General features: G+C 54.4%; 43 protein-coding genes (2 of these 43 cut by a window edge). 13 read left to right on the forward strand and 30 right to left on the reverse strand.

The features are described from left to right. The 3 genes from AACY98_RS14650 to putP all read left to right on the forward strand — a co-directional run. Positions 1-413, forward strand: partial view of a nucleotidyltransferase family protein gene (locus tag AACY98_RS14650; protein WP_126980555.1) — the 3' portion only. It extends 16 nt beyond the left edge of the window; only the last 413 of its 429 coding nucleotides appear in the window; the start codon falls outside the window, past its left edge; the stop codon is at positions 411-413. Between the two features lie 163 nt (positions 414-576). Next, complete coding sequence (locus AACY98_RS14655; RefSeq protein WP_339806212.1) at positions 577-1,944, forward strand: DUF6138 family protein; 1,368 nt, start codon at positions 577-579, stop codon at positions 1,942-1,944. 663 nt (positions 1,945-2,607) lie between these two features. Then, on the forward strand, positions 2,608-4,140 hold the full coding sequence (gene putP / locus AACY98_RS14660; RefSeq protein WP_339806214.1) for a sodium/proline symporter PutP: 1,533 nt from the start codon (positions 2,608-2,610) through the stop codon (positions 4,138-4,140). Between the two features lie 131 nt (positions 4,141-4,271). Here the strand turns inward: putP and AACY98_RS14665 are convergent, their stop codons facing one another. The 14 genes from AACY98_RS14665 to allE form a co-directional block, all read right to left on the reverse strand. Then, entirely contained in the window at positions 4,272-4,814 is a 543-nt protein-coding gene (locus tag AACY98_RS14665) for a GNAT family N-acetyltransferase (RefSeq protein WP_339806216.1), read from the reverse strand. Between the two features lie 123 nt (positions 4,815-4,937). Beyond that, positions 4,938-5,438, reverse strand: coding sequence for a DUF4149 domain-containing protein (locus AACY98_RS14670; protein ID WP_339806218.1), 501 nt, complete (start codon positions 5,436-5,438; stop codon positions 4,938-4,940). Then, positions 5,435-5,911, reverse strand: coding sequence for a transcription elongation factor GreA (gene greA / locus AACY98_RS14675; protein WP_126980560.1), 477 nt, complete (start codon positions 5,909-5,911; stop codon positions 5,435-5,437). The genes AACY98_RS14670 and greA overlap by 4 nt, the downstream gene beginning before the upstream one ends. 170 nt (positions 5,912-6,081) lie before the next feature. Beyond that, entirely contained in the window at positions 6,082-6,552 is a 471-nt protein-coding gene (locus tag AACY98_RS14680; RefSeq protein WP_339806221.1) for a hypothetical protein, read from the reverse strand. A gap of 265 nt (positions 6,553-6,817) precedes the next feature. Beyond that, the gene (locus AACY98_RS14685; RefSeq protein ID WP_339806223.1) at positions 6,818-8,740 is read right to left on the reverse strand and encodes an acyltransferase family protein; all 1,923 of its coding nucleotides are present in this window, start codon (positions 8,738-8,740) and stop codon (positions 6,818-6,820) included. A 141-nt stretch (positions 8,741-8,881) separates the two neighbouring features. Next, entirely contained in the window at positions 8,882-12,151 is a 3,270-nt protein-coding gene (carB, locus tag AACY98_RS14690) for a carbamoyl-phosphate synthase large subunit (RefSeq protein ID WP_339806225.1), read from the reverse strand. A 198-nt stretch (positions 12,152-12,349) separates the two neighbouring features. Further along, positions 12,350-13,510, reverse strand: a complete 1,161-nt coding sequence (carA, locus tag AACY98_RS14695) for a glutamine-hydrolyzing carbamoyl-phosphate synthase small subunit (RefSeq protein WP_423817584.1) — start codon at positions 13,508-13,510, stop codon at positions 12,350-12,352. 357 nt (positions 13,511-13,867) lie between these two features. Further along, positions 13,868-15,331, reverse strand: a complete 1,464-nt coding sequence (locus AACY98_RS14700; RefSeq protein ID WP_339806228.1) for an NCS1 family nucleobase:cation symporter-1 — start codon at positions 15,329-15,331, stop codon at positions 13,868-13,870. 125 nt (positions 15,332-15,456) lie between these two features. Then, the gene (locus AACY98_RS14705) at positions 15,457-16,491 is read right to left on the reverse strand and encodes an AraC family transcriptional regulator (RefSeq protein ID WP_126980566.1); all 1,035 of its coding nucleotides are present in this window, start codon (positions 16,489-16,491) and stop codon (positions 15,457-15,459) included. Positions 16,492-17,135: 644 nt separating this feature from the next. Beyond that, on the reverse strand, positions 17,136-18,068 hold the full coding sequence (arcC, locus tag AACY98_RS14710) for a carbamate kinase (protein ID WP_126980567.1): 933 nt from the start codon (positions 18,066-18,068) through the stop codon (positions 17,136-17,138). A gap of 141 nt (positions 18,069-18,209) precedes the next feature. Further along, positions 18,210-19,571: an allantoinase AllB gene (gene allB, locus AACY98_RS14715; RefSeq protein WP_339806232.1), complete on the reverse strand. Its 1,362-nt coding sequence runs from the start codon at positions 19,569-19,571 to the stop codon at positions 18,210-18,212. 72 nt (positions 19,572-19,643) lie between these two features. Next, entirely contained in the window at positions 19,644-21,077 is a 1,434-nt protein-coding gene (locus tag AACY98_RS14720; protein WP_126980569.1) for a YfcC family protein, read from the reverse strand. 91 nt (positions 21,078-21,168) lie between these two features. Continuing rightward, the gene (locus tag AACY98_RS14725) at positions 21,169-22,197 is read right to left on the reverse strand and encodes an aspartate/ornithine carbamoyltransferase family protein (RefSeq protein WP_126980570.1); all 1,029 of its coding nucleotides are present in this window, start codon (positions 22,195-22,197) and stop codon (positions 21,169-21,171) included. A 64-nt stretch (positions 22,198-22,261) separates the two neighbouring features. Further along, entirely contained in the window at positions 22,262-23,038 is a 777-nt protein-coding gene (gene allE / locus AACY98_RS14730; protein ID WP_126980571.1) for a (S)-ureidoglycine aminohydrolase, read from the reverse strand. Between the two features lie 1,346 nt (positions 23,039-24,384). Between allE and AACY98_RS14735 the strand changes: the two genes are divergently transcribed. From AACY98_RS14735 to AACY98_RS14765, 7 genes are all read left to right on the forward strand, one after another. Beyond that, positions 24,385-30,549, forward strand: a complete 6,165-nt coding sequence (locus AACY98_RS14735) for an MG2 domain-containing protein (RefSeq protein WP_339806237.1) — start codon at positions 24,385-24,387, stop codon at positions 30,547-30,549. Between the two features lie 115 nt (positions 30,550-30,664). Then, positions 30,665-31,459 carry a transglycosylase domain-containing protein gene (locus tag AACY98_RS14740; RefSeq protein WP_339806239.1) on the forward strand — a complete coding sequence of 265 codons (795 nt, stop codon included), beginning with the start codon at positions 30,665-30,667 and terminating at the stop codon, positions 31,457-31,459. Positions 31,460-31,535: 76 nt separating this feature from the next. Then, a complete protein-coding gene (locus tag AACY98_RS14745) occupies positions 31,536-32,354 on the forward strand; it encodes a transglycosylase domain-containing protein (RefSeq protein WP_339806241.1) in 819 nt (272 codons plus the stop codon). Continuing rightward, on the forward strand, positions 32,351-34,744 hold the full coding sequence (gene pbpC / locus AACY98_RS14750; protein WP_339806243.1) for a penicillin-binding protein 1C: 2,394 nt from the start codon (positions 32,351-32,353) through the stop codon (positions 34,742-34,744). Before AACY98_RS14745 ends, pbpC begins: the two co-directional genes overlap by 4 nt. A 605-nt stretch (positions 34,745-35,349) precedes the next feature. Beyond that, on the forward strand, positions 35,350-35,703 hold the full coding sequence (locus AACY98_RS14755) for a hypothetical protein (RefSeq protein WP_126980576.1): 354 nt from the start codon (positions 35,350-35,352) through the stop codon (positions 35,701-35,703). A 105-nt stretch (positions 35,704-35,808) separates the two neighbouring features. Next, on the forward strand, positions 35,809-36,132 hold the full coding sequence (locus AACY98_RS14760) for a hypothetical protein (protein WP_126980577.1): 324 nt from the start codon (positions 35,809-35,811) through the stop codon (positions 36,130-36,132). A gap of 92 nt (positions 36,133-36,224) precedes the next feature. After that, a complete protein-coding gene (locus tag AACY98_RS14765; RefSeq protein ID WP_339806245.1) occupies positions 36,225-36,548 on the forward strand; it encodes a hypothetical protein in 324 nt (107 codons plus the stop codon). A gap of 82 nt (positions 36,549-36,630) precedes the next feature. On the opposite strand, the gene nrdG is transcribed toward AACY98_RS14765, so the two are convergent. The 3 genes from nrdG to AACY98_RS14780 form a co-directional block, all read right to left on the reverse strand. Next, complete coding sequence (gene nrdG, locus AACY98_RS14770) at positions 36,631-37,290, reverse strand: anaerobic ribonucleoside-triphosphate reductase-activating protein (RefSeq protein WP_339806248.1); 660 nt, start codon at positions 37,288-37,290, stop codon at positions 36,631-36,633. A 65-nt stretch (positions 37,291-37,355) separates the two neighbouring features. Continuing rightward, entirely contained in the window at positions 37,356-39,608 is a 2,253-nt protein-coding gene (gene nrdD / locus AACY98_RS14775; RefSeq protein WP_204250894.1) for an anaerobic ribonucleoside-triphosphate reductase, read from the reverse strand. Between the two features lie 336 nt (positions 39,609-39,944). Next, a complete protein-coding gene (locus AACY98_RS14780) occupies positions 39,945-40,892 on the reverse strand; it encodes a DMT family transporter (protein WP_339806250.1) in 948 nt (315 codons plus the stop codon). Between the two features lie 152 nt (positions 40,893-41,044). Between AACY98_RS14780 and AACY98_RS14785 the strand changes: the two genes are divergently transcribed. Then, positions 41,045-41,827 carry an AraC family transcriptional regulator gene (locus tag AACY98_RS14785; RefSeq protein ID WP_339806252.1) on the forward strand — a complete coding sequence of 261 codons (783 nt, stop codon included), beginning with the start codon at positions 41,045-41,047 and terminating at the stop codon, positions 41,825-41,827. A gap of 53 nt (positions 41,828-41,880) precedes the next feature. Here the strand turns inward: AACY98_RS14785 and AACY98_RS14790 are convergent, their stop codons facing one another. The 7 genes from AACY98_RS14790 to AACY98_RS14820 all read right to left on the reverse strand — a co-directional run bounded on the left by AACY98_RS14790 (position 41,881) and on the right by AACY98_RS14820 (position 50,353). Beyond that, a complete protein-coding gene (locus AACY98_RS14790) occupies positions 41,881-43,467 on the reverse strand; it encodes a tripartite tricarboxylate transporter permease (RefSeq protein WP_339806255.1) in 1,587 nt (528 codons plus the stop codon). A gap of 19 nt (positions 43,468-43,486) precedes the next feature. Further along, on the reverse strand, positions 43,487-43,981 hold the full coding sequence (locus AACY98_RS14795) for a tripartite tricarboxylate transporter TctB family protein (protein ID WP_126980583.1): 495 nt from the start codon (positions 43,979-43,981) through the stop codon (positions 43,487-43,489). 217 nt (positions 43,982-44,198) lie between these two features. Continuing rightward, a complete protein-coding gene (locus AACY98_RS14800; protein ID WP_339806258.1) occupies positions 44,199-45,185 on the reverse strand; it encodes a tripartite tricarboxylate transporter substrate binding protein BugE in 987 nt (328 codons plus the stop codon). A gap of 226 nt (positions 45,186-45,411) precedes the next feature. Beyond that, positions 45,412-46,890, reverse strand: a complete 1,479-nt coding sequence (locus AACY98_RS14805; RefSeq protein ID WP_339806260.1) for a hypothetical protein — start codon at positions 46,888-46,890, stop codon at positions 45,412-45,414. A gap of 394 nt (positions 46,891-47,284) precedes the next feature. Next, positions 47,285-48,847 carry an alkyl hydroperoxide reductase subunit F gene (ahpF, locus tag AACY98_RS14810; protein WP_126980586.1) on the reverse strand — a complete coding sequence of 521 codons (1,563 nt, stop codon included), beginning with the start codon at positions 48,845-48,847 and terminating at the stop codon, positions 47,285-47,287. Between the two features lie 102 nt (positions 48,848-48,949). After that, positions 48,950-49,513 carry an alkyl hydroperoxide reductase subunit C gene (gene ahpC / locus AACY98_RS14815; protein ID WP_126980622.1) on the reverse strand — a complete coding sequence of 188 codons (564 nt, stop codon included), beginning with the start codon at positions 49,511-49,513 and terminating at the stop codon, positions 48,950-48,952. A gap of 306 nt (positions 49,514-49,819) precedes the next feature. Then, on the reverse strand, positions 49,820-50,353 hold the full coding sequence (locus AACY98_RS14820) for a hypothetical protein (RefSeq protein WP_126980587.1): 534 nt from the start codon (positions 50,351-50,353) through the stop codon (positions 49,820-49,822). A 216-nt stretch (positions 50,354-50,569) separates the two neighbouring features. Here AACY98_RS14820 and AACY98_RS14825 point away from each other — a divergent pair, with 216 nt between their 5' ends. After that, on the forward strand, positions 50,570-51,541 hold the full coding sequence (locus AACY98_RS14825) for a DMT family transporter (protein WP_339806265.1): 972 nt from the start codon (positions 50,570-50,572) through the stop codon (positions 51,539-51,541). 49 nt (positions 51,542-51,590) lie between these two features. On the opposite strand, the gene AACY98_RS14830 is transcribed toward AACY98_RS14825, so the two are convergent. From AACY98_RS14830 to recG, 6 genes are all read right to left on the reverse strand, one after another. Next, positions 51,591-52,148 (reverse strand): putative hemolysin, encoded by a 558-nt coding sequence (locus AACY98_RS14830; protein ID WP_339806266.1) that lies wholly within the window; start codon positions 52,146-52,148, stop codon positions 51,591-51,593. Positions 52,149-52,168: 20 nt separating this feature from the next. Next, a complete protein-coding gene (locus AACY98_RS14835; protein ID WP_339806268.1) occupies positions 52,169-53,155 on the reverse strand; it encodes a LysR substrate-binding domain-containing protein in 987 nt (328 codons plus the stop codon). Positions 53,156-53,179: 24 nt separating this feature from the next. Continuing rightward, positions 53,180-53,590, reverse strand: a complete 411-nt coding sequence (locus AACY98_RS14840; protein WP_339806270.1) for a hypothetical protein — start codon at positions 53,588-53,590, stop codon at positions 53,180-53,182. A 102-nt stretch (positions 53,591-53,692) separates the two neighbouring features. Further along, positions 53,693-54,157 (reverse strand): hypothetical protein, encoded by a 465-nt coding sequence (locus AACY98_RS14845; RefSeq protein ID WP_339806273.1) that lies wholly within the window; start codon positions 54,155-54,157, stop codon positions 53,693-53,695. 63 nt (positions 54,158-54,220) lie between these two features. After that, on the reverse strand, positions 54,221-54,658 hold the full coding sequence (locus AACY98_RS14850) for a hypothetical protein (RefSeq protein ID WP_339806275.1): 438 nt from the start codon (positions 54,656-54,658) through the stop codon (positions 54,221-54,223). 19 nt (positions 54,659-54,677) lie between these two features. Next, the gene (gene recG, locus AACY98_RS14855; RefSeq protein ID WP_339806277.1) at positions 54,678-56,900 is read right to left on the reverse strand and encodes an ATP-dependent DNA helicase RecG; all 2,223 of its coding nucleotides are present in this window, start codon (positions 56,898-56,900) and stop codon (positions 54,678-54,680) included. A 116-nt stretch (positions 56,901-57,016) separates the two neighbouring features. On the opposite strand from recG, the gene queA reads away from it, so the two are divergent. Beyond that, positions 57,017-57,671 carry the 5' portion of a tRNA preQ1(34) S-adenosylmethionine ribosyltransferase-isomerase QueA gene (gene queA / locus AACY98_RS14860; RefSeq protein WP_339806279.1) on the forward strand. It continues 428 nt past the right edge of the window, so the window shows 655 of its 1,083 coding nt (coding positions 1-655); the start codon lies at positions 57,017-57,019; its stop codon lies off the right edge, out of view.

Genomic DNA, 57,671 nt, shown 5'->3' on the forward strand with positions numbered 1-57,671 from the left:
CTGCACACGGCACCACAGAAGACAACATTGAAATTCAAAAACTGTTTCATGCCCTGAAAGTCGACCCGCTGGCTTGGGCCAAATGGTATATGGAAGAGGCCAACAAGCGTCGCCGTCCCTCGGAAATACTGGCTCAGCACCGCCAGGAAGCTATTCATATCATTGAAGAGCACAAAGGCCTGAACCCGCGCGTATTCGGCTCTGTGGCACGGGGAGATGACACCATCAACAGCGACATCAATATCATGATTGATGCGCAGGAATGCTCCATGGTCGACCTGGGACGCATGCGCACCGACTTGCAAAAGCTGCTGGGTGTACCTGTCAGCCTGATCCCGTCGGATTTCATGTTCCCGCAGATTGAGCAGGCCACCACCGTACAGACCATCCCGCTGGACAAATTCCCCAAGTAAATCAGCCCTGCTTTTCACTGATGCCGAAACAGTGTGTCTGTTTCGGCATTTTCATTTGCAATAAGCCTCTTTGACACAGTATGCCCTGCGCCACCAGATCATACGGACATAATTCACAGACATGTTATGCTTGCCACAGCGCTAACCGAAGAGCATGATTGATATGAGCAACAAACTGATCCGTGAAGTCAAAGGAAATGAGCTTTTGATTGACGCGCTGGCACAAGCAATCATGTCTGGCCAGCCATTCCAGCAAACCAAAGATTCTCCTTATGCTTTTATACTGGCTAACGGCGTAGAATGCCTGGGGCTCCATGTGCTTCAATATGTTTTAGAACAAAAACCTTTTGACCTGCAGAAATGCACCGCATTTTGTGACCTATTCAGAAAACACACCCATGAGAGCTTATATACGCTGAGTAGTGCATTTTCAAAATGGACAAACCAGCATGTGGTACAGCCCTATTTTGACTGCCAGAGCAACGGCTGGAGAAAAACTTACACCCTCAAGCCGGAAGCTAAAACATCGGTAGATCCAAGCGTTTTGCACTTTCTTTGTTACATGGCTATTCACTATTTGAAATATGGCGCCAGTTTTGAAAGCATTACCGCTGAATGCTATTTCGACTATGTTTGCCAGCTTGGGGGTACGGCGTTGGTCGAACAGCTCAAACAAAATGGCTCGGGTACGCTGCCGCAACAGTTAACCCGATATCACGACGACGACATCGACTGTACCGCCAACGACGTGACAGCATGTATCAGCATTCAGTTACACCACGATACACAGCAGGCTTACCGAAAAGCGCTGCAGTTCATCATTCCCCTGTTCAAAGAAACCGATTTTCCGCACAGCTACTACATTCAATTCAACAGTCCGAATATCTCTTATCTGCCAATAGAAGACCTGCCGCAGACCGGTGCCCACGCCTTGTTTGCCGGTGCAGTGCAGTATCCTGATTTGCATCCGCTGATCGCTGAATATGCGAACACCGTCATGCGCATATGGCATTGGTATACCGACCTGGAAGAACAGGGGGCCAGCGCGATGCCATCCACCTTTGCCGTTTTTGCACTTGGGCTGGCTGGCAGGCAATACTTCCCTCTTGTCAGCCGCTACATGCAAACCTGTGATGAAGAGCACCAAACAGTTCAGCCGCCATTCACCACGACCTTCGTTGGGCAATACGGCATAGACGCGCAAAGCCTTGCCGTATTCGTTGACTGCATTTTGTCTATAGAAGAACATCCGCCTGTTGAAGGCGTTGCCCAACTGCTAGCGAATACCACCTGCTTACAGTATCTGCTGAAAATTAAAAACGATTTCTCAGACCGCCTTCGCTACAAAGATCTGGACGAAAACACACGCCATGATGCCGACGAATTGAACAGTCTGCAAAACATTCTATGGGAACAAATCTGTTACGCCATTTGGGGCTTACCCAAAACATGGCCGGATATCATTGAACAGGCTCCGCCACAGCTCCGGCCACTGTACCAGCAGATTTTAACCACCGCAGATGACGAATAAACCACAGAAAATCCGGCGGCATGTCCTTGTACCATCTGCCCTTGCCTGATGCACGCAGCAGGCTTATCCATGGCCGGTTAACCCCGCTTGCCAAAAGATACAACCCCAAACCAATATCCCAGGACTACAAGGGCAGATTGCTTGCAAGCCAAAAAGCATCACTTAAAATATAAGGGTAAACCCTTTATTTTCTCTGGTGCCATCCTGCTTCTGGCTGCACTGCCTGGTTCGCATTTGGAAAACACAGCCAAGCATATTCTAAAAAGCAACCACAAAGGTTTACCCACAGCGTGTTAAAAAGTTCTGTTTTCTATCAACTTACAACATATCGCGTAAACCCTAATTGACGAAAAATCCGTTTTTTAAATTCGCAGAGGTTTTACCTCGCTCTGCGAATTGTTCTTACCTCTTTTCCAGAGTCCGTCCTAGGATATAGGTTTTCAGTCAACGCAGATTCAGACAGAATACGTTCATCTTGGCTGTCAATGGCCTGTGGACACTGTTTCCCCGGTACATCTCAGCACAGAAAAGACCCCTTGCACCTTCACCAACCCGTCAGGCCTGCCCTGCGGATGGCTATTTAGAATGTTGTGCCATTGTGCTGACCATCTGCCAATGGCATTCAAGGTGCCGTTGGCGTAAGTTATTTAAAAAGGATCTGTTATGGATGTAGGTACTCCCCTCATCATTACCTTTGTGCTTTATATCGCACTGATGATTCTGATCGGACTCATCGCATACCGTTCCACCAACAACCTGTCAGACTATATTCTGGGTGGCCGTAAATTAGGTGGCCTGGTAACCGGTTTATCGGCTGGCGCTTCCGACATGAGCGGCTGGCTGCTCATGGGGCTGCCTGGTGCGGTATTTGTATCCGGTATTGCCGAAAGCTGGATTGCCATCGGCCTGATACTGGGTGCATGGTGCAACTGGCTGTTTGTTGCCGGGCGCTTGCGTGTGCATACCGAGTACAACGATAATGCACTGACGCTGCCGGACTACTTCACCAGCCGTTTTGAAGATCGCTCACGCATTCTGCGCATCATTTCGGCGCTGGTCATTCTGATCTTCTTTACCGTTTACTGTGCTTCCGGTGTTGTCGCCGGGGCCAAACTGTTCAACTCCACCTTCAACATTGATTACTCCACCGCACTGTGGGTTGGCGCTGCAGCCACCATTTTCTATGTGTTCATTGGCGGCTTTCTGGCTGTCAGCTGGACCGATACGGTGCAGGCCACACTGATGATTTTTGCGCTGCTGATCACACCGGTCATGGTGATACTGGCCATTGGTGATTTCTCAGGCACCATCGAAACCATCAAACAGATTGATCCGGACAATATCAACATGTTCAAAGGCATATTTGATAACGGCTTCATTCCGGGCATGGTGATCTTCCTTTCGCTCGTCGGCTGGGGCCTGGGTTACGTCGGGCAACCGCATATTCTGGTGCGTTTCATGGCGGCCAAATCAGTCAAAACCATGAAAAGCGCCCGCCGCATCGGCATGACCTGGATGATCCTGTGCCTGGCCGGCGCGGTAGCTGTCGGGTTCTTCGGCATTGGTTACTTTGCCCAGCATCCGGAACTGGCCGGCCCGGTTACCAACACGGTGGCAGGTGACAACAAGCATGAAGCCATCTTTTTGGAACTGGTCAAACTGCTGTTCAACCCATGGGTTGGCGGTGTGGTGCTCTCCGGCGTGCTGGCTGCGGTCATGAGCACCTTGAGCTGCCAGTTGCTGGTATGCTCCAGCGCGCTGACAGAAGACCTCTATAAAGGCTTTGTGCGTCCCAATGCCAGCCAGAAAGAACTGGTCTGGTTTGGCCGTGCCATGGTGCTGGTCATTGCGCTGGTGGCCATCGCCATTGCCTACAACCCGCAAAGCAAAGTGCTGGGGCTGGTTTCCAATGCATGGGCCGGGTTTGGCGCATCATTCGGCCCGGTCATTGTGCTTTCGCTGGTATGGAAACGCATTACCCGCAACGGCGCACTAGCCGGAATGCTGGTCGGCGCACTGACCGTGATCGTCTGGATTGCCAATGACAAATTCGGCACCGGGCTGTACGAAATCATTCCCGGCTTCCTGTTCAGCTGCATTGCCATTGTGGTGGTCAGCCTGATGGGTAAAGAACCTTCCGCATCCATCCAGAAACGCTTTGAAGAAGCAGACCGGCAATACAAGCTGGAAAAATAAATACCAGTAAATAACATTTACTGCGCTTTACCATCTTTTCTAAAGCTTTAAAGCCCTGGCAGCAACAGTTGCCGGGGCTTTTCACATGCCAAGCTACACCTTGCTTCAAACAGCCGGTGCATTCAGCTTTATCAATGCAACCGCATCCACTCTTCGCGCGTGATTTCCCAGACCTGGGTTGGCAATACTCCCGACACATAACGCTTGTCTGTCATGCCGATCTGGCGCATGCCGCTGTGCTCGGAAATTTTCACAGAAGCCACATTATCAATGGCCTTGTACACACGCAGACGCGGCTTTTGCAGCACGTCAAACCAAAATGCTGTCACACAGGCACAGGCTTGTGTCGCCAGCCCCTGGCGCTGCCATGGTGGTGCAATCCAGAAGCCCCGGTTCTCATCCTCTCTGTCATGCAGACTGATCACGCCGATCAAATCGGCCGGCTGCCGTTTGTGCCGGATAGACCAGTACCAGCCATGTCCGGCCGCCACATCCGGCTGCACAACGTCACAGATAAACCTCTGCGCACCATCTGCCGGATAAGGCCATGGCACCACATCGGACAAAAACCGCACAATGCCCCACTGTGGAAACAATGCCTGCACCGCCGGCGCATCTTCGGGCACAAGTGGATATAACCATAACTGCGGCGTTTCAAGTATGGGAACAGGCATACCGAAATAATCCTTTTGTGAATGTCGTAAAGCCAACTGCAAAACAGGTATATACACAGATGCAGTAAATACAAAAAAAGAGCCGTCAGGCCCTTTTGCTCTCACAGCCACAACGCGGCGGACTCAGTCCTGCGCCTCGTCTTCTTCAGGCTCCGGCTTGATCGCTGACTCTATGCCCTGCGGCTTTTGCACCGGCTTATACAAACTCCAGTTCAGCGCCAGCACACATGCAATCTCCAGCATGTAAATCGTCGTTGAAATACCGTGTAACGCACCAAAAGACAAAGCACCAGGCCCCACATCGCGCGCATGCACCACCATCGGAAACACCACAAACTGCCCGACAATCGCCAGCGCCAGCGCCGCCAGCACCCACAGCATGGGCGCATTGGGCGTATTGAAACCGGCGCGTTTATTGACCCGCCGCACCAGCAGCAAAATAATGGCGCCCAGCGCCAGGCTGATATAGGCTGTGATGGCAAATGTATCACCGGCAATGGTGCCGGCAAACTTGCGCTGATCAGGCAGCATTCTGAAAATAACCGGCGCGCTCACATAACCCACGCCGATCATGACACCGGCCCACAATCCGGCCAGTGTCGCAGCCAGGTGCTGCAATCTCATTTGTAGAACACTTCCAGAATTTCAAAGCTGCGCAGGCCGCCCGGTGCCTGATATTCAGCCACATCACCGGCCTCTTTGGTAATCAGCGCGCGCGCAATCGGTGAGCCGACCGAAACCCGGCCTTCTTTAATATCGGCTTCATCTTCACCGACAATCTGGTACGTCACATTCTTGCCAGAGTCCTGGTCTTCCAGCACCACAGTGGCACCAAACACCACCCGACCATCTGCCTGCAAGGCCGATGGATCAATCACCTGCGCCTGTGCCAGCTTGGACTCAATCTCGGCAATACGGCCTTCGATAAAACCCTGCTTTTCCTTGGCCGCTTCGTACTCGGCATTTTCTGACAGGTCGCCCTGTGCGCGTGCCTCGGCAATCGCCTGCACAATGGCAGGACGCTCCACGCTCTTCAAGCGCTGCAGCTCAGCTTTCAACAACTCGGCCCCACGTAATGTCAATGGAACGGTCGCCATAACACTGTACTCCTCAAACAAAAATCAAATTCTTCATCATCAAAAAGAACCGCCGCCAGCGTTGCGACTGGCGGCGGCACGCTTGGTACTGATACAAATTAACTATGCGCTGGCTGGCATGTTGCCATGCCAGCTAAAAATCCTGTCTTTAACATCACACGCCTTTGTGCTTATATTGCAATCAGCCATCGAGTTGCATTGGTACTCAAATTATTTCGGCAGGCAAAGCAAACCCCTGCATTACTGCCATACATGTTATATATGATAGACCAAATCACCGCAAGTGTGCAAGCCCTTCCCTCATTTAAGGGAACTTCGTGCCAATAATGTACGGAAAATCCGCCTTTTTCAATACCGTCTCGGTCAATCCAAAACGTATCCTTGCCACTTACAAATACCATGTTATGGGCAGACGCTGTCATTAAAATGACTTCAACCTTATCTTCCTGCGCCATACACCGTATATGCAGATTGTTATCCGAATCACAATCGGCACTTTCAATTTTAATATTTTCGGCAGCATTCAAAAACTGTTCTATTTTTTGCAGATCGTCGCAATCCGCTTGTAACAGTTCAGCCTTTTGCGCATCAAACCTTTTCATCGGCTTTTCCATATCCTCTACTGACAGTGGCTGTTTCATACAATTGCGTGTCTGCATCAACTGATCTTTTGCCAATGCCTGCCGCGAATAATGCCACTGCTGTTCCTTGACTTTCAGACAATGGTCAATCTCCTGGGAACTATTATTGATAGTTGACTTCTGTCTTCCAGAGTTTCTGGTTTAGTTGTGCCGGCCTGACAGAGCTTCCATTACTCACCCAAAGATGGAGAGTTTTCGCCTGTATAAAACATAACACTGTGATTTGATACCAGTGCCAAGTAATGGCACAAACACATTATGTCGCTCAATCCTCCTGGTTAACCGCTTCAATCACTTGCATGATAAAAGGGGCTACCAGTTTTGATCCATACCAAGAGTAGTGTACGCTGTCACCAAAAATTACTGTGGTTTGATCTGCATGGCACAAACCTTCTGGGCACAAAATATCAGATACGTCGACAAAATAGACATTCGGATGTGTAGAGGCATAAGTGCGCAATATCTCATTAATCCGAAATGCATACGTGTTTTTTACATCATAAACAGAGCCTATCCTCTCTTGACAAATTTGATAAACAAAGTTTGGCCGAAGCATGCAAGACAAAGGTTCAGTACCCCAACGGTAATAAGGAGGTAACCCTAAAAGAATCAACTTCCCTCCACGGATATCACGATGCACATCATCGAAATGCTTAAACAAAAAGCTCCGCATTTCCTCATCCGTTTCCACAGTAAAAATTGCCCCCGTGTCTTGATCCTGCATCCTTCTGTCTAACACACTGAAATGCATATACCATCCTTGAGCCACAACCAAGGGTACACCACTCTCCAGTACATCATTAACGGCTTGACTATATCGATCAAAACATAAGCTTTTCAGCCGGGGAATAATCTTTGTTGTTGATATATGGCTGGACATAAAGCATCCAGGATAATAAATAGCATCTACAAATTTCCCACTATTTCTTAAGGTGTCATTTAAACCTGTTTTTAAATGCCCTATCTGACTATCTCCCATCAAAACAGCTGCTTTAATACCATCTGAATCACCGAACACAGAAATTAAATTTTCCGGCTCTTCCGTGTCTGAATTCCGATACTCAGACAACATGTACTTTTCAGTATCAACTCTCCAACTGTAATTTAAAACACCATTATTTATAAAAACAAGCATTAATATCAAACATAAAAACTTCAACGCACTTTTAAATAAATTAACCGAATTGATTGAAAAATTTTTTACATTGTATTTTTTTTCAACAAATTTATATAAAATACCAGAAATCAATATAGAAATTAATATTAATATCAACTTATCATAAACATACAAGTCTCTAAATATATAATATTTATAGATTAAAATTAAAGGCCAATGAACAAGATACAATGAATACGATATTTTTCCAATATAGACTAAAAATTTTAACCGAAAAATCTTTCCTGCAATTGAATGCTGAGCTCCCCAAATACATCCCACAGCGCCCAAACAAGGAAGCAATGCAGCCGTTCCTGGAAACGAAATCGGTGGTTCATATATTATAGCTGGACTTAATACAAAAATAATCCCAAGAATTAAAACTATATAATAAAAAAAAGACCTAATTTTTTTATCATACAAAAAAATTAAAAGTGTGCCTAAACTCAATTCAAAAATACGAAATGGAAGCAAGTAATAAGCAGCAGCCTGATCTGACTTTAAAATATATTCCGACAAAAAAACAGCGCATATTGTTACTATAAAAATAACAATATAAAAATATTTTTTACAATATTTTATTAAAAAAATTATTATAAATGGCCATAACAAATAAAATTGCCACTCAACCCCCAGTGACCATGTATGCAAAAAAGTTTGCTGATCTGCTGAAACATCAAAGTAGTTTTGATGTTTGTAATAATATATATTAGATATAGAAAATAAAGCATATATAGCAGTTTTTATGGTGTTTTTCAAATAAAATGGGTCTGCTATTAAAAAACAAATAACACACGTCAGCAAAACAACAACAATGAGAGCCGGATACAATCTTAAAATTCGACGTATATAAAACTTAATAAATGAAAACTGGTTATCGTTAATAATAATAGATGTTATGAGAAAACCAGAAATTACAAAAAATACGTCAACACCAATATATCCACCTGGAAAGCCTAAATCTAAATGACAGAACAATACCAGCAATACAGCTACTGCTCTGAGGCCATCCACTTCTGGTTTATATGTCATATCAATTCAGGTTTTAAAAATATCCGGTATGTTCATACGATTATATTGCCATTATTTTTATTAATTTACATGGCGTTCATCGAAGAGCAGAAACGGCCTGTAATTAACAGGCCGTTTCCGTTACAACATATCAACAAAGCATCAATGCAGCTTCTTGTGCAGCTCCTGCAATGAATACACCTGCAACTCCTCGTTGCCATGCTCCATCGCTTCGGTCACCGCTTCAGCACCTGCCATTGTGGTGTAGTACGTCACACGTTCGGCCAGTGCAGCCATACGGATCTGGCGCGAGTCGGCAATCGCCACCCGCGTTTCATCCACTGTGGTAAATATCATCGCAATTTCGCCGGCCTTGATCGCGTCCACAATGTGCGGGCGGCCATCCTTGACCTTGTTGATGACGGTTACCGGCACACCGGCTTCACTGATAGCGGCTGCAGTGCCTTTGGTTGCCATGATCTGAAAGCCCAGCCCGCTGAGCGTTTTTGCAATGGCTGCTGCGCGGTGTTTGTCGCTGTCTTTCACGGTAATGCAGATGGTTCCCTGCTTGGGCAGTTTGCTGCCTGCACCAAGCTGGCTCTTGAGCATGGCCTCGGCAAATGTGCGGCCCACGCCCATCACCTCGCCGGTGGAGCGCATTTCCGGCCCTAGAATCGGGTCCACCCCATGGAAACGGCTGAACGGGAACACGGCCTCTTTCACCGAGAAATAAGGTGGAATCACTTCGCGCGGTGTTTTGCCATCGGGCAGTTTCTGGTCTTTCAGTTTATCGCCCACCATGCAGCGCGCGGCAATCTTGGCCAGCGGCTGGCTGGTTGCTTTGGATACAAACGGCACCGTACGTGAGGCGCGTGGGTTCACTTCCAGCACAAACACGGTGGCATGCTCCTGCCCGTTTTCCTGGCGGATCTGGATGGCAAACTGCACATTCATCAGCCCCACCACTTTCAGCCCCTTGGCCATCGCAATGGTCTGGCGGCGCAGTTCATCCTGCAGGTCTTTCGACAAGGTATCCGGCGGCAGTGAACATGCCGAATCGCCCGAGTGCACCCCGGCCTGTTCAATGTGTTCCATGATGCCGCCAATGATCACGTCATCGCCATCGCTGATCGCATCCACATCCACTTCAATGGCATCATCCAGAAAGCGGTCCAGCAGCACCGGAGAGTCTTCCGACACCTTGACCGCCTCGCGCATATAGCGTTCCAGGTCTTTCTCACCGTGCACAATTTCCATCGCACGCCCGCCCAGCACATAGCTGGGGCGTACCACCAGCGGATAGCCGATTTCGGCGGCTTTCTCTTTGGCTTCGCTCTCACTGTGCGCAATGCGGTTGGGTGGCTGGCGCAAGCCCAACTGATTGAGCAGTTGCTGAAAGCGTTCACGATCTTCCGCCATGTCGATTGAATCGGGCGTCGTGCCCACAATCGGCACGCCATTGGCTTCCAGCCCCAGGCACAGTTTCAGCGGGGTCTGCCCGCCATACTGCACAATCACGCCCGCCGGTTTTTCCACCGCGACGATTTCCAGCACATCTTCCAGCGTCACCGGTTCAAAGTACAACCGGTCCGATGTGTCGTAGTCGGTTGACACGGTTTCCGGGTTGCAGTTGACCATGATGGTTTCATAGCCGTCTTCACGCATGGCAAGCGCGGCATGCACACAGCAGTAGTCAAATTCAATGCCCTGCCCGATGCGGTTCGGCCCACCACCAAGCACCATGATTTTTTTCTTGTCGCTTGGGCGTGCTTCGCACTCGTCGTCATAGGTCGAGTACATATACGCCGTTTGCGTGGCAAACTCGGCCGCACAGGTATCCACACGTTTGTACACCGGACGGATATTCATCTGGTGCCGCGCTTTGCGCACATCGTCCTGCTTGACACCCAGCAGCTTGGCAAGCCGCTTGTCGGAAAAACCTTTTTGCTTCAGGAAACGCAGTTCCTGCGTGCTCAGGCTATCCAGTGTACGGCCCTGCAACGCTTTTTCCAGCGCAATCAGTTCCTCAATCTGCGCCAAAAACCAGCGGTCAATATGCGTTTCTTCATACACTTCTTCGAGCGTCATGCCAAGGCGGAAAGCATCCCCCACAAACAGAATACGCTCAGGCCCGGGCTCACCGATTTCTTCGATGATTTCATCTTCATCGGTGCTGCGTTCATCCAGCCCGTTGATGCCGGTTTCCAGACCGCGCAGGGCTTTTTGGAAACTTTCCTGGAAGGTGCGGCCAATCGCCATCACTTCACCCACCGACTTCATCTGTGTGGTCAGGTGTGCGTCGGCAGCCGGGAATTTTTCAAACGCAAAGCGCGGAATCTTGGTTACCACATAATCAATGGTCGGCTCAAACGATGCCGGCGTGGCCCCACCCGTAATGTCGTTGCGCAGTTCATCCAGCGTATAACCCACCGCCAGTTTGGCGGCAATCTTGGCAATCGGAAAACCGGTGGCTTTGGACGCCAGCGCCGACGAGCGCGATACACGCGGGTTCATCTCAATCACAATCATGCGGCCGTTTTCCGGGTTCACCGAAAACTGCACGTTGGAGCCGCCCGTTTCCACGCCGATTTCGCGCAGAATCGCAATCGACGCATCGCGCATGATCTGGTATTCTTTATCCGTCAGTGTCTGCGCAGGCGCTACCGTGATCGAATCCCCGGTGTGAACCCCCATCGGGTCCAGGTTTTCAATCGAACACACAATGATGCAGTTGTCCGCCTTGTCGCGCACCACTTCCATCTCGTATTCTTTCCAGCCGATCAGCGACTCTTCAATCAGCAGCTCGCGCACCGGGGAGAGGTCCAGCCCGTTGCGGCAGATCTCTTCAAACTCTTCCGGGTTATAGGCAATACCACCGCCGGTGCCGCCCAGCGTGAAGCTGGGGCGAATCACCACCGGAAAGCCGTTCGAGCCGGTCAGCTCCTTGATCTGGCGCTGCACCGTCCACGCTTCATCCAGCGAGTGCGCCACGCCCGATTTGGCCGACTCCAGCCCGATGCGGGTCATCGCATCCTTGAACTTCTGGCGGTCCTCGGCTTTTTCAATCGCATGCTCATTGGCGCCGATCATCTCCACACCGTATTTGGCCAGCACGCCGTTGCGGTGCAGTTCCAGTGCGCAGTTCAGCGCGGTCTGCCCGCCCATGGTCGGCAGCAGTGCATCGGGGCGCTCTTTTTCAATGATTTTTTCCACCACCTGCCAGGTAATCGGCTCAATGTAGGTGGCGTCCGCCGTATCGGGGTCGGTCATGATCGTCGCCGGGTTCGAATTCACCAAAACCACGCGGAAGCCTTCCTGGCGCAGTGCTTTACACGCCTGCGCTCCCGAATAGTCGAACTCGCACGCCTGACCAATCACGATCGGGCCGGCACCAATGATCAAAATACTTTTTATGTCTGTGCGCTTGGGCATGTTATCACTCTAATTTTCCGCTCAGTTTTCGAGCATGTATTTTTCAACTCAAACTCAACTCTGTGCTTGCAGTGCCGGGGCATTCCGGCACTTCCTATCATTTCCTGCCAGACTTCTTGAACCAATCCGGCAGCCAACACCACAGGCCAGCACCAAACCAGCCCATAGCAACATCAGTTGCACACGGCTACTTCACACTTATCCGCGTCGTGACGACATCAGCGACACAAAGCGGTCAAACAGGTAACCAATATCGTGCGGGCCAGGAGACGCCTCCGGGTGCCCCTGAAAACTGAACGCCGGCTTGTCGGTACGCTCAATTCCCTGCAAGGTGCCGTCAAACAGACTGACATGCGTGGCACGCAGGTGCGTCGGCAATGTGGCTGCATCCACCGCAAAACCGTGGTTCTGGCTGGTGATTGATACACGGCCAGAGTCCAGGTCTTTCACCGGGTGGTTGGCACCGTGGTGCCCGGTCTTCATCTTGAATGTCTTGGCACCGGAAGCCAGCGCCAGAATCTGGTGTCCCAGGCAGATGCCAAAAGTCGGCAGACCGGCATCCACCACCGCACGCGCCGCCTCAATCGCGTAATCACAAGGCTCGGGGTCGCCCGGCCCGTTGGAAAGAAACACACCATCGGGCGCCATCTTGAATATTTCAGACGCCGGGGTCTGTGCCGGCACCACCGTCAGGCGGCAACCGCGCTCAGCCAGCATGCGCAGAATATTGAACTTGACACCATAGTCATACGCCACCACATGGTAACGCGGCGCGTTCTGCTCGCCATAACCGCGGCCCAGCTTCCATTCGGTCTGGTTCCATGGGTAGGATTCTTTCACACTCACCACTTTGGCCAGGTCACACCCGGCCATGGAAGGTGCCGACCGGGCGGCAGCAACCGCCTGCTCCAGCACATCAGGCGTAGCCTGCTGTCCGGCAGGCAGGGCCAGAATACAACCGTTCTGTGCACCTTTTTCGCGCAGCAAACGCGTCAGCTTACGCGTATCGAGTCCGGCGATGGCCACTGTATTGTGTGCCTGCAAATACTGCGGCAGCGTCTGGGTAGCACGGAAATTGGAATGCAAAAGGGATAAGTCTTTGATGATCAGCCCCGCAGCGTGCACTTTTCTGGCTTCACCATCTTCTTCATTGGTACCTACGTTACCGATATGCGGGTAGGTCAGCGTCACAAGCTGCTGAAAATAGCTGGGATCGGTCAAAATCTCCTGATAGCCGGTCATCGAAGTGTTAAACACCACCTCTCCGACTGTACTGCCAGCAGCGCCGATTGAATAACCATGAAAAACGGTGCCATCTGCGAGCGCCAAAACCGCGGGCGAATGGGATTGGGGCAAAATCGAAGGCAAGAGAAAATCTCCAACAGAGTTTTTTTGGGACTTGAAACTGCAACAATGTGAAAAATGTGCAGTTAAACCTCTATATTGTAGCCCAAAACAGCCCCGCTCCCCTGAGATGCCTTGGAAAACCTGTAAGCTATCGGCTTATTGTTTTCTATCCCAAAACATCTGGCGAGATCTTCAAACACCAGCAAAATCAAATACTTAAAAACCTGCTTTTACTCACCTGCCTTTTTCAAAGACCATTTTCCCCCCGCGTAATTCTGACCGTTTGGCCTCAAAGCGGCTGGCAAATGCACCCGCAAATGCCAGCCGGGCCTCAACATCCCTCACTTCATTCTTAAAAGCGCCCTTTGCTCAACGGCGTACCGAGTACTTGTAGTACAGCGCGCCGGCAATCAGCAGGCCGATAAAGAACGAGAAACTGCCCAGCACTTTCAGGTGCGCCACCCAGGTCGTGCTCAACACGCTCAGGCCGGGCACAACGGCACACACAATGCTCACCAGTGAGGCCGGCAGCAGCGACTTCACTGCCGCCGGGTTCACCCCGTTTTTATACCAGTAGCTGCCCTTGGGCGAATCACTGAACAGGTCGGGCACGTTGATCACCTGCTTTTTCACCAGGTAGTAGTCCACCAGGAAAATACCGTACAGCGGGCCAATGCACGCGGCCAGCATGTCAATCGTGTAGTGGATGATTTCCGGCGAGTTGTACAGATTCCATGGCGTGATCAAAATGGAAATGACCGCCGCAATCATGCCGCCCCTGCGCCAGCTGATTTTGCTGGGCCACAGGTTTGATACATCGTTGGCGGCCGATACAAAATTGGCCACAATGTTAATCCCCACCGTGGCCGTGACAAAGGTAAACGCCAGCAACAGCGCCACCGCCAGGTTATCGACATAGCCCACCGTTTCCAGCGGGTCTTCAATCATGCGGCCAAACACCGCAGGCGTACCGGTAATGGTGATGATGGCAATCAGCGAAAACGCGGTGAAGTTCACCGGCAGGCCCCAGAAGTTGCCTTTTTTCACATCCTTCATTGTTTTGCAGTAGCGCGAGAAGTCACCAAAATTCAGTGTCGGCCCGGCAAAGTAGCCCACAATCAGCGACATGCCAATCAGAAACTGCAATACCGTCTGCCCGAACGTCAACTGCTTGGTGGAAAGGTTGAAATGGATGTTGTCCCAGCCGGCGTGATAGACAATCCACGCCATCAGCAGGAACATCACCACATACACCGCAGGGCCGGCCCAGTCGATGAAGATTTTGATCGCATCCATCTTCATCAAAAACAGCGCGGTCTGCATGCCCCACATCAGCATGAAGCTCAGCCAGCCCAGGTAAGACAGGTTCAGGAAAGAAACGTTCTGCCACGCCGCCAGCGAAGGGAAAAATTTCAGCAGAATAATGGCCAGTGCGGCAGAAGCCAGATAGGTCTGAATACCGTACCACACAATGGCGATGATGCCGCGGATCATGGCCGGAATGTTGGCCCCGTAGACACCGAAGGGCATGCGCGAAATCACCGGATAGGGCACGCCCGACACCTGGCTGGGCTTGGCGATCAGGTTGGCCAGAATCATCACAATCCAGATGCCTGCAATCAGCACCAGCAGAATCTGCCACGACGTCAGCCCCAGTGCAAACAACGTGCCGGCAAAAACATAGCCGCCCACGCTGTGCACGTCTGACATCCAGAAAGCAAAGATGTTATACCAGCCCCACTTTTGCTTGGCAGGTATCAGGTCTGCATTGGCCAGCTTGCGGTTGAACCTTTTGGGTACTGCTTTAACTTCCGGGGCGCCAGGGTCTGTCATGCTTACTGCCCTTTACACTACAAGTGGTTTATGATTTGAGTGTATAGGAGCAGCCCCGTCATCGCCTGTCTGACAGTGACAACCAATTGGCTTTGTACGCCAGATCATCGACGCATTCGAAACCATCAGGTCGGCAGTTTCAAACTGCGCTGGCGGTACTGTACCGGCGAGCAGCCAAACCACCTTTTACAGGCCCGGCTGAAATTGCTCGGGTCGGAAAACCCCAGCAGAAAACTGATCTCGGTCACTGCCGTATCACTGTGCGCCAGCAGATCGTGCGCCAGATTCTTTTTACCCTGGTCCAGCAGCACATTGAACGCACGGCCCTCCTGCTCCAGCCGCCTTTGCAACGTTCTGGGAGAAAGGTTCAACTGGCTTGCCACATCGGTCAGCTTGGGTTCGCCCTTGGGCAGCATCAGGTGAATCTGCAGCAGCACCCGGCTGGAAATATCGTTCTTCTGCAGTTGCGACATGTACTGGTTGATCACATATTCATTGATTTTGACCAGTTGGGCATTGGCACCGGCGTAAGGCTCGATCGTATCGGCATAGCGAAAACAAATGGAATCCACCTCCGCGCCCAGACTGACCGGTATTTTAAAGTAGTCGTCCAGCCGCTCCATATCGCTCGTATAAGGCAGCGCAAACGTCACAAACTCCGGCACCACATCATGCTGCACCAACTGGCACGCCTGGCGGTAGACAAACGCAATCATCGCAATGCGTGCGGCATGCATCGGCTCGCTGCCCTCTTTGGTTTTGAGCACCAGAGTGGTTCCCACCTTGTCATGCTCCAGGCTCATGTGCATGGTGGTTGAAATGGCTTTGCAGTAGCGCACAATCAGTCCGAGTAGTTCTGAGAGCGAGCCGCTGGACATCATGGCCAGCCCCAGCCCATGCAGCGTGGGCGCCTGAATTTCCTTGCCCACCCGCAGGCCGATCAAAGGGTCACCGGTCTGCGCAATCACCAGCTCCCACAAGCGCCTGACACCATCCACCTCGTAGCGGGCATCGGGAATATTCATCAACGTTGCATCCAGCCCGGCTTGCGCCATCAGAGGCAGCGGATCAATGCCATAACCTCTGACTGTCTGGCAGATGGAGCGGATCCAACTGGATAAAACGCTTGGGCCTATGACCCTGTGTTTACCATCAGGCATGTCACTTCACTTTACATCACAACCGGGCACAACCCCAGCCACAGCTACCGGCCTCAAATCATCTGAAGGTTGCCCGGCAGGCATCCTCATTACGATATGAGGGCACTCACAGCAAATACAACCTGGCAGCCAGACATCCCGTACCGAGTGGACGCAGCAGCATACCTTTTCATTGCGTGTGATTCACCCCTATAAACACAATACATTCTCAATGTATTGAAGCATCTGCTCGCGCTTTTCATCGTGAAGCCATACACGCCTCATTGTCATCGCGAATCAACCCTGTCAGTGTGTCAATTTTACCTGCTATTTCAGTGCATTTATTTAGTCTGAATCAAATGCTGCGACTCCGCCGCGCAACGCTTGACAGATAAAAAAAGGGACCCCGTTGCCGGCAGTCCCTTATTAAAAGAATCAGCGATGATTCTCGGAGTTTGTTCTTTCCTTCAAGCATGTCTGTCAGCACCCGGGCGAAAATGCGCCAGTGATACAGTGATAGTGAGTAGTCCGAAAAAGCATGCAGCCAGGGCACTCAATACGGCTCACAAAGTCCCATGGTTTACCGTACCCCATTCAGATAGCCTGCACTGCACCCGTTAGCGAACTGCGCCTTTTGCACCCAGGTGCGAACAAACCCTGCTCAATTAACCATATACAACACCTTTTTCCCGGCCGGTGATACGCGTGCCCGCCTGCCCGGCAATGATTTTTTCAATATCGTGCAATGCACCAATCACCGCATCCTTGCCGGTGGCTTTGGCAAAATTCACTGCCGCCTGCACTTTGGGCCCCATCGAACCTTTGGCAAAGCCGAACTCCATGATGGAATCAGGGTCCGAGCGCACAATCTTCTTCTGCGTCGGTTTGCCCCAGTCGATGTAAGCGCCGTCCACGTCGGTGGCGATCACCAGAATATCGGCATCCACCGATGAGGCCAGCAGCGACGAAGCCAGATCCTTGTCGATCACCGCTTCCGCGCCACGCAACATGCCTTTTTCATCGTAGTAGGTCGGAATACCGCCACCACCGGCACAGATCACAATGTAATCATTCTCAATCAGCGTTTGCAGCGGACGCAGGCCAAAAATGCGCGTCGGCAAAGGGCTTGCCACCACCCGGCGGAACTTGTCATTGTCCGGCGCCATGGTCCAGCCCTTTTCTGCGGCAATGCGGTCGGCCTCCTCTTTGGTATACACCGGCCCGACCGGCTTGGTCGGGGTCTGGAACGCCGGGTCTTTCGGGTCCACTTCCGTCTGCGTCAAAATGGTAGCCAGCGCAGCGGTCTTGGGTACAAAGTTCACCAGCTCCTGCTGGATCATGTACCCGATCATCCCGACCGACTCTGCCCCCAGCACATCCAGCGGATACATCGGCACATCCTTGTAGGCATTGCTCTGCAAGGCCATCAGCCCGACCTGCGGCCCATTGCCGTGCGTCACAATCAACTGGTTGCTGCCATCATAAGCCTTGGCAATCTGCTCGCAAGCCGTTCTCACATTGGCCCGCTGATTGTCCGACGTCAATGGCTCACCGCGTTTCAACAGCGCATTACCGCCCAAAGCGACAACGATTCTCATATCAGTTCCTTATACAAATTAACAAATTAAAAATTTTGAAAAACACTTCCCCTGGCGGCAACACCGTCTGATCCGGCTTGTTGCTGCCCGCATAGCTATTCAATGATCTGTCAGCCGCACCCGCGGCGGCCGATTACGCGCTTATTTGCATACCACCATACGCTGCCCCACCGGTTCGCTGACAATGCCCTGGCCCAACTGGTACACCAGATGCCCGCGCACAAACGTGTGCGTGACACGGCAGCCAATCTCAAACCCTTCGTACGCGCTGAACTTGTTTTTGTAGTACAGCTCGTCACTGGTCACGGTATAACCCTGGTTCGGGTCCAGAATCACCACGTCAGCATCTTTACCCAGCGCAATTTCGCCTTTGGCCCCCAGCCTGAAGCGCCGTGCCGGCTCGGTTGCCAGCGCCTGCATCAAAGTCACCGGGCTGATGTTGCGCTTTTTCACCGCCGCATCAAACATCGCATCCACACTGTTCTGGCAGCCGCTGATGCCGCCCCAGGCCTCAAACGCATTGGGCGACGACTTCAGGTCCGGCGTACAGGGTGAATGGTCCGAACCCAGTATCTGGATCATGCCGCGCTCCAGCAGGTCCCACATGCGGGCCTGGTTGTTGCGGTCCCGGATCGGCGGCGAACATTTGGCCTTCGGCCCGATTGCATCCAGATCCTCAGTGGCCAGCAGGAAATAATGCGGGCATGATTCAAACGAAGCATCCACCCCCTGCGCCTGCGCCTCAAACACCGCTTCAATCGCTTCGGGGCAACTGCAGTGCGCAATATGCACCCGGCAGCCGGTTTCCTTGGCCAGCAGCAGCACGCGGCGCACCGCTTCCACCTCGGTAAACACCGGGCGCGTGGCAACATAGTCCGACACCTTGGTTTTGCCGGCCGCCTTGGCCGCCGCCCCCAGCTTATCGGTCAGTGCCGCGTTTTCGCAGTGAATCACCAACAGGTCGTCGGTTTTCGCGAGCGCCTGCATGCCGACGTACAGCTCATAGTCGTCCACATTTTTAAAGTCGCCCGGCTTGCCCGAACCACAGGTCGCCACAAAACATTTATACGCTGCGACCCCGGCTTCGGAAAGCCGCGGCAGATCCTGCAGGTTCCACGGCACCAGCCCGCCCATCGGTGAATAATCCACATAGCTTTTGCCCTGCGCCGCTTTGAGCTTGACGTTCAGCGACTCCACATCAGTCGTGGCCGGCATCGTATTGAGCGGCATTTCCACAAACGACGTGGTACCCCCGGCCGCCATGGCCTGCGTACCCGTTTCGTAACCTTCCCACTCAGTACGGCCCGGCTCGGAGATATGCATGTGCACATCCACCATGCCCGGCAGCACATAGCAGCCGGTGGCATCAACCACCTTGCGCGCCTGCGCGGCATCAATGTGAGGTGCAATATGGGCAATTTTCCCATCTTTAATCCCCAGATCAGCCGTGATGTACTGATCGGCCAGAACCACAATGCCCTGCTGAATAATGGTGTCAAACATATATTGCTCCTTCTCCTTGTCGATCAGACAGGCTGCCCGAAGTTTCCCGGCAACCTGCCTGCCCAGCCATCGCTAGCCGCCAATCCCGGTGGACTGCATCAGGTACAGTGCCACGCTGGCAATGGCACCCAGCATCAGCATCAATGGTGTATAAAAACGCAGCCATTTGCCCAATTCCACTTTCGCGATCACCAGTGTGGCCACAAAGAAGCCGGAAGTCGGGAAGAAAATGTCCGTCAACTGGCCACCCCAGGCGTTTGCCGATACCACGGCCTGCTGCGAAATACCCAGCAATTCTGCCAGAGGCGAAATAATCGGCATGGTCAGCACGGTCAATGCCGTTGCACCCGGAATCAGGAAGTTAAAGATCGACTGTTCCCAGAAAATCGCAATCGCTGTGAGCTCCGGCGGAACCGAGCGCATCATGCTTTCCAGCCAGAATACCAGTGTATCGGTAATGATGCCTTTATCCATCACCACCGCAATGGCGCTCGCCACCCCGCACAGCAGTGCGGCTACCATCATGTCGCGCATACCGGCGTTCACATCGTCACAGATCTGCTGCGGCTTTTTACCTGCCAGCGCAGCGGTAATGATACCAATGAACAGGAACAGGCCGCCAATGGCTTCAAACCCCAGGTTTTTCCACAAAATCAGTGCAATGGCAATCGGGAACATGACCAGGCAGGCAATGCCGGCCATTTTCTGACGCCCGGTGAACACCTGCACGCCTTTTTGTGCATCTTCCTCTGCAATCAGCGCCCGCATTTCCTGATCGGTTTCTGCGGTCAGGCTCTTGCTCGGGTCTTTTTTCACCTTGGCGGCATAACGCATCACATACGTTACAGCCACAAAAATGACAAGCACCAGAATCAGCGCACGGAACGCAGAGCCGGAGAACATCGGCAACTGGGCAATCTGCTGCCCAACCCCGACCGAACCCGGAATCGTCAACCCGAATGTAAAGCCCAGACAGGGGCCCAGCAGCGCCACGGCTGTAGCGGTCATGCCGTCATAACCCAGCCGGTAAAACAGCGGCAGCAGCACCGGCAGATACGCCAGCGAGAGCTCCGGCACCCCGATGAACGCAGCCAGCCCGGTGAAAATACTCATCAGAATGGGAATCACCAGAAAGCCCTTGTCACCCACCGCGTTGCTGAGGTTATGCACCCCCATATCAATCAGCCCGGCCCGTTTGATCAGGCCCATGCAGCCGCCCACCATGAAGGTCAAAAACACAATCCCTGCGGCCCTTTTCAAGCCATCAGGGATTGCGGTTACCAGGTCCATGAACCCGACCGGGTGCTGCTCAATCGTGTGGTACGTGCCGGCCACCACCAGCGTCTGGGCGCCATGCGATGTCTGCACCACCTGTCGCTCATACTGCCCGGCTGGGATGATATATGTCAGCACCGCCACCACCAGAATAAACACTGCCAGCACAATGTAAATATCAGGCATCTTGAATTTTTTCTTGGCGGGCTTGTCCGCTACATTCGATGTCATGATCCGTTCTCCCGTATTTGCAGCAGCACCACCTGCGCCCGTGGCACAGGCAGCGCCGCTATAAAGAGTCTTCCAACAACCAATTACCCAATCAGTTCACGCCCACCACGGAGGCCAGCAGCGCCATGCGAATCGCTACCGAGAAGCCGATCGCGCGGAAATACAACTGGTGCTCTGTGTTGTCGATGCCAAAATCAAACTCACCCGGATTGCGCGGCAGCGAATGATGCACGCCGACCACCTTGCCCGTTTTCTTCTTGATGTTGTTCAACATGTCCATCGAGACATAGTAGTTCGCCATCTTCTTCATGAAGTCTTCACGGTTCGGATCGTCTTTTTTCACCGAGCAGCCCGGCAGGTAAATCAGGTCAACCTTCTTCTCGGCATACAGTTCTTCATTCTGTTTTTCCGTCAGGTCAAAATGTTCTTCAAACTGCGCGCCCATCTTGGTCAGCTTGTTGCGCACCACTTCAGGGGTACGCAGTTCACTGGTGCCGGTGTAGATGATCTTGGCACCCATATTGGCCAGCGCCAGCGCAAACGACTGGCCCGAACGTGCACGCGAGAGGTCGGGCGTGGCAATCGCCACTGTGGCGTTGCTCAGGTCGCCAAACGCTCTCCAGCAGGTGTAGCTGTCCAGCAGGCCCTGGGTCGGGTGCGTCACATGGCCGTAACCGCCGGAAATCACCGGAGACACATAATCACCCAGTTGCTCCAGCGCACCCAGCGCTTCCTTGTCGTCCGGGTGGCGCATCACAATCACGTCAGCGTATTCAGACGTCACACGCAGGCTGTCGTACAGGCTTTCATTTTTAGCCGCAGAAGAGTTATGCAGCGGATCGGCTTCGGTGATCACACCGCCGCCCAGGCGCAGCATGGCATTTTCATGGCTGCAACGGGTACGGGTGGACGGTTGGAAAAACAGCGTGTACAGCACTTTACCTTTAAGCAGATCCACACCGGTGCGCATAAAGGGTTCCAGCATTTCAGCAGCGTTATACAGCGCCTGAATCTGATCCCGGCTGAAATCATCCAAGAACGTAATATTCTTGCCTTTCATGCCGGTGGCAGCCAGTTGCTCGCGGATGTCACGTGCCTTAAAGTTTTGATCGAGAGCCATAGTTACAATTCCTTTTCATTCAATCTTTGTCAAGCATGACAAGGGGTCGTATGACACCTTTGCCTTAAATTTCAACGTCGCGGTGGCAATCTTTGGAATAGATGTAGGTGAACGGTTCACGCCCCACACCATAAGATGCCTGTTTGCAGTACGGTCCAAACCAGATGAAGTCCTCTTTCTGGATCAGATACCAGTCGTCATCCAGCAGGTAGCAGCCCTGGCCTTCATACACATAGGCGCCATGCTCCTGCACGTGTGTTTCAATGATGTTGTGGCTGGCACCCGGATCAAAGCTCAGCACATGCATGTTCATGTCAAAGCATTCTTCAATCGGCAGCAAATCTTTGATGTGCACATTGGGCATGCCGTCGTAATCGGCCCAGGCAATATCGTTGGTGTTGCCAAACACAATGTAGGGCTCCAGCCCGCCCGGATGCGGCACATAGCGCTGTTTGTACAGCAGGATGCGGCCAGCCTTGTGGTTCACATTTTCAAAGTCGATGCCCACACCAGCCGGTGCATAGGCATAGCCACCCTGTTTGAGCACTTTGGTTTCATTTCCGAGTTTGACTTTCAGCTCTGCTTCACCATCAAGCAGATAGATGAAAGACTCTTCATGCGGTTTGGCACCGTAGGTGATGGTGGTTTTCGCGTTAGGGCCCAGTGTCCCGATCAGCTGGATAAAACTTGCACCCATTTTTGGGGTGGCCAAAATGGTCATCTTGCAATCCACAATGCCCGGAATCACATTGATTACCCGGCCATCAGGGGAAATGATTGCAAAATTGCCATGCTCAACGACGGAACGGTTTTTCAACAAACCCTCTGGATAACCTGGCATATCTATTCTCCTTTTCAATCGATACAACAAATACCTATTTGTTAAAGAGAAATGTACGCCTGGGGGGGCGTTTACTCGATAGCCCGCAGCGACAACCGCCTGTCTTTGCACGACAAAAAGAAAAACCGGTGTTTTTACCGGCAGAAAACAAGGAAAACCACGAAAAACCGGCGCTGGCAAGTGCATGACAGGTATATGGCAGACACATGGCAGATACAGTCAGGCAGCACGAGATATATTCAATCAATCAAATGCGCGCGTGACAGATAGAGACAGATAGATATAGATATGCGGGGATGTATGACACGCAGGCACAACCGAGGAACTGTGTGCTGTGTGCTGCTGGAGAAAATACATGTCCGGCATCAGCCCCCTGATGCCGTTAATAAGAACATGCCAGCTCAAACCGTTTTAAACATGGCAGCGGTTCTGATCAGAATATGGCTGGTCAAAATGCGGTTGCCCAAATTCTGCATGGGCCCGTCATGAGCCAAGGGGAAAACAGGCGGCTGACACCTTCAGGCATGGCAAAAATACCTGCTCTCTGCCCACAGGCTCACACCATCCGGGCAGGTGACAGAAACTTCTAAACACACTCAAACTGTTTGTCAATAGCCCAAAATACCCTCTTTACAGCCAAAACGGGGGTGTATAACAGCTCAAAGGCCGAAAACGAAACGGAATTACAATAAAAGTTTCAAAAATCCCCTACTTATTTGATCTATATCAAATAAAAAGTGTATCTTGCACGCTACATGCTACTATAATCAACTCAACCGGCGCAAAGTGGTTTCAAAACCTTTCGTGATCATTTTCATTTCTCCGCTCTTTTCAGGTTGTTTTTAGCACATCAATAACTTCAACCTGTTTCGCATAACTGCAGTGTCGGCCAGGCTCATGTATTTTTTGCATGGGCCGTTTTTCTTTTTGTCTTTCTGTGTGTGTGCTGCGCATCCCGCGATAACGTATACAAAAACCGGCTGCCTCCAGCCCGGATCATGCACACCCCCTCAGTTCCGACACCTCCTCAAACGCATCATGACCCGGCAGGTCTGAAACAGCGCAAAGCGGAAAAAAGGACGCGAACCGCCTTCAATGCAAAATACCAGTCTATTGCTCCTGCACGAAACTTCTGTGAAGTTTTCGTGAAGTCCCTGTGAAGCCTGACTGCCAACACAGACATCTGCTGGCACAGGCCCCGGGTTCATGCTAGCATCGTCAACACCATGGGAAACCACTCCCCCTGCCGCGTGCTCTTGGGCACGGATCTTCTGATTTTATGAATATGGCAGGTGGTTCTCTCCCCTCATCAAACAACCCGATATTGCAGAAAACCAAATAGCCCAATGAAACCTATACAACACGCTATTGCACTGATTTCGCTGAGCCTGGCGGCCATGTCCGTACAAGCGGCCCAAATCACCGCCTTGTCGCCACAGGGCGAAATTGCCCAGGTCAGGCAGGTTGCCGTCAAGTTTGATGAAGCCATGGTCCCGATGGGAGACCCGAACGCGACAGCGCCGCTGACATTGGCATGTGACCCGGCAGCAGTTCTGGAAAGCGGCCAGGGCCGCTGGGTGGACGAAAAAAACTGGGTGTTTGACTTTAAGAGCGATCTGCCCCCCGGTGTTAAATGTACCGCCAAAATCGCCGAAGACCTTCAAAGCGTTGCCGGTAATGCTTACAGCGGTCAGATCCATTACAACTTCAATACCGGCGGGCCGTTCGTGAAAACCATCCGCCCGTGGGAAGGCAACACCATTGCCGAAGATCAGGCCTTTATCCTGCGCCTGAACGGTGACGCCACCGCCCAGACCATCAGCCAGTATGTCTGGTGTGAATCGTCTGCGGTCGGCGAGCAGATTCCGGTCAACATCATCGAGGGTGATGAGCGCACCAAGATTCTGACGCACTTCGGCTGGGGCAAGGAAGCCACCGAACACCCGGCCCAGTATTGGGTACTGCAATGCCAGCAACGCCTTTCTCCCAATACAGCATTCAAACTGGTATATGGCCAGGGCGTTGCCACACCCACCAACATTACCAACAACATACAAAAAGTATTCAACTACACCGTACGCGAAGAATTCAAGGCCAATTTTTCCTGCGTGCGCGAAAATGCCCAGGCCGCCTGCATGCCGCTGGAATCCATGCGCCTGAACTTCAACGCCATGCTGCCGCTGGCCTTGGCTGAGCAGATTGTGCTCAAAGGCAGCAACGGACAGACCTACCAGCCCATCATCAGCGATAACGACCGCCAATCCGGCCTGGTTTATGGGCTATCGTTCCCCAAGCCCCTGCCTGAAGAAAGCACTTTTCAGGTCGTGCTGCCAGCCGACATTCAGGACGACAGCGGGCGCAAACTCGCCAATGCCGACCAGTTCCCGCTGAACGTGGCAACCGCCGAAATGCCGCCGCTGGCCAAGTTTGCAGCGGCTCCGTTTGGCATCGTCGAACTGTACGGCACACCCGATGCGCCACCCATGGTGCCGCTGACCGTGCGCCGGGTTGAAAACACGCTGGATGTGCTCGCACAGTCCATGCCCGCCAACCGGGGCACGGTTTCCAATGTCCGCCTGACCTCTGACAAAGAAATCATCCGCTGGCTGCGTGCAGTTGACATCTTCAACCGCGGCTGGATTGACCGCAGCGAAGCCACCAACCTGATGCCGCAGGCGCAGATACCGTCACGCGTCAACCCTGATAATGGCCGCGCAGAGTCCTGGGTGCCCACGCGTGAAATATCATTGCTCGCAGAGATAAACAGCGCCAAACCCATCGAACTGCCCCAAGAAGGTGACGGCCAGGGTGCCACACGCCCGTTTGAAGTCATTGGCATTCCGTTAACCGAACCTGGCTACCATGTGCTGGAAGTGGCCTCACCCGCACTCGGTGACGCACTGCTGGAGCCGGAATACGGCCAGCGCAACATGTATGTGCGCACCGGTGTACTGGTCACCAACCTGGCCGTGCACGCCAAAATCGGCCGGGAAAACTCACTGGTATGGGTCACCACGCTCAATGAAGGCAAGCCGGTACCCGATGCCGAAGTGCGTATTCTGGGCTGCAACGGCACTGAGTATTTCAGCGGCAAAACCGATGTGCAAGGCATTGTCAACATCGACGAGCAGCTTCCTGATGGCACATGCCCGGGTCGGCGCAACTGGGAGAAATTCCTGTTCATCAGCGCCCGCGCGGCAGATGAGAAAGCCCCCGGCGGCATGGACATGGCGTTTACGCTGTCCACCTGGGACCGGGGTATTGAATACTGGCGTTTCAGCTATCCGACCAATTTCAGCCCCAAAGCCAGCAGCGTTGCCACCACCGTGTTTGACCGCACGCTGCTGCGCGCCGGGGAAACCGTCTCGATGAAGCATTTCATCCGTGACCTGAACCTGGGTGGATTCACCCTGCCTGAAGGACGCCTGCCCGACATTGTCAAAATCATCCACCAGGGCAGCGGACAGGAAACCACACTGCCGTTGACGTGGGAACGTACCGGTGGCGGCCTGAGTGCATCCAGTGTCTTTGAAATTCCGACCACCGCCAAACTGGGCAACTACACCATTACGCTGGCACGCAAATCCGGCGGCGACTCTTACGACCGCTATTACACCGGCGGCTTCCAGGTGGAGGAATTCCGCCTGCCCGTATTTGAAGGCAGCATCAGTGTCAACACCCAGGGCGACAGCAAGGCGCTGGTCCAGCCCAAAGATGTACCGCTGGGGCTGCAGATCAATTACCTTTCGGGTGGCGGCGCGGCACAGTTACCGGTGCAGATTTCCGCTGTGGTACGCGAAACCGGCATCAGCTTCCGCGACTATGACCGCCGCTTTTCGTTTAACCCGCCACCGACAGGGCCATACCCCAGCCGTTCTTATGGCGACGAGGATTATGATGACGACTACAGCGACGAAGCCGCTTCATCGAGCGCAACAGGAGCAAAACTGATTGCCGACAAGCTGCCGCTGACACTGGACCGCAACGGCTCCGGGCAGATCACGCTCGCACAGATTCCTGTGGTGACCCGGGCTCAGGACCTGCTGGTGGAAGCCAGCTTTGCCGACCCCAACGGCGAAATTGTCACATTGCGTCGCAATGAAACCCTGTGGCCGGCAGCGGTTGTGGCAGGTATTCGCAACGATAACTGGGTTGCGGTCAAAAACAGCAACGTGACGCTGCAAGCCATTGCCCTGAGCACCGACGGCAAACCGCAGGCCGGTGTGCCGATGGAAATCCGGGCCCAGCAGCGCCTGATCACCAGCACGCGCAAGCGCCTGGTCGGCGGTTTTTACACCTACGACAGCCATACCGAGATCAAAGACCTGGGCACCATCTGCTCAGGCACCAGTGATGAGCAGGGGCTGCTGACCTGCACGCATAAGTTCGGCCCCAAACCTGAACAGCTTGCTGCCTGCGCCGAGGCATCCACCACCAGCGGTGTGACGGTTTCTGTCTGCCAGGCCACCGAAGGCGGGCAGATTGAACTGGTTGCCGTGGCAAAAGATGAAGCCGGCCGCACGGCCCAGGCGTTCACCTCATTGTGGGTTTTGAGCCGTGACGAACTGTGGTTTGGCGGCAGCGACAGCGACCGTATTGACCTGCTGCCGGAGCAACCCGAATACCGTCCGGGAGACACTGCACGCTTCCAACTGCGCATGCCGTTCCGTGACGCCACGGCACTGGTCACCGTAGAGCGTGAAGGCGTGATCGAAAGCCATGTGGTTCCTGTGAGCGGCAGCAACCCTACCATTGAGCTCAAAGTCGGCGAACACTGGGGTCCCAACGTCTACATCAGTGCTTTGGTGCTGCGTGGCCGCCTGCATGAAGTGCCGCTGTACAGCTTTTTCACCTGGGGCTATAAAAACACCGACCAGTGGTGGAATGACTTTCAGAACAACGCCGACTACGCGCCGCCGACTGCGCTGGTTGACCTGAGCAAACCGGCCTACCGGCTGGGGGTGGCAGAAATCCGTGTTATTGACCCGGCCTACCAGCTCAACGTTCAGGTAGCAACCGACCAGCCCAGCTATCAGGTACGCTCAACAGCCAAAGCCACCATCACCATCACACTGCCGGATGGAACGCCTGCGGCCCATGCCGATGTGGCGCTGGCCGTGGTGGATGAAGCACTGCTTGAACTGAAGAAAAACCAGAGCTGGGATCTGCTCTCGGCCATGCTGACACGCCGTTCTTGGGGTGTGCGCACCGCAACCGCGCAAATGGAGATCATCGGACGCCGCCATTATGGCCGCAAGGCACTGCCCGCAGGTGGTGGTGGCGGTGATGGCGGCGCCAGTGCGCGCGAACTGTTTGACACGCTGCTGGTGTGGAACCCCAGCGTCAAGCTGGATGCCAACGGGCAAGCCACCATTGATATCCCACTGAACGATTCCCTGACCACCTTCCGCGTGGTCGCCATTGCGGCGGATGGCAGCTCGCGTTTTGGCAGCGGCAGCGCCAAGTTCCGCAGCACGCAGGATCTGCAACTGATCAGCGGCCTGCCGCCGGTGGTGCGCAGCGACGACAGCTACCGCGCCGGCATCACGGTGCGTAACGCAACCGAGCAGCCGATGAAAGTGGATGTCAGCGCCACGGCCACCGGCCTGACGCTGGAGCCGATCACGCTTGAAATTCCGGCCAACTCGGCGCGTGAAGCGGTCTGGGACGTTACCGTTCCGGCAGAACTCGCCGGCATGTATCAGGGCCAAATGGCGTGGGAAATTAGCGCCAAAGACACCAGTACAGAAAAAGGCGCCACAGATGCCATCAAGGTCAGCCAGCGCATTCTCACCGGTGTACCCATCACGGTACGCCAGGCCACGCTGAAACAACTGGACGGCACGCTGGAGCTCCCGGTTGCACCGCCGTCTGACGGGTTGCCCGGCCGCGGCGGCATTCAGATCAGCATGGTGCCTCGCCTGGCCGAAGGACTGCCGGCGATTACCGACTGGCTCAACCGCTATCCTTACATTTGCCTGGAGCAGCGCGTTTCCGTTGAGCTTGGCACCCGCGACACCGCGGGCTGGAAAGCACTGGCGGCACGCATTCCCTCCTATCTGGATGAAGACGGCCTGGCCTATTACTACCCGCCGTCAGGCAGCATTTCACGTCGCGGCAGCGATATCCTTACCGCGTACATCCTTTCTTCTGCCGACGAAGCGTCCAAGCTCAATGCCGAACTGGCGCTACCAGCAGAAGTCAGCAAACTGATGCTGGCAGGCCTCGCTAAATTCGCCGAAGGCAAACTCCAGCGCGACTACTGGTCACCGCGTAAAGACCTGGATATGCGCCGCCTGGCTGCAATGGAAGCGCTCTCGCGCTACAACCAGTTCCACCCGCGCATGCTCAGCACCATCACTCTGGCACCCAACCAGTGGCCTACCACCAGTGTGATCCAGTGGCTGCAGATTCTGCAGCGCACACCATCCATTGCCAACCGTGACGAGCGCATGGCCGAAGCACAGCAGATTCTGCGTTCACGCCTGAACGTGGCCGGCACACGGCTGGGCTTTTCCACCGAAGAAAATGACTACTGGTGGTGGCTGATGTGGAACAGCGACCTGAATGCCGCCTACCTGTTGCTGGCCACATTGAACGATGACGGCTGGCAGGAAGACCTGCCCAAACTGGTGACCGGTTTTATTGCACGGCAACAAAACGGCGCCTGGCACACCACCACGGCCAACCTGTGGGGCAGCTTTGCACTGGAACAGTTCTCGCGCAAATTTGAACACCAGCCGGTGCATGGCCTGACCCAGATGCGTATGGTCGATGCCGACGGAAAAACAACCGGCTCCGGCACGGTTGACTGGAAACTGGTGCACCGCATTACCGATAATGCCATCGGCACCCATGCGCCAGGAACCAATGTAGCCTTTGGTGCGCCTTCGGCCGCAGCCTCGTTTGCCAATAATTCAGTGTTCATGGCGTGGCCGACACCACCGCAACAAAGCACCGTCATCCTGAACCAGGATGGCAGCGGCAAACCCTGGGCCACCATCCAGAGTCTGGCGGCCGTGCCGCTGAAAGCCCCCTTCTCGGCCGGCTACAGCATCACCAAAACCGTCACACCGATCGATGAGCAGGTGAAAGGCGAAGTCTCGCGCGGCGACATCTGGCGCGTGCGCATTGAAGTCAATGCCCAGACCGATATGACCTGGGTTGTCGTCAATGACCCGATCCCGGGCGGGGCCAACATTTTAGGCTCCGGGCTCGGGCGCGACTCTGAAATTGCCACCAGCACGCCCACACCGGCATCCGACAGCAACACAGGCAACAACTGGCGGGCCTGGCTTGCATATCAGGAGCGCGCGCAGGACGGCTTCAGGGCTTATTACCAGTTTGTTCCCAAAGGCACCTTCAGCATTGAATACACGGTACGGCTGAATAATGTCGGGACATTCATACTGCCGCCGACCCGGGTAGAAGCAATGTACGCGCCTGAAATGTTTGGAGAATCGCCCAACGCCAGTGTCACCATCAAACCGGCACCTGCCGCAGGCCATTAAACCGGCGGCCTGTTACACTGTGAAAACAGACATGCGTTCGTATAATCACCAACGCATGTCTGTTGGACTGCATTTTGACTGGTATTTTGATCATTAAACAGGTATTCGCGCCATCATGAAAACACTTCTTTCTTTGCTATCCAAACTTTTTGGACTGATCCTGGTGGCTCTGATCATCTTTGTTTCTTTCCTGCAACTGACCAAACCCGCCGTTCCCTCTTTTGAAAGCATTCAAAACCATTTTGAAAACAACTTTCGCAGTGGTATCGCACGCTGGGTTCCAGCAGACCAGATCTCAACTGAGCTCATGCACATGACCATTCTGGGCACCAATGGGTTTACTCCGGAGCGCAAAGCCGGTTGGTCAGATGGCATTGCGGGTTCTTTTTGCATCGAGCGCGGCTCCAACAACGGCCTTGGCTACAGCAATCTGGCATGGCGGGTCACCCGCGCCATGATCCAAACACAAAGCCCGATATCCATTGCAGACGACTCCAAATCCCTGCTCAACAAATTCAGCTTCTGCACATCGGTTGCCGATCTCGACCGGGCCTACACCTTTAATCAGTTGCTGGAAGTCTATTTCAACCTCTCACGCTATCACAGCGACATCATTGGCATCTCCACCGCATCCCAGGTACTGTTCCAGAAGCCTCCGATGCAACTCAACATTGTTGAATCGGCCATTGTGACCGCCCTGGCTGCAGCACCATATGCGTCGGAAGCCACCATTACTCAAAATGCCTGTAATCTGCTGCATGCCTCCTCCTACGTGCCGTCGCCCGAACAGGAGTGTGCCAAACTGACAACGCTGGTGGTGCGCGGTTTTGAGCGGGCACGTGTTTTTTCCAGACCCGCCCCGGCAAGCCCGGCAGAGCCTCCTGTGACAGCACCGGCCAACCTGCTTTAAAGCCCTGTTGATACATGGATGCATCCGGCATGCTGTGTCCCGCTGTACCGCCTGAATTTGCACAGGATGCCTTCACATGGTGAAACTGCTGATACAACTGGTACTTGCTATATTTGGGCTGGTGGTACTGGCGCTTATTGCGCTGGCCATATATGTCCAGTTCACCAAACCGCCATTACCGGCATTTGAGCAACTCAAAAACCAGTTTCATCCGAATGAAAATGCAGCGCTGAACCGGTGGGTCAACATTGAACACATTCCGGCTGAACTGCAGGCCATATACCTTGCAGAGACGAACGATCCCACTTTTTGGCAGCGTGAACAGCCAGGCTTACTGGAGGTGGTCATCAGCGGCACTTGTCTACTCTCTTTATGGCCAACAACGAGGGAAAACCCTGCTGGCTTTTACAGCAGAGTCTCCACCAAGACCGCCCTTCTTGTATATCGTTATCAGCACAACACTGTTATGCCTATAGATCGAAAAGGCAGATGGTTCTATGAATGTATACTGCCCGTAGACATTGAGCGTCAGTGGACAAAACAGCAGATCATCGAAGCCAGCTTCAACCTGAGTTTTTACGGTGCCCGCCTTAACGGGCTGTACGCCGCTTCGCACATTCTGTTTGAAAAAGAACCGCAACAGTTGACAACGCCTGAGTCTGCCATTCTGGTTGCCATCATGCGCACCCCTGTCAGCTGGCATGAAGAATCTGCGGTTCGAATTGGCTGCACAAGACTTGAGCAGGCCAGTATTCCCAATGCACAACAGCACTGCGCTGAACTGCCAGCTCTGGCGCATGCTGTCTATCAGCGTAGAGAAGCCTATATGGCACGTCCAGGCACTGCCAGCCCTGCCACACCGCCATCCATTCCCGGCATACCCGCTTCACCATGAACGCCACCCCTGCACCCAACACTCCCAAAACATCCGGCTGGCGCTGGTTCTGGCGCATCACACTGGGCCTGCTCAGTAGCGGCACGCTGGTGCTGGTGATTCTGCTGGCCATATTGCTGATTCAGGCACCCCCGTCACCAAGCTATCAGGAAGTGCGGCAGACATATCACCCGTCAGACGCTGTGCTGCTGGACCGTCATGGTGAAATACTGCACCGGCTGCGCGTCAACTTCAACGTCCGCCAGGGCACATGGACAGCACTGGCCGATGTTTCGCCGGCGCTGCAACAGGCACTGCTGGTATCAGAAGACAAAAACTTCTATACCCATAGCGGCATCGACTGGCTGGCTGCCATGGCGGCTGCCTGGAACAACCTGAGTGGCTCGCAAACCCGCGGTGCTTCCACCATCACCATGCAACTGACCGGGCTGTGGCACCCCGAGCTATCCTCCAGCGGCAACCGCACATTGTGGCAAAAACTGCAACAGGCTGTAGCGGCCAAAGCGCTGGAGCGCCATTGGCAAAAAGACCAGATTCTGGAAGCCTACCTGAACATGGTGCCTTTTCGCAGCGAGCTGGTAGGCATCAGCGCCATGTCTGAAGGCCTGTTCGGCAAAGCCCCCAATGGCCTGAACGCGCGTGAATCCGCCATCGCAGCCGCATTAGTCCGCGCCCCCAATGCTTCTGAAGCCACCGTGGCACGCCGGGCCTGCGCCATCCTGCACGCCATGCAGGCAGACAATGCCGAACAGGAGTGCACGACCCTGCCTGACTTTATCCGTGTGCGTTTCAACCTGCCGCGGCAAGCCCCCTCTGAAGGCATTGCACCGCATCTGGCGCAGCGCCTACTCAGCGCGGCGGCAGCTTCCAGCAACGACACACTGACCGTACAGACCACGCTGGATGCCCAGGCGCAACGCATTGCACTGAACAGCCTGCGCCAGCATCTGCTGGAAATTTCTGAGCAGAATGTGGAAGACGGTGCCGTCATCGTCATCGACAACGCCAGTGGTGAAGTGCTGGTGTGGGTAGGGTCGTCCGGCGCCGATATTTCACAGGCGGCTGAAATTGACGCCATCACCGCCATGCGCCAGCCCGGCTCCACACTCAAACCGTTTTTGTACGCACAGGCCATTGAACAGCGCCGGCTGACCGCTGCTTCACTGCTGGACGATTCAGCCGTTAACCTGAATGTCGGCAGTGGCCTGTATGTGCCGCAAAACTATGACAAAAGCTTCAAAGGCTGGGTCAGCGTGCGTACGGCACTGGCTTCGTCGCTCAATATCCCTGCGGTGCGCACACTGGTCATGATCGGGCCGGACGCCTTTTCACGCACACTGCTGGCGCTGGGCCTGCCGCTCAAGGAAAGTGGCGACTATTATGGCTACAGCCTGGCGCTGGGCAGTGCCGAGGTCACCCTCCTGACACTCACCAACGCTTTCCGTGCCCTGCCCAACGGCGGCCAGGTTGCTGCCGTGCGCTGGCTGCCGCTGCCTTCAGCCGCCCCGTTGGATACAGCGCCAGAGCATACGCCTTATACGTCTCATGCGCCTGACCAAGCGCCTGCCAGCCCCAACGCCACCCCACCGGCCAATCCACCAACCATCCCGCTTTATGCGCTGAACCTGCCCACGCATTCATCAGGCATCGGGCCACAGGCCGCATGGATCATTGGCTCTATTCTCTCTGACCGGGAAGCCCGCGTTCCCACCTTTGGCCTGGACAGTGAACTCAACACCCGCTACTGGAGTGCGGTCAAAACCGGCACCAGCAAAGACATGCGCGACAACTGGGCCATTGGCTACAGCCGCCGTTACACCGTTGGCGTCTGGGTCGGTAATGCCAGCGGCGCAGCCATGTGGGGCGTTTCCGGCACCAGCGGCGCTGCACCGGTATGGCGCGACGTAATGAACTTTCTCTACCAGCGCGACCTGGATAACGGCCACGGCGCCGACTGGGCCACTCCCCCTGCGCCCGAAGGCATCGTCAGCAGGCAGATTCATTACGAGCCGCCTCTGGAGCCGACGCGTACTGAGTGGTTCATTGCCGGCACCGAACGCGACGTCATTAAAACATCCGCCCTGGTCAGCCCGGCAGCACATGCGCTTGACCCCGATGCCCCGGCCCGCATTACATCGCCTGTATCAGGCACCATCATCGCCCTGGACCCCGACATACCACCTGCCAACCAGCGCCTGTGGCTGCGCAGCAACCACCCCGATGTCCGCTGGCAGATCGGCGACATCGTCATTGCCGAAGGCGCCAATGCCGCGTGGCTGCCGGTGCCCGGGCACCACCGCATTACCCTGGTCAACCGTCATAGCGGCCAGGAGCTTGATAGCATCCAACTGGAAGTACGCGGTGCCAGCCTGAACCCAACGCCTCCCTGATACAGGCCATACTTTTTTTGAAACTGTACCGCAGGGCAACTGTGCTGCAACGGCTTTCCAACGGTGTTTTCCAATGGTTTTCACATGGCAAATCTGTAGCCGCACAAATGCAATACGCAGCACCCCGTCACAGCCACACCATCGGAATGTATTGTTGCCTGGAACGTCCCGGCAACCTGTGCATAACCCTGTTGGCAAGTTGTTGAAAAAGCCTGTATATCTGTGTGAACAAGCCGTGCATATTCCCGGCCTCCTCCCTTATAAAGGCTGCAATGACCATGCTCACGCGTTCCCTCACATGCAAAAATGTGACGGCTCACTATAATAAACACATTATCATCACCCTCAGGGTGAGACAAGGAGACCACGTTTCATGCGCTTTCAGCCAGTACTTGTTTTGCCGTTGTGTGCATTGGCTGCCAGCCAACCATGCACCGCTACCAGTTAAAAGTACAGGCTAAGCAGGAAAGCCTGCACGCACCAAACAGAACCATGCTGGCAGCGTTTGCAACCCTTCATAACAGCCAAACCAGCATATTGAAACAGACTGTCATTGAACCCTACGGATTTTTGACCATTTATTATTAACCAAGGATAACCTGATCATGCGTTTTCAATTTCTTCTTCCCGCCTTGCTTTGTGTCACTTTGGCTGCGTGCCAGACCTCAGCGCCATCCACTTCCGCCACTGAGACACGTCCTTCTGCGCAACCCACAGCACCGCAGACTGCCGCAGGCAACCCGTCTAACCGCGAGCTGGCACTGAAAATCTGCAGCGCCGACGCGCAGAAATGCAACTGCCTGGCTGACCAGATGCTGCAGACCCTGACCGCCAAGGAATGGAGCATTCTGAATGCCGCCTATAACAAAGACCCCAATCCACCTGCAGGCACTGCCGACAGTGACCTGCAACAGTTGGCTAATAAGCTCAACAGTGCAGACAGCGTCTGTAGCCGGTAAACTCCGTTTACAATGCGTGTGCGTTGTGCAGTGTTTTCAGAACATATATTATTTGACCCGACAAGCGCACCCGCATGATCTATAGATTTTGACACCAAGGAAAACATGATGAATTTGAAACAACTCTCTTTGCTGGCAATCAGTACCGTCTTTTTTGTTGGAACGGCTGCCGCCCAAACTCCCAACCCCAACAACAAAGAAGAAATGCGGCAATTGGTCATGACCATGTGCCCGGCCGAACAGGCACAGTCCTGCACCTGCCTGGCAGATAACATGGCCAAAGACCTGACCACCAAAGAATGGACCATCTTTATTGCCGCCATGCAAGATGCGCCGGAACCTCCGGCAGGCACAACCGAAGAAGAACTGGTGCAGTTTGCCACCAAGCTGCAAACCGCCCTGCAAAGCTGCCAGCCAGCAGGCAATTAAAATCTGCCGGCATACGCATCAGGAGCCTGATATCGCAGGATTTCAGGCTCCTTTTTATTTCACCCGCAACCCCAAACCACACGATTGCCACCATGAACATCCAACGACACATTTTGCTGCTGTTATGCCTGCCTTGGGTATGCCTGAGCGCTACAGCCCAGCCCACCGACATGAACGACACCCAACAATTGCGTGAATATGTTTATCAGCAATGTATCGCAGAAGAAGGCGAAGACAACGGCGGCTGCCGCTGCATTGCCGACGCGCTGGCACAGCAATTCAACACCAAGGAATGGGCTGTTTTCATCAGTGCGCTGAATAATTCAGACCAACTGCCCGCAGAGGTAACCATCAATGACCTCAACTCCATGCTCAGCAAAATGGAGCAGATCGACGCCAAGTGCAGCAATCTGTAAAAACCCTGCGCTGCCATAACACGAAAGCCATGCATTGCATGGCTTTTTTCATACCGTGTTTAGGCCTGAAACAGGTTTGCCATCAAAGCGAAAACCCCAGTGACAACTGGTCACAACCGCTGGCCTCCGGCTGGCGGCTGCTACTAGCCCTGGCACCACAGCGCTGTACGCTCAGTGCAGCAACACGTGTTTGCGCTTTCTGAGCCGAAGGCACACTGGCGGGCAGGCCAGCCCGCACTACCGGTGCAGCCACCTCTTGCTTCGGTATCTGCCGTTCTTTGCGCAAATCATGAATCACCTGGTTACTGCTGCCACGCCAGACCAGATTGGCGTCCTTGAGCGCCTCGACAAAACGGCCATCAATCAGCACATCCACCAGGTCAACCACGGCCATCTGCTCGCTGTCCAGTTCATCGAACGTATAGCCTGTCCATACCCAGATATCCTTGCCCGGACACTCCGCACGCACCCGCTGTACCAGCTTCAATACCGCCGCCACATTGCCGGGATACAGCGGATCACCGCCGGAAAGCGACACCCCCTGGCGATGGATGCGTTTATCCTTCAGGTCGGCAATGATCTTATCCTCCACCTCCTGCGTGAACGGCTTGCCCGAATCAGGCCGCCAGGTGCTCTTGTTGTAACACCCCTGGCATTTGTGGATGCATCCGGCAACAAACAGGGCGCAGCGCGTCCCCGGCCCGTTGACCACATCGACAGGATAATACCTATGATAATTCATGACGCTTCCCGTTACTTGTGCCAGCCCTGCCGCGCAGATTCAGCGCTGCAAGGCCGGTACTTTTATCATTCAGCCGGCAAACAGGCGTTCTGCTTTTTGGCCTGCATATCGCTTTCAGAAACACGCTCCTGATAAACCTTCTTGGCCTTGGCTGCCACTTCCCGCTCAGCCGCTTCATACTCGGTGTCCAGCCCCTCGTCCAGTTGTCCGTTGGACAAATGCTTGACGCGCCGTTTCACCTCTTCCTGCTTGCCTTTGTTGAACGGGCGTGCATCGGGGCTGCCCAGGTAACCGCACACGCGGCGCGTGACAGACACCTTGGCCGGGTCGTGGTTATGGCAGCTCGGGCAGGTAAAGCCTTTGCTGGTACACAGGAACTCGCCCATGTAGCCGCACTCATAACACTCGTCAATCGGCGTATTGGTGCCGTAGTAGGGCACATGCTCGTAGCTGTAGTCCCACACATCCTCCAGCGCTTTCAGGTTATGCTGCATGTTCGGATATTCGCCGTAGCAGATAAAGCCGCCGCTGGCCAGGTGCGGGTAAGGCGCTTCAAAATCCAGCTTGTCGTACGGGTCCACCTTCTTCTCCACATCCAGGTGGAAGCTGTTGGTGTAATAGCCCTTATTGGTCACGCCCTCAATTTCACCAAACTCGTTGATATCGAGCCGGCAGAAACGGTCACACAGGCTTTCGCTGGGCGTGCTGTACAGGCTGAAGCCGTAGCCGGTTTCCGCTTTCCAGCGTTTGGTCGCTGCAGACAGGTATTCAACAATTTCCAGCGCTTTGGCGCGCAGTTGCTCGCTGTCATACACATGCTGCCCATACAGCGCATTGATCATTTCATGAATGCCGATATACCCCAGCGAAATCGACGCACGGCCGTTTTTGAAAATATCGGCAATCGGGTCGTCCGCCTTCAGGCGCACGCCGCAAGCCCCTTCCATGTACAGAATGGGTGCGACGCGTGCCTTCACATTTTCCAGGCGGGCAATGCGTGTCAGCAGTGCCTTTTTGGCAATCGCCAGCCGTTCATCCAGCAACTGCCAGAAATGCTTTTCATCGCCCTTGGCTTCCAGCGCAATGCGCGGCAGGTTCAGGGTCACCACCCCCAGGTTGTTGCGCCCGTCATGCACCTCCTGCCCGTCCTCTTCATAACGGCTCAGGAAACTGCGGCACCCCATTGGCGTTTTAAACGACCCGGTCACTTCCACCACCCGGTCATAGTTCAAAATATCGGGGTACATGCGTTTGCTGGCACAATCCAGCGCCAACTGCTTGATGTCATAGTTCGGGTCTTCCGCTTTACGGTTCAGCCCCTCCTTGATCGCAAAAACCAGTTTGGGAAACACAGCCGTTTTGTGATTCTTGCCTAAACCGGCCAATCGGTTTTTCAAGATAGACTGCTGGATCAGCCGTGCTTCCCAACTGGTGCCCAGCCCAAAGCCAAACGTCACAAACGGTGTCTGCCCGTTGGCGGTGTGCAGGGTATTGACTTCATACTCCAGCGACTGGAACGCGTCATAACATTCTTTTTCAGTACGCGCCCGGGCATACGCCAAAGGATCTGCCACCTGCCACTCCTGCGCCACTTTCAGGTGCTTGTTGTAGCTCATCGTGACATATTTTTCCAAAATGGTGTCAATGCCATTGATGGTGGTGCCGCCGTAAATGTGGCTTGCCACCTGCGCGATGATCTGTGCGGTAACCGCTGTGGCGGTGGAAATCGACCGGGGTTCCTCAATTTCGGCATTGCCCATCTTGAAGCCCTTGGTCAACATGCCCTTCAGGTCAATCAGCATGCAGTTGAACATCGGGAAAAAGGGCGCGTAATCCAGGTCATGGTAATGAATCTCGCCCTTTTCATGCGCCTGCACCACATCACGCGGCAGAATATGCTCTTTGGCATAGTGGCGTGCAATGATACCGGCCAGCAAATCGCGCTGGGTCGGAATCACTTTGCTGTCCTTATTGGCGTTTTCCGTCAGCAACGTCATGTTGCTTTGCTCGATCAGCCCGCGGATTTCCTGATTCAGGCGGCCACGGCGTTCACGCGCCAGGTCGCGGTCATGCCGGTATTCAATATAGGCACGCGCCATCTGCTTGTAGGGGCCGGCCATCATCTGGTTTTCCACCGCGACCTGAATCTCGGCAATATCCACGGTCGGTTTGCCCTGCATCAGCGCGGCCACACAATGGGCCACATACGTACAGTAAGCATCGTCATCTACCTGACAGGCTTTGGCCGCTTTGACCACTGCATTTCTGATGAAAACTTCATCAAACGGCACACGACAACCATCACGTTTAATCACCATCGGATTCACGGCAGCACTCCTCGTTTTTTCAAAATTATGGGCCCACAGCAGCAACGGAGCCGGGAGCATCCCTTTTTTGAATGATAATTCAGGGAAACACTACATATAGTGTTGATGGAATGAATAATACCCCATCTATAGTGTTTAGTCCATCATCTGGAGGTACTAGTTATTTGATCTTCATCAAACGGTGTCCAACATTTTCTTGTATGTGGCAATCATAGTTACATGATTTGATTCAACAATTTAGGCGTTTTCTTCAAGTAGTTTCTAGAGTTGCCCAAGGGCAACAAACCATGAAGCCCGCAGGGATCAGTCCGCCTTACACCCAAAGAGTTATTTCGCCTGGCGAACCCCTGCTGCCCGCAGCAGCCATCTGGCTACCCACTGGTGTGCGCTGACCAGCATGATGCCGGCAAACACCGCCAGCGCCCCGACAATAAAGCCCGGCTCCAGCCGTTCATTCAACAGCACCACCCCAAACCCGACGCCAAACAGCGGCGTCAGGAAAGAAAACACACCCAGGCGCGACGCCAGATAACGGCGCAACAGCCAGAACCACATCAGAATGCTGAAAAAAGACACCACCAGCGTCTGGAACAGCAGGCTGCCCCACACCACCGGCGTCAGCACAAAATGCTGCTGTCCCATCCAGAACGCCGCAAGCGTCAGCAGCACAAACGTTACCAGCAGGTGGTACAGCATGGTCTGCCCGGCCGGGGTCTGCGACAGGCGCGAACTACGCACAATCGCCGTATTGCATGCCCAGGCCATTGCCGCCAGCAGTGCATAAAAATCACCTTTCAAAGCTTCACCGTTAATCCCGCCACCTGTGCCTGCACCGGATGCACCGCCAAAAAACGCATAAACGAGCCCGCCAAACGCCAGCGCAATCCCCAGCCATTGCAGGCGCGTCAGCCGCTCCTGCGGCAGCCGCCAGTGCAACAGCAAGGCAGCAAAAACCGGCGCCGTATACAAAAACACCACCACATGCGATGCACTGGTATACAGCAAAGCCTGCGCCACAAAAAAATACTCCAGCGCAAACATCAGCCCGGCCAGCAGACCCGGCACCATCGTTGCGCGCCAGGAAATCCAATCACGCCGCCACAGCACGACAGCAGCCATCAGCAGCGCCGAGCCACCGGAGCGCAGCGCAATCTGCGTCACCGGCGACATATCCGCCGCGCTCATTTTGATTACCACCTGCTGCAACCCCAGAATGGCGCACAGCAGCAGCATCAATGCACCGGCTTTGCCGTCTATATCTTTTCTCTCATTCACGATACACACCTGCCACCGGGCCGGACGGCCTTTGACTTCAACATGAACAACAGTATCACCGTGACTGAATCAATGGATATAATGAAATTATGACAACATGTTATGCAATGGCGACACCACCGCCAAATTGCAATCAACACAGAGCGAACACAATGCCCAAACCAGCCAGAACACGCATGCAACCTTTTGACGGCAATTCACCGATGCCGATCCACTTTCGCTATGACGTCATCCATGCCGCTTCCGGCTACCATGCGCATCAGCACGACCGGGGCGAATTCTATTACTCATTTTGCGGCGTCATGAACATCAAAACCGGCACCCAGCATTTTCTGGCACCACCCCAGTATGGCCTGTGGCTGCCGCCCGGTACCGCACACGAATGCACCAGCCTGCACGGCACCAGTTTTTGTGCCTTGTATATTGATGCCGCACTGGTCGGCCACCTGCCCGCCAACCCGTGTGCACTGACCATTGAACCACTGGTACGGGCCCTGCTGGAACACCTGCGCAGCGTGCCGGAGCACCAGTTGCGCAACGGCGAAACGCAGCGCCTGTTGCAGGTGCTGCTGGACCAACTGGCGCAGGCCCCGTGCAGCGGCAGCTACCTGCCCGGCTCCACCCATCCGGTACTGGCGCCCTTGCTGCAGACATTGCAGGCCAATCCGGCCGACGACCGCTCTCTGGCAGAACTGGCACAGCAGGCCCACATCAGCGAACGCACGCTGATGCGCTACTGCCGCAAAGAGCTTGGCATGTCATTGGCAGAATGGCGGCAGCGCCTGCGCATCATCAAAGCCATGGGCATGCTGGAAGCCGGCGACAAGGTGGAGAGCATTGCGCTGGACCTGGGCTACGCCAGCGCATCATCGTTCATTGCCATGTTCCGCAAAGCCACAGGCACCACGCCCGGCGAACTGCGACAGAACGCATAAGCCACAGGCAGGGGACATCCGCCCCCTTACTCACCAAGCAAATACCACACCGCCTAGCCCTGTTTCGCCAGTTGCGGCGTTACCGCAGGTGAAGGCGGATTTTCATGCGGGTATTCATGCTCGTGCGAAAGGTCATGCTCCACGGCCCGCTCATGGCTGCGGGCAATGCGTTTGAGCGCCGACCAGGTCGTCCATAACAGAATCAGCGCCGCAAATGCCAGAAACACCGCACTGATCGGTCGCGACAGAAACGTCATGCCGTCGCCTCCGCTGAGCTGCAACGCACGCCGCAGGTTCTCCTCCATCGGCGCACCCAGCACATACCCCAGCAGCAGCGGGGCCGGCTCAAACTTCAGCACATACAGAAAATAACCTACCATGCCGATGATGGCCGCCATGTAAATATCGTAATAATTATTCTGCTCGCTGAACACCCCCAGGCAAATGAAAATCAGAATCGCCGGAAACAGCCATTTAAACGGAATCTTCAACATACTGACCCATATGCTGATCAGCGGAATATTCAAAATCAGCAAAATAACGTTGCCAATGATGAAACTGATCACCAGCCCCCAGAACAGCCCCGGCTGTTCAGAAATCAGCATCGGCCCGGGCTGAATCCCATGGATCATCAGCGCCCCCAGCATGATGGCCATCACCGCGTCTCCCGGCAGTCCGAGCGACAGCGAAGGCACAAACGCCGTCTGCACCGCCGCATTGTTGGCCGCTTCCGGCGCGCTGACGCCTTCAATCGCGCCCTGCCCCAGTTCCTTCTTATGCTTGGCCACCTTCTTTTCTGTGGCATAAGCCATGAACGACGCAATCGACGGCCCCACCCCCGGCAACGTGCCCAGGAAAGAACCAATGGCGCTGCCACGCAGCATCGGCATGCCCGAACGCTTCCACTCCTCCTTGGTTGGCAGCATGGAACGCATGGTGATCTTCTTTTTCATCAGGCTGGTGTCATGCGGAATGTTGATGCTGTTGATCAGCTCTGCAATCCCGAACAGCCCCATCGCCAGCGCCACCAGCTTGATGCCGTCCATCAGCTCCGGCCGCTCAAACGTGAAGCGGAATTCACCGGTTTGCACATCGCTGCCCACCATGCTGATCAGCAGCCCCAGCACCACCATTGCCAGCCCCTTAGCCGGCGAACCCGAAGACAGTGTAGAAGCCGCCACCAGCCCCAGCAACATCATCGAAAACAGCTCGGCCGGCCCGAACTGCTGGGCTGCCTGCGCCAGCGCCGGCGAAAACAGCACCAGCAACACCAGCCCGATCAGTGCCCCGACAAACGATGCAATCGTCGTGATGAACAGCGCCAGCCCGGCCTTGCCTTTTTTCGCCATCGGGTAGCCGTCCAGACACGTCACCGCCGAAGAAGGCGCTCCCGGCAGATTCAGCAAAATGGATGCCGTTGAGCCGCCATACTGCCCGCCATAATACACACCGGCAAGCATCACAATGCCCGAGATCGGATCAATATTGAACGTAAACGGCAACAGCAGAGAAATCGCCGCCACCGAGCCAATACCGGGCAGCACGCCGATGATCATGCCCAGCAACACACCGAGAAAGCAATACCACAGCGTGGTCAGCGAGATGGCGGTCTGGAATCCAAGAATCAGGTTTTCAAGCATGGTTCAATCACTCCGTTATTTATCCGTTAGGCTGCATCAGACCGACCTGCTGCAAAAAAGCCGTGATGTTGTACATGTCCGGCCACACCGGAATAAACATATTGAGCCCATACTTGAAAACCGCCACGGTAATTGCGGTAATCGCCACGCACACCACAATGCGCTCCAGCCGCTTCATATCCTTGGCGGCGTACGAAGACAGCAGTGCCGTCACAAAAGTAGAAATCACCAGCCCCAGCTTATCCAGCAAAAAACCATACAGCAGCAGACTGATCACCACAAAAAAAGCATTCTTCCACTTGACCTTGATCGGCTTGCCTTCCTTGAACCATGCCGGCAGCGCCACCACCACGCCCAGAAATGCCAGCACCCAGCCTAACAGCACCGGGAAGTAACCGGGCCCCATCTCAGAGGTGGTGCCAAATTCATAATTTCTGCCATACAGCGCAAAAAACAAACCAACCGCTATCAGAAAAACGCCACCGATGACGTCATGATAATCACGTACCTTCATGAATCATTATCCTTATCCGAAAACCAAAAGACCTTTGCCATGCGGTGCTGCGGCACACCAGCGGCAAATGCGGCGTTTTCCGGAATTGCTGTGTCCACCGTTGCGGCGCAATGGTTGGGGCAACCGGAGGCACACAAGCACACGGCACGCCCTCTGGCAGCACCAGGCCAGACACAACAATTCTGCTATCGCATTGAACCGATACGGTTCATCAATGTCATGAAATTTGCAGGCCCTGTTTTTCCACCACTTCGCGATAGACCTGATACTCGTCTTGAATCTGCTTGGCAAACTCAGCCGGGGTATTGCCAATGACCATAGAGCCGGTATCTTCAATGCGCTTGATCACCTCCGGCTCCTTGAGGGCGACCAATGCGGCGGCATTGATCACCTGCACAACATCCTGCGGCAGCTTTTCCGGCCCGACCAGGCCGTAATAGGCCATGCGGTTCACCGGCTCAAGCCCCAGCTCCTTGAACGTCGGCACATCGGGCAGAATCGCTAAACGCTGAGGCGCTGCAACAGCAATCGGTACCAGCCTGCCGGCCTGAATAAACTGCAACGACGAAGGCAGGTTGTCAAACAGCATTGGCACATGTCCGGCCACCACATCGTTGAGCGCCGGGCCGGCACCGCGATACGGAATGTGTTTGACATTCAGCCCAGTCAAACTCTTATACAGCTCCATCAACATGTGCGTGATGGAACCCTGCCCAGTACTGGCATAGCTGTATTTCTCCGGGTTCTTTTTAATCTCGGCAACAAACTCCTCGTGATTTTTGGCCGGAAACGACGGATTCACCGCAATCACATTCGGGGTGGCTGCCAGGTTCACAATCGGGGTGAAATTTTTCACCGGGTCATACCCTACTTTGGGATTGATCGCCGGATTGGTTGCTGTCGTGGACACCGTTGCCACGCCAAGCGTATAACCGTCAGGACGAGCGCGCATCAAATCAAGCGCACCAATCACACCGCCACCACCGCCCTTGTTTTCCACCACAATGGTTGAGCCCAGCTCACGCGACATCGGATCACTGACCACACGCGCCACAATATCCGTGGTACCCCCGGCGGCAAACGGAACAATCAGCCGTATATTACGGCCTTTAGCAGGATAACTGCCCTGCGCCCAACCCCATGTATGCATACCGGCCAGTGCCATACCGGCAGTGACAGCGCTGATCAGTTGACGTCGTTTCATGTGTACTCCTTCACGGCATCCAGTGCCCGGTTGTCGTTTGCGAAACCGTAACAATGCCAAAGAAATAATTCCCTGTCATGCGGACTTTCCCTACAGAATCCTGTGTGATGAGATTACCCGCACCCATGAAAACCCTAGCCAATTTTTATGCGAGCATAAAAAAAGAGGGCCTGGGCCCTCTGCTGCAACACACTGTTTTTTTATTGTGCACAGTTCATGTTATCGCTTATCGGATATGCACCGCCATGCGTGCAGCGCCTTCAGCCAGCCTGGCAGATGCCGATTTATCCACCCAGGACGTACTGAGCAAATGCGTTGCGGCATCCCACGCAAAAGGCTGCTGCGTATAAGGGTTCAACCCTTGTGCTTCCAGCTTTTGCAAAAATGCATTGACTGCTTCGGCATTCTGCGTATCCACTCCAGCCCACAGCATGCGCTGCTTGGCATTGACCAGCGCCATATACACCTGCACATCGTAAAGCCTGCCAAGATAATCATCCATGCTGGGCAATGCCGTTTCCACCAGAATTCTCCCGACCATATTGCCCGGTGCATTGCTTTGGTCAGCCAGTGCAAACTGCTGCTGCATGACAGCCGCCATTTGTTCCGAAGTCTGCGTCAACCGCCCCTGCCTGAACAACTCAGACACCTGGGGCAATGTCAATGAAGCCCTTTCAATCGCCGGCTGAAACGACAGATAATAAATATTGCTGGTGGCATTGCCATCGTATTGCTGCGCAAATAAGGCCTTATCTATATCGGATGAAGGAGTGTGCTCCCCCATCAGCAGACTCACCTGATCCATGGCGGTCTCTTTATTCAGGGCATAGAACATCTGTATGCCAAAATCACGCTCGTTCATCAATGCTCCTGCCATGCCCTTTTGCTGCTCATCCGTCAGCGGGGCCAATAATGCAGTGAAACGCTTGGTCGCGATATGCTCCTGCATGAAAGGCATGTCCATCAATGCATTGACCACATGGAAATAGTTATATAAACGCCGTATGGCAATCATCTGTCCGATCAACGTACGGTCATGCGCCAGCATTCTGTCGCTGAATGCCCTTTCCTGCTCCAAAATCACAAACCCCTGTGCAGCATCTCCCGCCTCAAACGCCTCCATCGCCTGTGCCAGGCGAAGGTTGGACAGAATAGTGACATACTGGTACGAAGGCAAATAATCACTGGCTGTGTACAGATAGGTTCCATAATACGGCAGGCTGGTCACCTGCAAATACCTGTCCAGCGCTGCCGCATTGTTGGCCACCAGCGTATGGATGGCAGCTTTTTGCGCCAGTGTCTGCGCCACACAATCATGCGCTTGCAGATTGGTGCACGGAAACGCAAACCGCTCTCCACCCACTATCAGGTCAAGCTCCTGTCGCGCCCGCCCGTCGTAATAGCTTGTGATTTCCGGCGCTTTCAAATTGATATTTTGGGTTGCAAACATCTGTTCCAGGCGTGCATAGTTATCCTGTGCAATCCGGCTGCCTGCTGCCATGAAATCCACACCTTCCGGCGCATTGATCGCCAGCAGGCCGGCATATACATCCTGCCTGAGCACCGCTTCATCCGGTTTGGGTGGATGCAATATTTCAGCCACCTGTGGCAGCAGCTCTGTTCTCACAGGCTCAGCCCCAGCCCATGCCGAAACAGACAGCATCAAGGCTGCCACGACACTTCCCGATAGCATTCTGATATTCATATCCACTCCTGTTATTACCTTTTCAACCCAACCCCAAAACAAAACCGCATATTTAACGCATCGGTTCTATCTGCACCGCAATCAACAGGCTACCACCACCTAACAGTAGGTACTCTACCTGTCGTCCCGTGTGGCGTACTTGCCCGGCTCAGCTTCCCAATGGAATGGCTGCTGCATCTATGGGATCAAAACTCCTGGCCCCAATTGGCGCAGGCAAACCTCCACAGCATGATGCGCATCACAGTTTTATATTCATGCAATAAATGCATAATATAACACATATATACAACGCGATATAATACATGTTGCTTATGCGTAACGATTGAACACCATGAAAAAGGGAGCTCTTGCGAGCCCCCTTCGGGTCGACAACGATCCAGCAGTTACAGAGTCGTTATTCTTTAGGCGCAGTGGCGCGGATCAGGTGGTCAAAAGCACCCAATGCCGCTGTGGCTCCTGAGCCGATGGCAACCACAATCTGCTTGTAAGCCGTATCGGTACAGTCACCGGCAGCATAAACGCCCGGCACATTGGTTTCGCCGTGTTTGCCCACCACCACTTCACCGCGCCAGTTCAGATCCACCGTGCCTTTGAGCCAGTCGGTATTGGGCAACAGGCCAATCTGCACAAAAATACCTTCCACATCAATGCTCTTGGCTTCGCCGGTTACGCGGTCTTTGTAATTCAGGCCAGTGACCTTTTTACCATTGCCCACGACTTCGGTCGTCTGCGCATTGGTCAGCACTGCCACATTCGGCAGGCTGCGCAGCTTGCGCTGCAACACCGCATCGGCACGCATCTCTTCAGAGAACTCCAGCAGCGTCACATGCTCCACCACACCGGCCAGATCAATCGCGGCTTCAACGCCCGAATTACCACCACCGATCACCGCCACATTTTTGCCCTTGAACAGCGGGCCATCGCAGTGCGGGCAATACGTCACACCCCGGGTACGGTATTCTTTTTCGCCGGGCACATTCATATCGCGCCAGCGAGCCCCGGTAGAAATGACAACCGTTCTCCCCTTGAGCTTGGCGCCGCTTTCAAACTCGATCGTTATACCATCGTCTGCGGGCACCAGCTTGCTGGCCGTCTGCAGGTTCATGATATCGACATCGTAGCTGCGGGTATGCGCTTCCAGCGCAGCAGCCAGCTCCGGCCCCTGCGTTTCCTGCACAGAAATAAAGTTCTCAATTGACAGGGTATCAAGCACCTGCCCGCCAAAACGCTGTGCCGCCACGCCGACGTTCAGCCCTTTGCGTACGGCATAAATCGAAGCTGCCGCCCCGGCCGGGCCACCGCCAACCACCAGCACGTCAAACACGCCCTTGGCGTTGAGTTTTTCGGCTTCGCGCTGCGCGCTGCCAGTATCCAGCTTGGCCAAAAATTCTTCCACACCCATGCGCCCCTGGCCAAATACCTCACCATTGAGATAGATGGTGGGAACCGCCATGATCTGCAAACGGTCCACTTCATCTTGGAACAGTGCACCATCAATCGACTCCACATGAATGCTCGGATTGAGCACCGCCATGGTATTGAGGGACTGCACCACTTCCGGACAGTTCTGGCAGGAAAGCGACATATACACCGTAAAGTTATATTTGCCCTTGATCGCCTTGACCTGCTCAACCACGCTGGGATCCAGCTTGACCGGATAACCACCAACTTGCAACAACGCCAAAACCAGCGAAGTGAATTCATGCCCCATCGGAATCCCGGCAAACCGCAGGCTGATTTTTTCTCCGGGGGAATTCAAGGAAAACGAAGGCTTGTGCTGAACATCGTTGGTTACGATTTTCAGCGTCACTTGGTCTGAAAGCGACTCAACCTCCGACAGCAATGCCAGCATTTCGTTCGACTTTTCGCTGCCGTCCACAGAGGCAACGATCTCGATCGGACGAACGATCTTTTCCATGTACGTCTGTAATTGGCTTTTGAGTGCAGCATCCAACATAATGACCAGTACCTTTCTTGTTAATGTGTTTGTATTTGTAAAAAAGCCCGGGCACAGTCTGCCCGGGCCCATTTTGCCCAAGGGAGGGAACTGTTCTTGTTTTTAGATTTTACCAACCAGGTCCAAAGAAGGTTTCAGAGTCTTTTCGCCTTCTTGCCATTTAGCCGGGCAAACTTCGCCAGGGTGATTAGCCACATATTGTGCTGCTTTCACTTTACGCAAGAGTTCTGTTGCATCACGGCCAATGCCATTATCGTGAATTTCGCACAGTTTGATCTGGCCTTCAGGGTTGATCAGGAAGGTGCCGCGCAGTGCCAGACCTTCTTCTTCAATCATCACGTCAAAATTGCGGATGATGGTGCCGGTCGGGTCGCCCAGCATGTAGTATTTCACTTTGCCGATAGCTTCGGAAGTATCGTGCCATGCCTTGTGGCTGAAATGCGTATCTTGTGACACGGAATAAATTTCAACGCCCAGTTTCTTGAACTCGTCATAATGTTCGGCCAGATCTTCTAATTCTGTTGGGCAAACAAATGTAAAGTCAGCAGGATAGAACACCACCACGGACCAATGGCCCTTCAGGTCTTCACTGGAAACAGGCTCAAACTTGCCATTGTGGAAAGCAGTTGTTTTAAAAGGTTTAATTTCAGTATTAATCAAGGACATTACAGTTACTCCTGTTGGTTTTGTGTTGTCGATGTTGTAATGATACGGCCTCTCAACCAATAAATCCAATTGATTGATAAGATGATGTCGATTGATAAAATTTATCAATCATCCCGACGCCTCTGTCCGTACACCCCTACAAATACAGCCATAGCGGTGCGACCTGCCTATCATGCCTGAGAATCAGAAGTATTGCTCTGCGCAGTGGTATCCCCAATCAGGAAACAGGGGCCTGAATGAAAAACGGCTCCTCCTGCTGAAAAGCCGTTATCACTGCTCTGCCAACAGACCTATCCAACGTCAGAATCAAAGCACCCTGCGGATGGAAATCGGTTTGTAGTTGTCGAGATCCTCCACGCCTTCCTCTTTCAGCCGCTCGATAAATGCGCGAATGGCCTCCACATCGGCAAATAGCCCATGCGAATTCAGGTAGGACAATGCCCACGTGCGCTGCGGATAAGCGGTAATTTCCGATTCAATCAACGAGTACCCGCCTTCTGGCGAGCCAAAATCGTAGCCCTGGTGCTGGCCCAGCTCCTCGGTGCTGAGTTCAAGCAGCAAAGGATCATTGGCAGGCTGCTGCCGCCGCAACCCCTCCCACAATGCCTGGGCGGCCTGCAGGTCCGGGCACACCTGAATGTACTGTCCGTCATCCAGCTCATAAAAACGCAGGCTTTCACCAACTTTTTTCAGTTCCAGATAACAAGCCGGCCGGATCACCCCAAACTCCTGCGGCCAGATATCGCCTCCTAACCCAATATGCTCACAATTCAGGTGTTCTCTACAAAACTGGTCGGTCTCCTCCCAGTTGTACTTCACCACATACCACGATGGACTCATTGCTTGTCTCCTCTTCAAGATATTGAAAAGAGCCGGTTTTTCCGTTTTTTACTGTACCGACTTTCCAAGCTTACCCGTTTTTTCACAGTTTGCAAACAAGCGAAAACCATAAGCCCTAGCCCTGCGGACGCCCGAGCAGTTTTCTGCAGCACCGGCAATCGCATACACTCGCTGTTTCAGCATTCAAAACACTCCATCCAGAAGAACATCATCACCATGCCTGCAACGCTTCTGTCCTACCTGTGTCTGGCAACCAGCATGGCCCTGGTCGGCATCTACGTGGGCTTGTCCAAACCACTGCTGGCCATTTTCCCCGTCATATTGCTGGCATGGCTGCGCTATGCCATCGCGGCGGTCGTCATGGTCGGCTGGCTCAAACGCGCCCCCGACGAAGCACCAATGGGCTTGCGCCAGATACTGTTGCTGGCCAGCGGCGCGCTCATCGGCAATTTTCTGTTCACCTTGTGCATGCTCACCGGCGTCAAACTCACCTCGGCACTGTCAGCCGGCATTGTCATGGCCGGCATTCCGGCCGCAGTGGCACTGCTTTCACGCATTCTTTTGGGCGAACGCATTGCCCGCCGCACGCTGGCAGCCATTGCCTGCGCGGTACTGGGCATTGCACTGCTGGCCATTGCCAACCTTGTCGCACAGCCCGCATCGACTACCGATACAGCCCAAACCGGCACAGCAGGGCAGACCCTGCTCGGGCATGCGCTGCTGCTGGCAGCCGTTTTCTGCGAAGCCTGTTACGTCGTTATCGGCAAACAGCTTTCCGGGCGCGTTTCAGCCAAACGCATCAGCGCCTACCTGAACCTGTGGGGCTGGATTTTTGCCATGCCCATAGGCACCTACCTGCTGCTCCGGTTTGATTTTTCCACGGTAGGCTGGCAGCAATGGGGCCTGCTGCTGTTTTACGCCCTGTGTGCCAGCATGGTCACCGTATGGCTGTGGATGACCGGGCTGAAAACCATCCCTGCATCCTCTGCTGGCATCTTCACCACCATGCTGCCCATCAGCGCCACGCTGGTGGGTATTGCGCTGGGAGAACAGTTTACCGGGATACATGCCCTGGCTTTTACGCTGGCCTTATGCGGTGTGGTGCTGGCAACCTGGCCCAAACGCGGCCCAGCTATTCTGCAGGCAAACCACCCCGACCATGAAAAACTGGAAAAACCGCTGAAATAAATTCCCCGCTGCGCTGACATGCCGGGATGATTCAGTCATATGCCAAGAGCTACTCGCCCCACTGGCGTGTGACGGCATCCTGTTGTTGCAGATACATGTCGGTGCGGTGCCCCTGGCACTGCTCAATAACCTCTTTATAGAGAGACTCACGCCCCAGCCACAAATTTCCTGCATCAACATACCGCCCATTGGGCAACAGACAAAAATGCTGTAATACCAGCCGGTCCTGCATCCCCGCTGTCAACCAGCCATGATCCTCGCAGAAATCAAGAAAGTCATCTCCGTTATCCTGTTCATGGTCAGATGCAATCTCACTTTGATACAGTTGGTGGCGCTCATCGGCCATCAGCACCAGTGCATCTAACGTCCGTTTCCCGGCATTGCTTTGAACAACCTCCTGATAACGTCCGTTTTCCTTGCCGCGAAACAAATCCCACTGCTCAAAATAACGTCCATCAGGCAGCAGACAATACCCGTCGCTGCCATGCAAGGCATATGCGACACGCCAGCCCTGGTCAGAACAAAAAACCGCAGACGGATTAGGCAGCGCCCAGACCGCCCCGCCCCAGAGCAGGCACATCAGCAACGCGACAACACCTTTGCCCATGAAAACCTTCATACCACCCATCAAACGCTTTCCACTGCTTTTGTCGCTTTTGCCGCTTTGGCACTTTTGACAGGACACACGCCATGCAGATCGCAGGCATGCAGTGCATTGATCAGCGCCGCTATCGCCTGCGAACGCGGAAATGACTTGCGCCACGCCAGCACCACACGCCGTGTGGGCACCGGTTTGTCAAACGGCACATAGCGCACCAGGTCGCTCTCAACGCCCTGGCCCTTCAGCGCTTCATCGCTGATAGCCAGACGCGGCACAATCGTAATCCCCATGCCCGAGGCAGCCATCTGCCGCAGCGTTTCCAGTGACGAACCTTCAAAACTGCGCTGCATGCCCTCGGTGGCATCGGCTGAAATACGGCCAAACTCGGGGCAGATATCCAGCACCTGGTCGCGGAAGCAGTGCCCGGCGCCCAGCAGCAGCATCGTTTCATTCTTCAAATCATCTTCATGAACGCTTTTGCGTTTGGCAAACGGATGGCTCTTAGGCACGGCCACCAGAAACGGCTCGTCATAAAGCGGCTCCACCTCCAGCCCGGTATCCGGAAAAGGATCGGCCATAATGGCACAGTCAATCTCGCTGCTGCGCAGCATTTCCAGCAGGTTCACCGTGAAATTCTCCTGCAACAGCAATGGCATCTGCGGCGTCAGCCGTACACTTTCGCGCACCAGTTGCGGCAGCAGATAAGGGCCGATGGTGTAAATCACCCCCAGCCGCAATGGGCCTGCCAGCGGGTCCTGCCCGCGCCGTGCAATGTCCTTGATCATCATGGCGTCTTCCAGCACCAGCCTAGCCTGGCGCACAATCTCCTGACCCAGCGGCGTTACGGCCACATCGCCCACACCGCGTTCAAAAATCTGCACGCCCAGTTCATCTTCCAGCTTTTTAATGCCAACGCTCAAAGTCGGTTGCGACACAAAACATGCCGCCGCCGCTTTGCCAAAATGCTTTTCACGCGCCACCGCCACGATGTAACGCAGTTCTGTCAGTGTCATGATGATTTATCCTTGTACAACCCGTTAATCAATCCTGACCAGCTCCAGTACGCCTTTGGTATCCGGGTCTTCCAGCATCAGGTGACCTGTTTTGGCATCTAGCCACAGCACCGGTGCCGGGGCCTGAGACCCGCCATTCGCACCGCTCCATTCGCAAACCAGTTTCCCATCCGCATATTTTGCAACCAATTCAAATTCATTGCCGAACGGCTGCCCGGCCTGCGCGCCGGTTACCTGCACCTTCAATACCACCAGAAAGTCATCTCCCTGGCGCCGGATCCGAACCGTCGTCCCATCATTGACCTGCTCAGAATGGGCCACATTGTCATCCCGAACCGCAGACCAGTCGCCTACAAACTCATAACCAGGCTTGACAACAGAACAGCCTGTCATCAAAAACAGCATCACCAAAATCGTGCCAAACAATTTCCTCATGCCAACTCCTTGCGGGTTAAATGCGCCGGAGCGCCCCCCTCATTTTATAAAAACTGCCTGTCTGCACTGCACAGGCCTTGCATACCGGTAGCGCCCGTATGCTCACTCTCCTGCGAGAACATTCCCCACCCGCACCAGTTCCATACGCACGCCGATTTCAGGCAGTTCCACAACCAGACGCCCGGTATCTTGATCCAACCACAATTCAGGCGGCGTCTCTGTGCTTCCCTCATCAATTCCAGTCCACTCACTGATCAAGCGGTTATTCTCATTGCGCGACTTCAGCTCAAGCACCATACCGCAGCCATGGCCGGTTTCGGGGTGTTTTGACACCGACAGCAATCGGATATGAAGCGGATACTGCTCATCCTCATCGGGGCTGATATAAGCCGTCAGCCCCTCGCCTTCCAGTAAAGACAAAACCGGCTCGCGGCTGCAACCGCCGGTTTCATCCACAACGCAAAAAATAAACCATTTGCCGACCAGATCATGTTCTTTTACCGACGATGCACACCCTGCCAACAGCATACAGGTAATTACCAGCCCAATCCCAGCCCATCTTTTCATATAAAAACTCCCGCAGCAGGTTTAACCGCATGATACATTCTGATATTTCCACTAAGCAGATATTTACTCATTGTTGATTCTGACAAACTCCCGGTCCCATTCCCTCTGAGCATTTTCCAAAACCAGGCGTCCTGTTGTTGAATTTATTGACAATACAGGTGCAAATCCCAGCGGCCCCATCTCCGGATTTGATAATTCACATTGCAACTGGCTGCTGCTGCCCATATAGCTGCAATCAAGCTCAATTCGTGCACACCCGGCAAGCTTTAACCCTGTATAAAGCGCTGCGTTATCAAGATAAACGCGGAAATCTGCCCCATGCGGTTGAATACTCAACTTTTGTCGGGGGCACTGCCCCTCGAACAAACTTCCTACAACCTCCCCCTGAGGCTTGGTATCTATCCATTCCCCTAGAAAACCTGTCTCTGCATGAACTGCTGCACCCCCTGCCAGCATGCACAACACCATAACCGCTATAAATTTTCTTATCATAATTCCCATGGTCTCTCCTATACAAAAATCAAGCCTTTAAAAACTCCGCTTTGGTCCCCATCCAGCGTTCAATGTGCTGCCTGGCCGCCACCGGATATTCACGCAGCAGAATCGGCGCCATTTTACGCGCCGCTTCCAGCAGGTCGGTATCCTCCGACAAGTCAGCAAAACGCAGCAGCGCGTCCCCCGACTGCCGCGCGCCCAGGAACTCACCGGGGCCGCGAATTTCCAGATCGCGCCGCGCAATCTCAAACCCGTCATTGGTTTGCACCATCGCTTTCAGGCGCTCGCGCCCGGCCTGCCCCAACTGGTCGCCAAACAGCAGCACGCAGGTGGAAGCCACCGTGCCGCGCCCGACCCGCCCGCGCAACTGGTGCAACTGCGACAGGCCGAAACGCTCGGCATGCTCAATCACCATCAGCGAGGCATTGGGCACATCCACCCCCACTTCAATCACCGTGGTTGATACCAGCACCGACATGCTGCCCGCAACAAACTGCGCCATGATCTCTTTTTTCTGCGTGCCGGGCATGCGGCTGTGCAACAGCCCGATCTGTACCTGCGGCAGTTTTTCCTTCAGGTACTCATAAGTGGCCGTCGCGTTGGAAAGATCCAGCGCCTCGCTCTCCTCAATCAGCGGGCACACCCAGTACACCTGCCGCCCCTGCGCCACCAGTTCGCCAATGCGTGCGGCCACCTCATCCTTGCGCTGTTCGCTGAACAGGCGCGTTTGTATCGGCGTGCGGCCTGGCGGCAGCTCATCAATGGTCGACACATCCAGATCAGCGTAATAGCTCATCGCCAGCGTGCGCGGAATCGGCGTAGCGCTCATCATCAGAAAATGCGGCTCCAGTTCCTGCTCCTGCAGCTTGTCCCGCAGCGCTAGCCGCTGCGCCACCCCGAAGCGGTGCTGCTCATCAATAATCACCAGCCCCAGCCGGTGAAACTTCACCTGCTCCTGAATCACCGCGTGCGTGCCCACAATCAGCCCGGCCTGTCCGCTGGCAATCGCTTCCAGCATCTGCGTGCGCTCGGCCTTTTTCTGCGCACCGGTCAGCCATGCCACGGTGACACCGCGCGGCATCAGCCAGTCCACCAGTTTGCGAAAATGCTGCTGCGCCAGAATTTCCGTAGGCACCATCAGCGCGCACTGCCAGCCCGCGCCCATCGCCACCGCTGCGGCAATGGCCGCCACCACCGTTTTGCCGGAGCCGACATCGCCCTGCAATAGCCGGTGCATCGGCACGGTATTCCCCATGTCACGCACCACCTCTTCAGCCACACGGCGCTGTGCCGCCGTCAGTTCAAACGGCAGCACCGCCAAAAACTGCTCATGCAGCGGCGGCAGGTTACCCTGATGGTGCGGCCGCAGTTCCGGCGCCCGTAAACGGCTGCGGGCCATGCGCGCCTGCAACTGTGCCAGTTGCTGTGCCAGCAGCTCTTCAAACTTCAGCCGCCGCCAGGCCGGGTGCGTATGGTCCTCCAGCGCAGCCAGCGGCACATCAGGCCCCGGCAAGTGCAGCAGATGCAATGCCATTTTCAGCGGCATCACACCATGCAGTTGCGGAAACAGCCCCAGCAGTTCCGGTGCAATCGTTTCATGCAGATCGGCCCGCGACAATCCGCCCAACACCGCTTTGCGCAGATACGCCTGCGGCAACCCGGCCACTGTCGGATATACCGGTGTGAGGCTCTGCGGCAACTCGCCTGAGGCCGCCTTGAACGCCGGGTGCATCATCTCCCAGCCACCCCAGATACCACCGCTTTTAATCTCACCGCGCACCCGCACCCGCTGCCCCACGGCCAGCGCTTTCAGATGCGACGGATAAAACGAAAAAAAACGCATGCGCAGTGTATCGCTGCCGTCATTGAGCGTTACCAGCAACTGCCGCTTGTGCCGGCGCACAATCTCCTGCTGCGTGACCTCGCCTTCCACCTGCACCACCATGCCGTGCCGCGCATCACGCAAACGGGTAATGCGGGTTTCATCCTCATAGCGCAATGGCAGGTGCAGCGCCAGATCAATATCGCGCACCAGCCCCAGTTTTTTCAACCCCTGCTGGGCCGGGCTGGGTTTGAGAGGTGCCTCTTTGGAAACCTCCTGGGGGTTTCCTTCAGCCATATCCGTTGCCACCCGTTCCGCCTGCGCTGTTGCAGTACGCCGCCCCGCTTTTACCCGTGCGCGGTCAGCCACCTTTGCAACGGGTGTTTTCTGTTTTTTCTCAGAGACCGGCACTTTTCGCTCAGACATGGGACAATTCAGCTTTCTCAACACATGATCTTTGCTGCCCTGCTTCAAACTAGGCGGCAAAAGCTCTATATTAACATCTGCTTTCCTTGGTACGGGCCCGTCCGGCCCTCAACGGTATGAATACAACAGCTTTTTCTCCTGACACCTCCCGTGAATTTACCCTTTCCGATTTCGACTTTGACCTGCCACCGGAACTGATTGCACAGCATCCGGCCACAGAGCGCAGCGCTTCGCGCCTGCTGGACGGCACAGCAACACAGCCCGCAGACCGGATATTTCGCGACCTGCCGCAACTGCTGGCCCCCGGCGACCTGCTGGTATTTAACGATACCAAAGTCATCAAAGCCCGGCTGTATGGCGAAAAACCCACCGGCGGCAAACTGGAACTGCTGATCGAACGCGTGTTGCCCGATGCATCCCCCGCGCAGGCCGGCAGCCGCATCGTGGCTGCCCACATGAAAGTCAGCAAAAAACCGGCCATTGGCACCGTGCTGCACATGCACGGCGGCTTTACCGCCACACTGCTGGGCCGCTGGCCCGAAGAAAATGGCCCGCTGTTCCGGCTGGAACTCAGCGACGACCCCTACGCGCTGATGGAGCAACACGGCCATGTGCCGCTGCCCCCCTATATTGAACACGACGACACCGAACAAGACCAGCAGCGCTACCAGACCGTATTCGCCCGCGAACCCGGCGCTGTAGCCGCCCCCACCGCGGCACTGCATTTTGACGAAGCCCTGCTGAGCGCATTGCAGGCCAAAGGTGTGCAAC

Source organism: Saezia sanguinis (genome assembly GCF_963921665.1).
GTDB lineage: Bacteria > Pseudomonadota > Gammaproteobacteria > Burkholderiales > Burkholderiaceae_C > Saezia > Saezia sanguinis.

Excerpts from the sequence above, each read along its gene's own strand:
- AACY98_RS14705 (WP_126980566.1), bottom strand. The coding sequence starts at position 16,491 with ATGCCTGATGGTAAACACAGGGTCATAGGCCCAAGCGTTTTATCCAGT.
- AACY98_RS14655 (WP_339806212.1), top strand. The coding sequence starts at position 577 with ATGAGCAACAAACTGATCCGTGAAGTCAAAGGAAATGAGCTTTTGATT.
- AACY98_RS14735 (WP_339806237.1), top strand. The coding sequence starts at position 24,385 with ATGAAACCTATACAACACGCTATTGCACTGATTTCGCTGAGCCTGGCG.
- AACY98_RS14835 (WP_339806268.1), bottom strand. The coding sequence starts at position 53,155 with ATGACACTGACAGAACTGCGTTACATCGTGGCGGTGGCGCGTGAAAAG.
- AACY98_RS14825 (WP_339806265.1), top strand. The coding sequence starts at position 50,570 with ATGCCTGCAACGCTTCTGTCCTACCTGTGTCTGGCAACCAGCATGGCC.
- ahpC (WP_126980622.1), bottom strand. The coding sequence starts at position 49,513 with ATGTCCTTGATTAATACTGAAATTAAACCTTTTAAAACAACTGCTTTC.
- AACY98_RS14745 (WP_339806241.1), top strand. The coding sequence starts at position 31,536 with ATGGTGAAACTGCTGATACAACTGGTACTTGCTATATTTGGGCTGGTG.
- AACY98_RS14790 (WP_339806255.1), bottom strand. The coding sequence starts at position 43,467 with ATGCTTGAAAACCTGATTCTTGGATTCCAGACCGCCATCTCGCTGACC.
- AACY98_RS14850 (WP_339806275.1), bottom strand. The coding sequence starts at position 54,658 with ATGGGAATTATGATAAGAAAATTTATAGCGGTTATGGTGTTGTGCATG.
- recG (WP_339806277.1), bottom strand. The coding sequence starts at position 56,900 with ATGTCTGAGCGAAAAGTGCCGGTCTCTGAGAAAAAACAGAAAACACCC.
- allB (WP_339806232.1), bottom strand. The coding sequence starts at position 19,571 with ATGTTTGACACCATTATTCAGCAGGGCATTGTGGTTCTGGCCGATCAG.
- AACY98_RS14820 (WP_126980587.1), bottom strand. The coding sequence starts at position 50,353 with ATGAGTCCATCGTGGTATGTGGTGAAGTACAACTGGGAGGAGACCGAC.
- AACY98_RS14680 (WP_339806221.1), bottom strand. The coding sequence starts at position 6,552 with ATGAAACAGCCACTGTCAGTAGAGGATATGGAAAAGCCGATGAAAAGG.
- AACY98_RS14700 (WP_339806228.1), bottom strand. The coding sequence starts at position 15,331 with ATGACAGACCCTGGCGCCCCGGAAGTTAAAGCAGTACCCAAAAGGTTC.
- arcC (WP_126980567.1), bottom strand. The coding sequence starts at position 18,068 with ATGAGAATCGTTGTCGCTTTGGGCGGTAATGCGCTGTTGAAACGCGGT.
- AACY98_RS14830 (WP_339806266.1), bottom strand. The coding sequence starts at position 52,148 with ATGGGCAAAGGTGTTGTCGCGTTGCTGATGTGCCTGCTCTGGGGCGGG.
- AACY98_RS14765 (WP_339806245.1), top strand. The coding sequence starts at position 36,225 with ATGAACATCCAACGACACATTTTGCTGCTGTTATGCCTGCCTTGGGTA.
- allE (WP_126980571.1), bottom strand. The coding sequence starts at position 23,038 with ATGCCAGGTTATCCAGAGGGTTTGTTGAAAAACCGTTCCGTCGTTGAG.
- AACY98_RS14840 (WP_339806270.1), bottom strand. The coding sequence starts at position 53,590 with ATGAGGAAATTGTTTGGCACGATTTTGGTGATGCTGTTTTTGATGACA.
- AACY98_RS14670 (WP_339806218.1), bottom strand. The coding sequence starts at position 5,438 with ATGAGATTGCAGCACCTGGCTGCGACACTGGCCGGATTGTGGGCCGGT.
- AACY98_RS14725 (WP_126980570.1), bottom strand. The coding sequence starts at position 22,197 with ATGGCTCTCGATCAAAACTTTAAGGCACGTGACATCCGCGAGCAACTG.
- AACY98_RS14665 (WP_339806216.1), bottom strand. The coding sequence starts at position 4,814 with ATGCCTGTTCCCATACTTGAAACGCCGCAGTTATGGTTATATCCACTT.
- greA (WP_126980560.1), bottom strand. The coding sequence starts at position 5,911 with ATGGCGACCGTTCCATTGACATTACGTGGGGCCGAGTTGTTGAAAGCT.
- AACY98_RS14755 (WP_126980576.1), top strand. The coding sequence starts at position 35,350 with ATGCGTTTTCAATTTCTTCTTCCCGCCTTGCTTTGTGTCACTTTGGCT.
- pbpC (WP_339806243.1), top strand. The coding sequence starts at position 32,351 with ATGAACGCCACCCCTGCACCCAACACTCCCAAAACATCCGGCTGGCGC.
- AACY98_RS14685 (WP_339806223.1), bottom strand. The coding sequence starts at position 8,740 with ATGACATATAAACCAGAAGTGGATGGCCTCAGAGCAGTAGCTGTATTG.
- ahpF (WP_126980586.1), bottom strand. The coding sequence starts at position 48,847 with ATGTTGGATGCTGCACTCAAAAGCCAATTACAGACGTACATGGAAAAG.
- AACY98_RS14805 (WP_339806260.1), bottom strand. The coding sequence starts at position 46,890 with ATGAATATCAGAATGCTATCGGGAAGTGTCGTGGCAGCCTTGATGCTG.
- AACY98_RS14795 (WP_126980583.1), bottom strand. The coding sequence starts at position 43,981 with ATGAAGGTACGTGATTATCATGACGTCATCGGTGGCGTTTTTCTGATA.
- putP (WP_339806214.1), top strand. The coding sequence starts at position 2,608 with ATGGATGTAGGTACTCCCCTCATCATTACCTTTGTGCTTTATATCGCA.
- AACY98_RS14720 (WP_126980569.1), bottom strand. The coding sequence starts at position 21,077 with ATGACATCGAATGTAGCGGACAAGCCCGCCAAGAAAAAATTCAAGATG.
- AACY98_RS14785 (WP_339806252.1), top strand. The coding sequence starts at position 41,045 with ATGCCCAAACCAGCCAGAACACGCATGCAACCTTTTGACGGCAATTCA.
- AACY98_RS14760 (WP_126980577.1), top strand. The coding sequence starts at position 35,809 with ATGATGAATTTGAAACAACTCTCTTTGCTGGCAATCAGTACCGTCTTT.
- nrdD (WP_204250894.1), bottom strand. The coding sequence starts at position 39,608 with ATGGTGATTAAACGTGATGGTTGTCGTGTGCCGTTTGATGAAGTTTTC.
- AACY98_RS14800 (WP_339806258.1), bottom strand. The coding sequence starts at position 45,185 with ATGAAACGACGTCAACTGATCAGCGCTGTCACTGCCGGTATGGCACTG.
- nrdG (WP_339806248.1), bottom strand. The coding sequence starts at position 37,290 with ATGAATTATCATAGGTATTATCCTGTCGATGTGGTCAACGGGCCGGGG.
- AACY98_RS14740 (WP_339806239.1), top strand. The coding sequence starts at position 30,665 with ATGAAAACACTTCTTTCTTTGCTATCCAAACTTTTTGGACTGATCCTG.
- AACY98_RS14845 (WP_339806273.1), bottom strand. The coding sequence starts at position 54,157 with ATGAAAAGATGGGCTGGGATTGGGCTGGTAATTACCTGTATGCTGTTG.
- carB (WP_339806225.1), bottom strand. The coding sequence starts at position 12,151 with ATGCCCAAGCGCACAGACATAAAAAGTATTTTGATCATTGGTGCCGGC.